42 protein-coding genes, 1 tRNA gene and 2 pseudogenes (1 of these 45 running past the window's edge) are annotated in these 57,594 nt (G+C 58.2%); 35 read left to right on the forward strand and 10 right to left on the reverse strand.

Translation table 11 applies throughout. From position 1 onward, the window contains the following. A protein-coding gene (locus JH25_RS06985) for a putative 2-dehydropantoate 2-reductase (protein ID WP_032879694.1) crosses the window boundary here: on the reverse strand, positions 1-11 show its beginning. It extends 907 nt beyond the left edge of the window; only the first 11 of its 918 coding nucleotides appear in the window; the start codon lies at positions 9-11; the stop codon falls past the left edge of the window. A 123-nt stretch (positions 12-134) separates the two neighbouring features. On the opposite strand from JH25_RS06985, the gene JH25_RS06980 reads away from it, so the two are divergent. Next, positions 135-620, forward strand: coding sequence for a YajQ family cyclic di-GMP-binding protein (locus JH25_RS06980; protein ID WP_003193880.1), 486 nt, complete (start codon positions 135-137; stop codon positions 618-620). Between the two features lie 136 nt (positions 621-756). Further along, positions 757-1,599: a mechanosensitive ion channel family protein gene (locus JH25_RS06975; protein WP_032879695.1), complete on the forward strand. Its 843-nt coding sequence runs from the start codon at positions 757-759 to the stop codon at positions 1,597-1,599. Positions 1,600-1,780: 181 nt separating this feature from the next. Here the strand turns inward: JH25_RS06975 and JH25_RS06970 are convergent, their stop codons facing one another. Beyond that, entirely contained in the window at positions 1,781-3,076 is a 1,296-nt protein-coding gene (locus tag JH25_RS06970) for an OprD family porin (RefSeq protein WP_032879697.1), read from the reverse strand. Positions 3,077-3,818: 742 nt separating this feature from the next. Between JH25_RS06970 and JH25_RS06965 the strand changes: the two genes are divergently transcribed. Next, positions 3,819-4,244, forward strand: coding sequence for an HIT domain-containing protein (locus tag JH25_RS06965; protein WP_032879698.1), 426 nt, complete (start codon positions 3,819-3,821; stop codon positions 4,242-4,244). Between the two features lie 3 nt (positions 4,245-4,247). Further along, a complete protein-coding gene (locus tag JH25_RS06960; RefSeq protein ID WP_005790924.1) occupies positions 4,248-4,454 on the forward strand; it encodes a SlyX family protein in 207 nt (68 codons plus the stop codon). 74 nt (positions 4,455-4,528) lie between these two features. Here JH25_RS06960 and JH25_RS29275 read toward each other — a convergent pair whose 3' ends face one another. Further along, entirely contained in the window at positions 4,529-5,131 is a 603-nt protein-coding gene (locus JH25_RS29275; protein WP_005790922.1) for a cold-shock protein, read from the reverse strand. A gap of 428 nt (positions 5,132-5,559) precedes the next feature. Between JH25_RS29275 and JH25_RS06950 the strand changes: the two genes are divergently transcribed. The 20 genes from JH25_RS06950 (at position 5,560) to JH25_RS06860 (ending at position 31,682) form a co-directional block, all read left to right on the forward strand. Then, positions 5,560-6,033 carry a Dps family protein gene (locus tag JH25_RS06950; protein ID WP_003193874.1) on the forward strand — a complete coding sequence of 158 codons (474 nt, stop codon included), beginning with the start codon at positions 5,560-5,562 and terminating at the stop codon, positions 6,031-6,033. Between the two features lie 181 nt (positions 6,034-6,214). Further along, entirely contained in the window at positions 6,215-6,568 is a 354-nt protein-coding gene (locus tag JH25_RS06945) for a ribbon-helix-helix domain-containing protein (protein WP_032803701.1), read from the forward strand. Positions 6,569-6,738: 170 nt separating this feature from the next. Continuing rightward, positions 6,739-6,960, forward strand: coding sequence for an FmdB family zinc ribbon protein (locus tag JH25_RS06940; protein ID WP_003193872.1), 222 nt, complete (start codon positions 6,739-6,741; stop codon positions 6,958-6,960). A 108-nt stretch (positions 6,961-7,068) separates the two neighbouring features. Further along, a complete protein-coding gene (aspS, locus tag JH25_RS06935; RefSeq protein WP_005790914.1) occupies positions 7,069-8,844 on the forward strand; it encodes an aspartate--tRNA ligase in 1,776 nt (591 codons plus the stop codon). A 136-nt stretch (positions 8,845-8,980) separates the two neighbouring features. Further along, on the forward strand, positions 8,981-9,727 hold the full coding sequence (locus tag JH25_RS06930) for a YebC/PmpR family DNA-binding transcriptional regulator (protein ID WP_032879699.1): 747 nt from the start codon (positions 8,981-8,983) through the stop codon (positions 9,725-9,727). A 171-nt stretch (positions 9,728-9,898) separates the two neighbouring features. Beyond that, positions 9,899-10,423: a crossover junction endodeoxyribonuclease RuvC gene (ruvC, locus tag JH25_RS06925; protein ID WP_005790910.1), complete on the forward strand. Its 525-nt coding sequence runs from the start codon at positions 9,899-9,901 to the stop codon at positions 10,421-10,423. A gap of 68 nt (positions 10,424-10,491) precedes the next feature. Beyond that, positions 10,492-11,103, forward strand: a complete 612-nt coding sequence (gene ruvA, locus JH25_RS06920; RefSeq protein WP_005790908.1) for a Holliday junction branch migration protein RuvA — start codon at positions 10,492-10,494, stop codon at positions 11,101-11,103. After that, positions 11,104-12,162, forward strand: coding sequence for a Holliday junction branch migration DNA helicase RuvB (gene ruvB / locus JH25_RS06915; protein WP_032879700.1), 1,059 nt, complete (start codon positions 11,104-11,106; stop codon positions 12,160-12,162). A gap of 140 nt (positions 12,163-12,302) precedes the next feature. Further along, positions 12,303-12,758: a tol-pal system-associated acyl-CoA thioesterase gene (gene ybgC, locus JH25_RS06910; protein WP_003175800.1), complete on the forward strand. Its 456-nt coding sequence runs from the start codon at positions 12,303-12,305 to the stop codon at positions 12,756-12,758. 1 nt (position 12,759) lies between these two features. Then, a complete protein-coding gene (gene tolQ, locus JH25_RS06905; RefSeq protein ID WP_003193865.1) occupies positions 12,760-13,455 on the forward strand; it encodes a protein TolQ in 696 nt (231 codons plus the stop codon). Positions 13,456-13,478: 23 nt separating this feature from the next. Further along, on the forward strand, positions 13,479-13,931 hold the full coding sequence (gene tolR / locus JH25_RS06900; RefSeq protein WP_161793227.1) for a protein TolR: 453 nt from the start codon (positions 13,479-13,481) through the stop codon (positions 13,929-13,931). Further along, positions 13,931-15,004: a cell envelope integrity protein TolA gene (gene tolA, locus JH25_RS06895; protein WP_005790902.1), complete on the forward strand. Its 1,074-nt coding sequence runs from the start codon at positions 13,931-13,933 to the stop codon at positions 15,002-15,004. The genes tolR and tolA overlap by 1 nt, the downstream gene beginning before the upstream one ends. Before the next feature lie 17 nt (positions 15,005-15,021). Next, positions 15,022-16,302 carry a Tol-Pal system beta propeller repeat protein TolB gene (gene tolB, locus JH25_RS06890; protein ID WP_032803700.1) on the forward strand — a complete coding sequence of 427 codons (1,281 nt, stop codon included), beginning with the start codon at positions 15,022-15,024 and terminating at the stop codon, positions 16,300-16,302. Between the two features lie 55 nt (positions 16,303-16,357). Next, positions 16,358-16,858, forward strand: coding sequence for a peptidoglycan-associated lipoprotein Pal (pal, locus tag JH25_RS06885; RefSeq protein WP_003193861.1), 501 nt, complete (start codon positions 16,358-16,360; stop codon positions 16,856-16,858). Between the two features lie 6 nt (positions 16,859-16,864). Further along, a complete protein-coding gene (ybgF, locus tag JH25_RS06880) occupies positions 16,865-17,695 on the forward strand; it encodes a tol-pal system protein YbgF (protein WP_032879701.1) in 831 nt (276 codons plus the stop codon). Positions 17,696-17,859: 164 nt separating this feature from the next. Further along, positions 17,860-18,507, forward strand: a complete 648-nt coding sequence (gene queE, locus JH25_RS06875) for a 7-carboxy-7-deazaguanine synthase QueE (RefSeq protein ID WP_032879702.1) — start codon at positions 17,860-17,862, stop codon at positions 18,505-18,507. Between the two features lie 123 nt (positions 18,508-18,630). Next, positions 18,631-18,706, forward strand: a tRNA-Lys gene (locus JH25_RS06870). A 397-nt stretch (positions 18,707-19,103) separates the two neighbouring features. Next, positions 19,104-20,825, forward strand: a complete 1,722-nt coding sequence (locus tag JH25_RS06865; RefSeq protein ID WP_032879703.1) for a ShlB/FhaC/HecB family hemolysin secretion/activation protein — start codon at positions 19,104-19,106, stop codon at positions 20,823-20,825. A 30-nt stretch (positions 20,826-20,855) separates the two neighbouring features. After that, positions 20,856-31,199, forward strand: a complete 10,344-nt coding sequence (locus JH25_RS0127310) for a two-partner secretion domain-containing protein (RefSeq protein WP_236648062.1) — start codon at positions 20,856-20,858, stop codon at positions 31,197-31,199. 3 nt (positions 31,200-31,202) lie between these two features. Continuing rightward, positions 31,203-31,682, forward strand: coding sequence for a hypothetical protein (locus JH25_RS06860; RefSeq protein ID WP_032879705.1), 480 nt, complete (start codon positions 31,203-31,205; stop codon positions 31,680-31,682). A gap of 90 nt (positions 31,683-31,772) precedes the next feature. On the opposite strand, the gene JH25_RS06855 is transcribed toward JH25_RS06860, so the two are convergent. Beyond that, positions 31,773-32,042 (reverse strand): hypothetical protein, encoded by a 270-nt coding sequence (locus JH25_RS06855; RefSeq protein ID WP_032879706.1) that lies wholly within the window; start codon positions 32,040-32,042, stop codon positions 31,773-31,775. Positions 32,043-32,381: 339 nt separating this feature from the next. On the opposite strand from JH25_RS06855, the pseudogene JH25_RS0127315 reads away from it, so the two are divergent. After that, a pseudogene (locus JH25_RS0127315) lies at positions 32,382-35,819 on the forward strand (hemagglutinin repeat-containing protein); the annotation flags it as partial. Continuing rightward, positions 35,816-36,295 carry a pentapeptide repeat-containing protein gene (locus tag JH25_RS28275; RefSeq protein ID WP_081883329.1) on the forward strand — a complete coding sequence of 160 codons (480 nt, stop codon included), beginning with the start codon at positions 35,816-35,818 and terminating at the stop codon, positions 36,293-36,295. The pseudogene JH25_RS0127315 and the gene JH25_RS28275, both read left to right, overlap by 4 nt. A gap of 82 nt (positions 36,296-36,377) precedes the next feature. Here JH25_RS28275 and JH25_RS0127320 read toward each other — a convergent pair. Then, a pseudogene (locus JH25_RS0127320) lies at positions 36,378-37,771 on the reverse strand (IS4 family transposase). A gap of 368 nt (positions 37,772-38,139) precedes the next feature. Between JH25_RS0127320 and JH25_RS06850 the strand changes: the two are divergent. The 3 genes from JH25_RS06850 to JH25_RS06840 all read left to right on the forward strand — a co-directional run bounded on the left by JH25_RS06850 (position 38,140) and on the right by JH25_RS06840 (position 40,308). Beyond that, on the forward strand, positions 38,140-38,724 hold the full coding sequence (locus JH25_RS06850; protein WP_032879708.1) for a papain-like cysteine protease family protein: 585 nt from the start codon (positions 38,140-38,142) through the stop codon (positions 38,722-38,724). 13 nt (positions 38,725-38,737) lie between these two features. Further along, positions 38,738-39,337: a hypothetical protein gene (locus JH25_RS06845; protein WP_032879710.1), complete on the forward strand. Its 600-nt coding sequence runs from the start codon at positions 38,738-38,740 to the stop codon at positions 39,335-39,337. Positions 39,338-39,429: 92 nt separating this feature from the next. Further along, complete coding sequence (locus JH25_RS06840) at positions 39,430-40,308, forward strand: PoNe immunity protein domain-containing protein (protein WP_032879711.1); 879 nt, start codon at positions 39,430-39,432, stop codon at positions 40,306-40,308. 110 nt (positions 40,309-40,418) lie between these two features. Here the strand turns inward: JH25_RS06840 and JH25_RS06835 are convergent, their stop codons facing one another. Continuing rightward, positions 40,419-40,973: a hypothetical protein gene (locus JH25_RS06835; RefSeq protein WP_032879712.1), complete on the reverse strand. Its 555-nt coding sequence runs from the start codon at positions 40,971-40,973 to the stop codon at positions 40,419-40,421. Between the two features lie 80 nt (positions 40,974-41,053). Next, a complete protein-coding gene (locus JH25_RS06830; RefSeq protein WP_032879713.1) occupies positions 41,054-42,442 on the reverse strand; it encodes a lipid II-degrading bacteriocin in 1,389 nt (462 codons plus the stop codon). Between the two features lie 332 nt (positions 42,443-42,774). Between JH25_RS06830 and JH25_RS06825 the strand changes: the two genes are divergently transcribed. From JH25_RS06825 to JH25_RS06805, 5 genes are all read left to right on the forward strand, one after another. Next, the gene (locus tag JH25_RS06825) at positions 42,775-43,515 is read left to right on the forward strand and encodes an AraC family transcriptional regulator (protein WP_032879714.1); all 741 of its coding nucleotides are present in this window, start codon (positions 42,775-42,777) and stop codon (positions 43,513-43,515) included. 260 nt (positions 43,516-43,775) lie between these two features. Beyond that, a complete protein-coding gene (locus JH25_RS06820) occupies positions 43,776-45,257 on the forward strand; it encodes a TolC family protein (RefSeq protein WP_032879715.1) in 1,482 nt (493 codons plus the stop codon). Beyond that, the gene (locus tag JH25_RS06815; protein WP_032879716.1) at positions 45,254-46,405 is read left to right on the forward strand and encodes an HlyD family secretion protein; all 1,152 of its coding nucleotides are present in this window, start codon (positions 45,254-45,256) and stop codon (positions 46,403-46,405) included. Before JH25_RS06820 ends, JH25_RS06815 begins: the two co-directional genes overlap by 4 nt. Next, positions 46,398-47,945 (forward strand): MDR family MFS transporter, encoded by a 1,548-nt coding sequence (locus tag JH25_RS06810; RefSeq protein WP_032879717.1) that lies wholly within the window; start codon positions 46,398-46,400, stop codon positions 47,943-47,945. Before JH25_RS06815 ends, JH25_RS06810 begins: the two co-directional genes overlap by 8 nt. A gap of 86 nt (positions 47,946-48,031) precedes the next feature. Continuing rightward, positions 48,032-48,493: an SRPBCC family protein gene (locus tag JH25_RS06805; RefSeq protein WP_032879718.1), complete on the forward strand. Its 462-nt coding sequence runs from the start codon at positions 48,032-48,034 to the stop codon at positions 48,491-48,493. Between the two features lie 143 nt (positions 48,494-48,636). Here the strand turns inward: JH25_RS06805 and JH25_RS06800 are convergent, their stop codons facing one another. Next, positions 48,637-53,592 (reverse strand): hemagglutinin repeat-containing protein, encoded by a 4,956-nt coding sequence (locus JH25_RS06800; protein WP_032879719.1) that lies wholly within the window; start codon positions 53,590-53,592, stop codon positions 48,637-48,639. 106 nt (positions 53,593-53,698) lie between these two features. Beyond that, the gene (locus JH25_RS06795; protein WP_050549394.1) at positions 53,699-55,414 is read right to left on the reverse strand and encodes a ShlB/FhaC/HecB family hemolysin secretion/activation protein; all 1,716 of its coding nucleotides are present in this window, start codon (positions 55,412-55,414) and stop codon (positions 53,699-53,701) included. A 471-nt stretch (positions 55,415-55,885) separates the two neighbouring features. On the opposite strand from JH25_RS06795, the gene nadA reads away from it, so the two are divergent. Further along, complete coding sequence (gene nadA, locus JH25_RS06790) at positions 55,886-56,944, forward strand: quinolinate synthase NadA (RefSeq protein WP_032879720.1); 1,059 nt, start codon at positions 55,886-55,888, stop codon at positions 56,942-56,944. A gap of 63 nt (positions 56,945-57,007) precedes the next feature. Here nadA and JH25_RS06785 read toward each other — a convergent pair whose 3' ends face one another. Continuing rightward, entirely contained in the window at positions 57,008-57,496 is a 489-nt protein-coding gene (locus JH25_RS06785; RefSeq protein ID WP_005790850.1) for an RDD family protein, read from the reverse strand. Positions 57,497-57,594 lie beyond the last annotated feature (98 nt).

A 57,594-nucleotide genomic window follows, 5' to 3' on the forward strand; every position in this document is an offset into this window, starting at 1 on the left:
GGGGTCGACATCAGTGTGTGCTCCATAAGGTCGCCAGCGGTGAACGGCGCGAAAGAACCGCTATAATGCCCCGGAATTTTAGCTCGGGCGCGCTCCATCTCTACTGAGCCCGCCCCTCATATTGGAGAAATCACATGCCTTCGTTCGACGTGGTATCTGAACTGGACAAACACGAAGTCACCAACGCCGTCGAGAACGCCGTCAAGGAACTGGACCGTCGCTATGACCTGAAAGGCAAGGGCAGCTTCGAATTCAAGGAAAAGGAACTGACCGTCAACCTGACCGCTGAAGCCGATTTCCAGCTGGAAGCGATGATCGAGATCCTCAAGCTGGCCCTGGTCAAGCGCAAGATCGACGTGCAGTGCCTTGAAGTCAAGGACGCCTATGCTTCCGGCAAGCTGATGAAGCAGGAAGCCGTGCTCAAGGAAGGCATCGACAAGGAACTGGCGAAGAAGATCGTCGCCCACATCAAGGACGCCAAGCTCAAGGTCCAGGCCGCCATTCAGGGCGAGCAGGTTCGCGTCACCGGCAAGAAGCGCGATGATCTGCAAGAGGCTATTGCGGCCCTGCGTGCCAAGACTTTCGATATGCCGCTGCAGTTCAATAACTTCCGCGACTGATGGCACTTTGGGGAACCTGTGGGTGTTTTTGACGTCCCACGCCCCAGAATCAGTGCCTACAATTGAGCCCTTCGGGGCTCAATTGCGTTTTCAGGCAGTCAATAGAGCCCTATCGCCGCACCACAGGAGAAAGTAGATGGATTTGAACGCTGAAATGGATCACCTGATCAAGACCTCTCAGTCTTGGATCCCCATGATCATGGAATATGGCAGCCGGGTATTACTGGCAGTGATCACCCTGGCCATTGGCTGGTGGCTGATCAATGTCTTTACCCATCGTGTAGGCCGTTTGCTGGCCGTGCGCAACGCCGACCTGGCGCTGCAGCACTTCGTCACCAGCCTGGCGAACATTGCGCTGAAAGTCATGCTGATCGTCAGCGTGGCCTCGATGATCGGCGTGGCAACCACCTCGTTCGTCGCCGCTATCGGTGCGGCAACCCTGGCGATCGGCCTGGCATTGCAGGGCAGCCTGGCGAACTTCGCTGGTGGTGTGCTGATTCTGCTGTTTCGTCCGTTCCGCATCGGTGACTGGATCGAAGCGCAGGGCACCTCGGGTACCGTCGATAGCATCCAGATCTTCCACACCGTGATCCGTACCGGTGACAACAAGACAGTGATCGTGCCGAACGGCATCCTGTCCAACGGCATCATCACCAATACCAACCGCCAGCCGACCCGCAAAGTAGTGTTTGATGTGGGCGTGGACTATGAAGCCGACCTGCAAAAAGCCCGTGAGGTGTTGCTGGAGTTGGCCAAAGATCCACGCGTGCTGGCTGATCCTGCGCCTGTAGCGGTGGTCTCGACCCTGGGTGATAGCTCCATCACCGTTTCCCTGCGTTGCTGGACCAATACCCCGGATTATTGGGACGTGATGTTTATGTTTAATGAACTGGCACGTGACCGTTTGAAAGCGGCAGGGATTGATATTCCGTTTCCACAACGGGTTATTCGCGTGATGCAGGAAAGTGCGCCGAAATAACTTGGCGTACTGCTATCGAAGTTGGCCGAAAGGTCAGCTTTGACAAGCTAGTTACTTAGCTTGCTAGTTGTTTTCGGGATGAAATAAAACTGCAATAAAAAAGCCGCTCCCTGTTTAAACAGAGGAGCGGCTTTTTGTTTAAGGCCGAGGCCTCAAGTCATCGTTGTAATTAAACCGGCAATTACAAGATGTTCAGCGGGTACTGTGCGATCAGACGCAGTTCGTCCAGAGACGGCGATCCGTAGACGTTATCCGAGGAGCGATAAGTCGCTTGACGTAGACGTAGGCTCAGATCTTTGGCCGCACCGCTTTGGATCACATATTTAGCCTCGATATCGCGCTCCCACTCTTTGCCGTTGCTAGTGAGGTTGGTGTTGGCGCCGCTACCTGTTACGTAACGAGTCATGAAGCTCAGGCCAGGAATACCAAAGGTCGCCATGTTGATGTCGTAGCGAGCTTGAAACGACTTCTCGCCTTCAGCGTTGAAGTCGGAACGGGCGATGGAGTTGGCCAGGAAAACCGTGCCGCCGCCGTCTACGCCGTAGCCATACTGGCCGTCGCCGCTGACCTTTTGGGCTGCGAGGGTAAAGGTGTGAGCGCCAATGGTGTACGCACCTTGCAAGCTGAACGCACGGTTGTCGAGTTTGGTAGTACCGTCTTTATCAGCACGTACCAGGCCTGCGCCGTCGCTCTTGGTGTCGTAGATGTTGAAATCGACCGCCACGGACTGGTCATCGCTAAGCGCATGAGTCCAGTTCACGTTGGCGTAGAGCTTCTTCCAGTAGTCTTCGACCTTCGAGTAGTAGAGGCTGGTGGTGAACTCTGGAGTCCAGGCGTAAACGCCACCCACGAAATTGGCGTCTCGCAGGCCGCGGCTTGAGCCTGGCTCGGAGCTGGAGATACTGTCCCTGTAGGTTTGGTCCTGAGCAACAATCGACGTGAAGTGACCGGCTTCCAGTTTCAGGTCTTTGATTTCGTTGCTGGTGATGGAGATGCCTTGCGGCAGTTCCGGCAGCAAGCGGCTGTCATCCGAGGCAAAGACGGGGGCGGTAGTGTATTGATCGCCGACTTTCAGCACTGTGTTAGAAATGCGAAATTTTACTGCGGCGCCACCTTTAGAGTATTCATCCTGCGCGCGGCCATCGGAGCCGTTAGGGAACAGTCCAGTGTTCGCGCGGCCCTTGCCGCTGTCCAGTTTGATGCCCATCAAGCCGATGACATCGACACCGACACCGATGGTGCCTTGGGTGTAGCCCGAGCTGAATAGGCCGTGGAAACCTAGGCCGGTCTCTTCACGACGGCTCTGGCCGGAATCGTTGTTACGGAAGTCACGGCTGAAATAAAGGGTACGAGTCAGAATGCTGGCCGTACTGTCCTCAATAAAGCCCTTGGAATCGTCCTGGGCGGACGCCATTGCGAACTGCGAGGTGCCTGCTGAAACAGCCAGGGCGATCATGCTCCACTTCATCACGCGCATCGTGATTTGCTCCTTTGGTTTTAGGAAGAGTACTGCCGTCCCACCTGTATTTTTATCTGGGCGGCTCTTTCTTTTTGTGTCGGCGCAAAGTTATCTCACGCAGACCCTATTGACGATACTTACTCAACTATCCTTTCAGCTTCTTTACGAGGCTGTCGTAAATCGCTAGATCCATGTCGCAAATTCACAGCCAGAAATGTATCCAGGCTGACAACTTCAATGCTGTTTTTCAGACTTCTTTCAAAGTTTGAACACTTCCTTGATACACACTGAAACGCCGCTACTTTTATCGCGAAACACCTGCTTCCAGACGGGTGCCGTTGCCGACGATACGGGGGTGAATGCAACAAGCGTGCTCAAACGGGCGACCGAATGTCATTTTTTCGTGAAAAACGTGATGGGAATGTAAAAACCGCATAAGCACGGGCCTCTTACGCCGTTTGGTTTGGGCTTGACGTCCAGGGTGTTACCACTGTCGGGTGCCCCGCAAAACCTTCACTTGGGTAAAACGTTACCGGTTCACCCCCATCAGTGGGTAATTGGCGGATCCCTTTGACGCACGAGTGGGTCATTTTGGTGCGTGCCCTAAAGGCCCGGTCTAGCGTAGATCAACTGTTTTTCTGCCTCCAAAAGGTGCATTTTTTCACCCGCCCGCCTCAACAGTGCCAGGATTGGCCGTGAAGCCTTGGGCGTTCAAAGGTATGCTGGGCGCCTGTCCCGACCTGCCGAACGGAGTGCCCACGTGTTCGCCTTAGATCAACGCCTGCAACAAGATACCTTGGCCATTGGGGACTTCCCGCTCTGTCGCCTGCTGCTGTCCAATGACGCCAATTACCCCTGGTTCATTCTGGTGCCACGCATCGACGGTATCAGCGAAGTGTTTCAACTGGATGTCGCAGATCAACAAACCTTGTGGCAAGAAACGACGGCCCTGGCGCAACTGCTTAACGAGGGGCTGGCCGCTGACAAGATGAACATCGGTGCGCTGGGTAACGTCGTCAGCCAATTGCATGTGCATGTGATCGTGCGCAAACGCGATGACGCGGCCTGGCCGGCGCCGGTGTGGGGCAAGCATCCGGCCCGGCCCTATACCCAAGAGCAAGTGGCGGCGATTCGCGCTCGATTGCGTGCGCTGTTGCCTGCCGACTTCATCTTTACCCAGGACTGAATCATGGACCTGCAAGAGCGCGTTACCGACCTGGAAAGCCGCCTGGCCTTCCAGGACGACACCATCGAGACCCTCAACGACATCCTGGTCACACAGCAGCGGGCGGTTGAACGCCTGCAATTGCAAATGACGGCCTTGCTCAAGCGCCAGGAAGAAATGGGCGGCCAGTTCGAGTCATCTGAAGAAGAAGCGCCGCCGCCGCACTATTGAAATGCACAGGCCATAAAAAAACCGCGATCCAGCCAACGCCGGATCGCGGTTTTTTTTGCTGCGAAGGCTTGGGATCAGCGACGCGGCAGGGCAGCGATGACGTCTTCGGCTTGCAGGCCCTTGTCACGGTTCATCACCGAGAACTCCACGCGCTGGCCTTCGACCAGCACGCGATGGCCTTCGCCACGGATAGCCCGGAAGTGGACGAAGATATCGTCGCCCGAATCGCGGGAAATGAAGCCGAAGCCTTTGGAGGTGTTGAACCACTTGACGGTACCGGTATCCCGGTTGGTCATGTCGTAGTTTTGCGACGCGGCCGCCGGAGACGAACGGTAGAAGCTGATGGCCAGGTGAAGAACAATGGCAACCACAGCAATCACCAGGCTGAGCAGGATAGCCGGATGGCCACCCACTTCAGGCATAGGCGCCAAAAGGGTGAGGGTTTGAACAACAACAGTCAGCACCAGCAGCGCACTGACCAGGTTTTGCAGTTGATGACGCGTGCCTTTGTTCCAGTAAGGGATTACCGGTGCGAGCGTCAGGTTAAGAAGGCCGAACAAGGCCAGGTACAGAGCGTCATGTTGTTGCAGGTAGGGCAGGCTTTCAGGCTGCAGGCTCGGGATAAAGGACAGCAGCAAAGCTGCAACGCCCGTTAGCAGGTGGACGATTTTCAACATTTTGATTAACTCACGTTAAGACGGATCACAAGGAAGAGCTGACTGGCACGGTTCGCTTCTGAACAATGGGAGGCGTTGAGCACGTGCGCGGGTATCAGCCTATGTGAAGTGCCGCAGGAATAAACGGCAGCCACACGGCGTCTATTTAACAGCAAAGGCTGTGCCTACTCAAATCAAGCATTTCGGGGTGTTGCGACGGCAACGGCATTTGTGCAGCAAACGCTTGTCCTAGACAGGTGCAGGATTTTTTGGCGGGCGTTGCGAGACCGTTCCTACGGCTAAAAAGGCTTGCCAATTCGCGAGTTGCAAGCGATGCGGGGCGATTTGCCGCAGGTCGCCTGGGTGTGACGGGCTGCATGCGGCTCGCTCTCTTGCTAGAGTGGTCCTGCACCTGATCAATGAATACTCGTCAATTGAAGGGGAAAAACATGGCAATCGATATTGGTATCAGTGAAGAAGACCGTAAGTCCATCGTCGACGGACTTTCACGACTGCTGTCCGATACCTATGTTCTGTATCTGAAGACCCACAACTTCCATTGGAACGTCACAGGCCCCATGTTTCGTACGCTGCACTTGATGTTCGAGGAGCAGTACAACGAATTGGCGCTGGCGGTGGACTCCATTGCCGAGCGCATCCGTGCCCTGGGCTTCCCGGCGCCGGGCGCCTATTCAATCTACGCCCGCCTGTCTTCGATCAAGGAAGAGGAGGGTGTGCCGAGCGCCGAAGAGATGATCAAGCAACTGGTGGCCGGTCAGGAAGCGGTTACGCGTACCGCCCGAGGCATCTTCCCGCTGCTGGACAAGGTCAGCGATGAGCCGACGGCCGACCTGTTGACCCAGCGTATGCAGGTACACGAGAAAACCGCGTGGATGCTGCGTTCGCTGCTCGAAAACCAGTAACTGTCAAACCCGGGCGGCGCTGTTTCAGCGCTGCCTGCTTGTTTCCCTGCGCTTCCTGGCGTTGTCCTACGACTAACGACTCCCCGTCTTCTGGCTGCTGCACGCTGGGTGCTGTTTTATAGGCCCATCGTTCAATGGGAGAAGCCCATTGGCTGCTGTTTGGCAATGGAGTGTCGGGTGTATGTCACGTGGAATGGGTAAAGGAGTGATGGAAACCTGTGGTTTTCACAAGATAAAGGTCGACCCTTTTGCAAAAGGGTTCGATATGGGGCTGGCCAAGCCCTTGTCGCGGTCGGTCAGGCTCAATGGGTTTTCGACCTGCCTGCGGCTTGAGCAGATCTACTGGAACATCCTGACGGAGATCGCCAGGATCAATGCCTGTTCGGTCAGTGCCTTGTTGTCCTATGTCGATCGGGAAGTGCATTTGCGTTACGGAGGCGTGAAGAACTTCAGTGGGCTGGTGAGGGTGGTGTGCGTGGTTCACGTGCTCAAGGGCCGGGTTGCTCCCGCCGCTGAGGGCACCTTCGCGTCGTAGCCCGGCGGCCCTGGGCCCGGCCTTCATCCTTGTGGGCCGGCCCCGGGGCAGAAAGCCGGCTGCGCTGTGTCGATTTACCAGATATAATCCCGCGCTTTGCTGCGCATGCCGGGGCTTTATGCACAGGGCAGGGCGTGGCGCTGTAACGATCTGATCGCCGAGACATCTCCATGCCCATGTACGACTATCAATGCGCTTCCTGTGGTCACCAGTTGGAAGCCATTCAGAAGATCAGCGCAGCGCCGCTGGTCGATTGCCCTGCCTGCCAGGCACCTGAGTTGAAGAAGATGTTGTCCATGCCGGGCTTCCGCCTGAGCGGCAGCGGCTGGTACGAGACTGATTTCAAGACCGGTGCCAAGAAGAACCTGGCCGGCGGCGACAAAGCAGACTGAGTTGAACTCTACGCGCAGGCTCCTGCATTATCCGTCCCCTGCTTTAATGTACGGTGACGAGGCGGGCCTGCCACCGAATTTCGAATTACGAGAAGTGAAACCACGACCATGATGCGCAGCCATTATTGCGGCCAACTGAACGAGACCCTGGAAGGTCAGGAAATCACCCTTTGCGGATGGGTTCACCGTCGCCGCGACCACGGCGGGGTGATCTTCCTCGATATCCGTGATCGCGATGGCCTGGCCCAGGTGGTGTTCGACCCGGACCGCGCCGAGAGCTTCGCCGCCGCCGACCGCGTGCGCAGCGAATACGTCGTCAAGATCACCGGCAAGGTACGCCTGCGTCCGGCCGGTGCCGTGAACAAGAACATGGCGTCCGGCGGCATTGAAGTGCTGGGCTATGAGCTGGAAGTGCTGAACGAGTCGGAAACCCCGCCGTTCCCACTCAACGAATACTCCGACGTGGGCGAAGAAACCCGCCTGCGCTACCGCTTCCTGGACCTGCGTCGTCCGGAAATGGCCGAGAAGCTGCGCCTGCGTTCGCGCATGACCACCAGCATCCGTCGCTTCCTGGACGAGAACGGCTTCCTCGACGTCGAAACGCCGATCCTCACCCGGGCTACCCCGGAAGGCGCGCGCGACTACCTGGTGCCTAGCCGTACCCACGCCGGCAGCTTCTTCGCCTTGCCGCAATCGCCGCAGCTGTTCAAGCAACTGCTGATGGTGGCCGGCTTCGACCGTTACTACCAGATCGCCAAGTGCTTCCGTGACGAAGACCTGCGCGCTGACCGCCAGCCGGAATTCACCCAGATCGACATCGAGACCAGCTTCCTCGATGAAAAAGAGATCATGGGCCTGACCGAGCAGATGATCCGCAACCTGTTCAAGGAAGTGCTGGACCTGGAGTTCGGCGAATTCCCGCACATGACCTTCGAAGAAGCCATGCGCCGCTACGGTTCCGACAAGCCAGACCTGCGTAACCCGCTGGAACTGGTGGACGTGGCCGACCAGCTCAAGGATGTCGACTTCAAGGTGTTCAGCGGCCCGGCCAACGACCCTAAATGCCGCATTGCTGCCCTGCGCGTACCTGGCGGCGCGAGCATGCCGCGCAAGCAGATCGACGACTACACCAAGTTTGTCGGCATCTATGGTGCCAAGGGCCTGGCGTACATCAAGGTCAACGAGCGCGCTAACGGCGTTGACGGCCTGCAATCGCCGATCGTGAAAAACATCCCTGAAGCCAACCTGAACACGATCCTCGATCGCGTCGGTGCCGTTGACGGCGACATCGTGTTCTTCGGCGCCGACAAGGCCAAGATCGTCAGCGAAGCCCTGGGCGCGCTGCGTATCAAGCTCGGTCACGACCTGAACCTGCTGACCTGCGAATGGGCACCGATGTGGGTCGTCGACTTCCCGATGTTCGAAGAGAACGACGACGGCAGCTTCAGCGCGTTGCACCACCCGTTCACCGCGCCGAAGTGCTCCCCGCAGGAGTTGGAAGCCAACCCGGCAGGCGCACTGTCCCGTGCCTACGACATGGTGCTCAACGGTACTGAGCTGGGTGGCGGTTCGATCCGTATCCACCGCAAAGAGATGCAACAAGCGGTGTTCCGCCTGCTGGGCATCAACGAAGCGGAACAGGAAGAGAAGTTCGGCTTCCTGCTCGACGCCCTGAAATACGGCGCGCCACCGCACGGTGGTTTGGCGTTCGGCCTGGACCGTCTGGTGATGCTGATGACCGGCGCCCAGTCGATCCGTGAAGTGATCGCCTTCCCGAAAACCCAGAGCGCTGCGGACGTCATGACCCAGGCCCCGGGTGTGGTGGATGCCAAGGCGTTGCGCGAACTGCACATCCGTCTGCGCGAGACGCCGAAGGCTGAGTAAGGCTGCAGCGTGAAAGCGCGATAAGGTTGTACGCAGTCAAAAAGGCGCATCTTCGGATGCGCCTTTGCGTTTAAAAGAGGGAAATCCCGCCGGGGGCGGGATTGATAAGGTTTCTAGAGAATTTCGGAGTTGTGTTATGGCTGGCCATTCCAAGTGGGCGAACATCAAGCACCGCAAAGAGCGTCAGGATGCCAAGAAGGGCAAGATCTTCACCAAGTGGATTCGCGAACTGACCGTCGCAGCCCGTCAGGGCGGCGGTGACCCGGGCTCTAACCCGCGTCTGCGCCTGGCGCTGGACAAGGCGCTGGGTGCCAACATGAGCCGCGACATCATTGACCGCGCCGTGGCTCGTGGTGCCGGTGCGGCCGACACCGACGATATGGTCGAACTGACCTATGAAGGCTACGGCCCGGGCGGCGTGGCGGTGATGGTCGAGTGCATGACCGATAACCGCAACCGCACCGCCGCAGCCGTGCGCCACGCGTTCAGCAAATGCGGTGGCAACCTCGGCACGGATGGTTCGGTGGCCTACCTGTTCGAACGCAAAGGGCAGATCACCTTCGCTCCTGGCACCGATGAAGACGCGCTGATGGAAGCCGCGATGGAAGCGGACGCCGACGACGTGGTCACCAACGAAGACGGCTCTATCGATGTGTTTACCTCGTTCGCCAGCTTCTACGCCGTGCGTAATGCCCTGCAAGCTGCTGGTTTCAGCGGCACCGACGCGGAAATCGTGATGCTGCCGACCACCAGTGCCGAGCTGGACCTGGAGGGGGCGCAGAAGGTGTTGAAGATGCTGGATATGCTTGAAGACCTGGATGATGTGCAGAATGTGTATTCGAATGCCGACATCCCTGAGTCTGTGGCCGAACAGCTCACTTAAGAACGATGAATATCCCAATGTGGGAGGGGCTTGTGTGGGAGGGGGCTTGCTCCCGATGGCGGTGGGTCAGTCACAAATGTACTTACTGACACTCCCTCATCGGGAGCAAGCCCCCTCCCACATTAGAGTCTCTGTGTATCAAAAAATGTGTTTATCCAACCCGCAGGCGTTATGACTTTAATCCTAGGTATCGACCCCGGTTCGCGCATCACCGGTTTTGGCGTGGTGCAGCAGACCCCGCGCGGCTGCATCTATGTTGCCTCGGGCTGCATCCGCACCGGCGCAGGGGAATTGGCCGAGCGGCTGCAGATCGTCTATCGCGGCGTACGTGAAGTCATCCAGACCTACGGCCCGGTCACCATGGGCATCGAAAAGGTCTTCATGGCCAAGAACGCCGATTCGGCTCTCAAGCTCGGCCAGGCCCGTGGCGCTGCCATCGTGGCGGGTGCCGAGGAGGGCATGGAGATCGCTGAATACACCGCGACCCAGGTCAAACAGGCCGTGGTCGGCACCGGTGCAGCCAACAAGGAACAGGTGCAGATGATGGTCATGCACATGCTCAAGCTCACTTCAAAACCGCAGATCGACGCCTCCGACGCCCTGGCCATCGCCATTTGCCATGCACATACCCGTTCCAGCCTGCTGCCTCACGGCTTGGGAACGGCACGTAGTCGTGGCGGGCGGCTGCGTCTCTGATAGCATCAGCGCATTGGTTATTTGCGGTCAGGCCCTGATCTGACCCCCAAGCTTTAAGGATCTGAACCGTGATTGGACGCTTGCGCGGCACCCTGGCCGAAAAACAGCCGCCGCACCTGATTCTGGATGTGAATGGGTTGGGTTATGAGCTGGAAGTGCCCATGACCACGTTGTACCGCTTGCCGTCGGTCGGCGAGCCGATAACCTTGCACACGCATTTGGTAGTGCGTGAAGACGCGCAACTGCTCTATGGTTTCATCGGCAAGCGCGACCGCGATTTCTTCCGCGAGCTGATTCGTCTCAATGGCGTGGGGCCCAAATTGGCCCTGGCCTTGATGTCGAGCCTGGAAGTGGATGAATTGGTGCGTGCTGTATCCGCCCAGGATACCTCGGCCCTGACCAAGGTGCCGGGAGTGGGCAAGAAAACCGCCGAGCGCCTGTTGGTGGAGCTCAAGGACCGCTTCAAGGCCTGGGAAGTGGTGCCGAGCATGTTCGCCCTGGTACCGAACCAGCCGGATATGCCGGCAGGCCAGATCGCCAGTGCCGAAAGCGATGCCGTCAGTGCGTTGATCTCCCTGGGCTACAAGCCTCAGGAAGCCAGCAAGGCGGTATCGGCCATCAAGGACAAGAACCTGAGCAGCGAAGACATGATCCGCCGAGCCCTGAAGGGAATGATTTAAGTGATTGAAGCTGATCGTCTGATCGCGGCCACCGGCCCGCGTGACCGTGAAGAAGTCCAGGACCGGGCCATCCGCCCCCTGAGCCTGGCCGAATACATCGGCCAGCCTACCGTGCGCGAGCAGATGGAGCTGTTTATCCAGGCCGCGCGCGGGCGCAGTGAGTCCCTGGACCACACCCTGATCTTCGGCCCGCCGGGTTTGGGCAAGACTACCCTGGCCAATATCATCGCCCAGGAAATGGGCGTGTCGATCAAGTCCACCTCCGGCCCGGTGCTGGAGCGTCCCGGTGACCTGGCAGCGCTGCTGACCAATCTTGAACCCCATGACGTACTGTTTATCGACGAGATCCATCGGTTATCACCGATTGTCGAAGAAGTGCTGTACCCGGCGATGGAAGACTTCCAGCTCGACATCATGATCGGCGAAGGCCCGGCAGCCCGTTCGATCAAGCTCGACCTGCCACCTTTCACTCTGGTGGGCGCGACCACGCGTGCGGGTATGCTGACCAACCCGCTGCGAGACCGTTTCGGCATTGTTCAACGTCTGGAGTTCTATAGCACCGCTGATCTGGCGACCATCGTCAGCCGTTCGGCGAGCATCCTTGGCTTGCCCCTGGACCCGGAAGGCGCCTTTGAAATCGCCCGGCGCGCCCGCGGCACGCCACGTATCGCCAACCGTTTGCTGCGCCGCGTGCGCGATTTTGCCGAAGTGCGTGCCAAAGGGCACATCACCAAGGCGGTCGCGGACCTGGCCTTGAACCTGCTGGACGTGGACGAGCACGGCTTCGATCACCAGGATCGACGTCTACTCTTGACCATGATCGAGAAGTTCGACGGTGGCCCGGTCGGCGTGGACAGCCTGGCGGCGGCTATCAGTGAAGAGCGCCATACCATTGAGGATGTGTTGGAGCCGTTCCTGATCCAGCAAGGCTATATCATGCGTACACCACGGGGCCGGGTGGTGACGCGCCATGCCTATTTGCACTTTGGGCTAAACATTCCGTCACGATTGGGCGAGATGCCTGCGGTAGACGAATTCCTTGATGCAGTGGACGATTAAAAAGCTGACGCCGGACGATTTATCTGAGCTTTGTGCTGTCCCAGTGTCTGGCGTCGTCATTTGAGTCACTGCAAAAGCGTTCAGGAATGAAAAAACAGTTGTCCAGCCGGATTGGCAACCTGAGGAGTAAGCACTAGAGTATGCGCGCGCAAAACGGGGATCAGTCGTTCGCACATCGCTGTCGCGTTTATTACGAGGACACCGATGCCGGCGGCATCGTGTATTACGTCAACTACCTGAAATTCATGGAGCGGGCTCGAACCGAGCGGCTACGGGAGCTGGGCTTTGCCCAATCCACGCTGGCAGGGGAGGACCTGTTATTCGTCGTGCATTCCAGCGAGGCGCGTTATCACGCACCGGCGCGACTGGACGATGAATTGCTGGTCAGCGCTGAGGTCATCGAATTGAACCGTGCCAGCCTGCGATTCAAACAGCAGGTCAGGCGGGCAACGGATGCAACGCTGCTCTGTGAGGGGCAGTTCCTGGTGGCATGTGTACGCACCAACAGTTTGAAACCTCGGGCCATTCCCGAAACTCTACGCGCGGCCTTTGCCGCCGTGAGCGGCGCGGGTAAACAATCAAAGCAGGAGATTTAGCGTGGAACCTACCGTCGTCGACCATTCCTCCATGTGGAGCCTGGTCAGCAATGCCAGTGTCGTGGTTCAACTGGTCATGCTGACCCTGGTAGCCGCATCGGTTACCTCTTGGGTCATGATTTTTCAGCGCAGCAACATGCTGCGCGCCGGTCGACGTGCCCTGGAGAGCTTCGAAGAGCGCTTCTGGTCGGGTATCGACCTGTCCAAACTGTACCGCCAGGCCGGCAGCAACCCGGACCCGGATTCGGGCGTCGAGCAGATCTTCCGTGCCGGTTTCAAGGAATTCTCGCGCCTGCGCCAGCAGCCGGGTGTCGACCCTGAAGCGGTGATGGAAGGCGTGGCCCGTGCCATGCGCGTGGCCATCTCCCGCGAAGAAGAGAAACTCGAGCAGGGCCTGCCGTTCCTCGCCACCGTCGGTTCCGTCAGCCCGTACATCGGCCTGTTCGGTACCGTATGGGGGATCATGAACTCCTTCCGCGGCCTGGCCCAGGCCCAGCAAGCCACGCTGGCCACCGTGGCCCCGGGTATTGCCGAAGCCCTGATCGCCACCGCGATCGGCCTGTTTGCCGCTATCCCCGCAGTAATCGCCTACAACCGTTTTGCCGCAACCAGCGAAACCTTGATCGGCCGTTACTACACCTTCGCCGATGAATTCCAGGCGATCCTGCACCGTAAAGTGCACACCAGCGAAGAATAAGCAGGTAATTCCCAATGGCTTTAATCGCTCGAGCTCGCAAAAAGCGCAAGCCGGTCGCCGAGATGAACGTAGTGCCCTACATCGACGTGATGCTGGTGCTGCTGGTGATCTTCATGGTGACCGCGCCGATGCTCAATCAGGGCGTGAAGGTTGATCTGCCCAAGGTTTCCAGTGAAGCCTTGCCGCAGGACAACAACACGCAGGTCCTGACCATTTCGATCAAGGCTGACAAGACCTATTACTGGAACCTTGGCAGCGAAGTCGACACCCAGAAGCAGCAGGACAAGGCCCTGACTTTGCCGGCGATGACCGATGCGGTGACCAAGATCATTCGCTCCGGCAACGAAGGCGGCAAGCACACTCAGGTATTTATCCGCGGCGACAAATCGGTCGACTACGGCTCCGTCATGGGTGCCATGGGCGGGCTGCAGAAAGCCGGCGTCGGTAACGTTGGCTTGATTACCGAGGCGCCCTGATGCAGCAACAGCGAGAGCCGTCCGCCTCGGAAAGCTACTTCTGGCCTGGCGTGTGGGCGATAGCCCTGCACGTCCTGGTGTTCGGCATGCTGTTTGTCAGCTTTGCCATGACCCCGGACCTGCCGCCAGCCAAGCCGATCGTGCAGGCGACCCTGTATCAGCTGAAATCGAAAAGCCAGGCCACCACCCAGACCAATCAGAAGATTGCAGGTGAGGCCCAGAAGTCGGCTGCGCGCCAGACTGAAGTCGAGCAGATGGAACAGAAGAAGGTCGAGCAGGAAGCGGTGAAGGCTGCTGCGGAACAAAAGAAAGAAGAGGCGGCTCAAAAGGCCGAGGAATCGAAAAAGGCCGACGAAGCCAAGAAAGCCGACGAGGCGAAAAAGGCTGATGAAGCCAAGAAAGCCGAGAAAGCTGCCGAAGCCAAAAAGGCTGAAGAGAAACAATTGGCTGATATAGCCAAGAAGAAATCTGAAGAAGAAGCCAAGAAGGCTGCCGAGGAAGAGGCCAAGAAAAAGGCCGCTGAAGAAGCCAAGAAAAAGATAGTCGAAGACGCGAAGAAGAAAGCCGCCGAAGACGCCAAGAAAAAAGCTGAAGCAGACGAGGCGAAGAAGAAAGTCGCCGACGAAGCGAAGAAGAAAGCTGCCGCCGACGCCTCCAAGAAAAAGGCCCAGGAAGCAGCACGCAAATCCGCCGAAGAGAAAAAGGCCCAGGCCCTGGCAGATTTGCTTTCCGACACGCCGCAGCGTCAGCAAGCCCTGGCCGATGAACGTGGTGATGAAGTCGCGGGCAGTTTCGACGATCTGATTCGAGCGCGGGCAGCGGAAGGCTGGACACGTCCACCTTCGGCACGCAAAGGCATGACAGTAGTGCTGCAGATCGGCATGTTGCCGGACGGTACGGTGACTTCGGTCAGCGTGGCCAAGTCCAGTGGTGACGGTACGTTCGACAGTTCAGCGGTTGCCGCAGTCAAGAATATTGGCCGGTTGACCGAGATGCAGGGAATGAAACCAAGTGACTTCGCTCCCTATCGTTCATTCAAGATGACATTCACACCTGAGGATCTAGCCTTGTGAGAAACCTTCTTCGAGGAATGCTTGTCGTTATTTGCTGTATGGCAGGGATAGCGGCGGCGGATGAAAAGAACATCCTGGTAACCAGCGGCAGCGATCGGGCTACTCCGATTGCAGTCGTACCCTTCGGTTGGCAGGGCGGCAGCGTGCTGCCGGACGACATGGCCCAGATCGTCAGCGACGACCTGCGTAACTCCGGTTACTACGCGCCGATCCCCAAAGGCAACATGATCAGCCAGCCCAACCAGGCCAGCGAAGTCGTGTTCCGTGACTGGAAAGCCGTGGGCGCGCAGTACGTGATGGTGGGCAACATCACGCCGGCCGGTGGTCGCCTGCAGATCCAGTACACGTTGTTCAACGTGGCCACCGAGCAGCAGGTATTGACCGGCAGCGTATCGGGTACCGCCGAGCAACTGCGCGACATGGCCCACTACATCTCGGACCAGTCGTTTGAAAAGCTCACCGGTATCAAAGGGGCGTTCTCGACGCGCCTGCTGTATGTCACGGCTGAGCGTTTCTCTGTAGACAACACCCGCTACACCCTGCAACGTTCGGACTACGACGGCGCACGTGCAGTGACCTTGCTGCAGTCCCGCGAGCCAATCCTGTCGCCGCGCTTCGCGCCGGACGGCAAGCGTATTGCCTACGTATCGTTCGAACAGCGTCGCCCGCGTATCTTTGTGCAGCACATTGATACGGGTCGTCGCGAGCAGATCACCAACTTTGAAGGCCTCAACGGTGCGCCAGCCTGGTCGCCGGATGGTTCGCGCCTGGCTTTCGTGCTCTCCAAGGACGGCAACCCGGATATCTACGTGATGAACATGGCCTCGCGCCAACTGAGTCGCGTGACCAGCGGCCCGGGCATCAACACCGAACCGTTCTGGGGTAAGGATGGTTCGACCATCTACTTCACCTCCGACCGTGGCGGCAAGCCTCAGGTCTACAAGGCAAACGTGAACGGTGGTGGTGCTGAGCGTGTGACCTTTATCGGTAACTACAACGCCAACCCCAAGCTTTCGGCCGATGAAAAGACGTTGGTGATGATTCACCGTCAGGATGGTTTCACTAATTTCCGGGTTGCGGCCCAGGATTTGCAGCGCGGAACCGTTAAAATCCTTACAGATACCAACCTTGATGAGTCAGCCACTGTTGCGCCCAACGGCACCATGGTAATCTACGCCACCCGCCAGCAGGGCCGGGGAGTCTTGATGCTCGTGTCCATCAATGGACGCGTAAGGCTCCCACTTCCTACCGCACAAGGCGAAGTCAGAGAACCATCCTGGTCCCCTTACCTGAACTGACGCGGCGCTACAAAAAGAAGTACTTAACACACTGGGGTTCATTAGGAGTTTCACGATGGAAATGCTGAAGTTTGGTAAGTTTGCTGCTCTGGCTCTGGCTCTGTCCGTAGCCGTTGGTTGCTCCTCTAAAGGCGGCGACAATGCCGGTGAAGGCGCAGCTGTTGATCCAAACGCTGGTTACGGCGCTAACACTGGTGCGGTCGACGGCTCCCTGAGCGAAGAAGCTGCTCTGCGCGCTATCACCACTTTCTACTTCGAATACGACAGTTCGGACCTGAAGCCAGAAGCCATGCGCGCTCTGGACGTTCACGCCAAGGACCTGAAAGCTAACGGCGCTCGCGTTGTTCTGGAAGGTAACACTGACGCCCGTGGTACTCGTGAGTACAACATGGCACTGGGCGAGCGTCGTGCGAAAGCCGTTCAGCGCTACCTGGTACTGCAAGGTGTTGCTCCAGGCCAACTGGAACTGGTTTCCTACGGTAAAGAGCGTCCAGTTGCAACTGGCAACGACGAGCAGTCGTGGGCTCAGAACCGTCGCGTCGAACTGCGTAAGTAATTCGTCATGCGAACGTGCCGTCGTGCTCTGACTGTATTGGCTCTCAGCCTCGCACCGCTTGCGGTGTGGGCTGCGGTTCCTGTAACGGATAGCAACTCAGGCTATAACAATAGCGGGAGCAGTTATCCGCCAGCAGGTTATGGCACGAACGGCGCCTATGCTGGGGGAGCGGCTACGTCCGCTCCCTCGGCACAGGGCGAGCTGTTCAACCAGCTGCAACGCATGCAGGATCAATTGGCGCAGCAACAAGGCGCAATTGAAGTGCTGCAGAACCAGGTGAACCAGCTCAAGCAAGAAGGCCTCGAGCGATACCAGGATCTTGATCGTCGTATTGGAGCCGGCGTTGCACCTGCCGCTACTCCTGATAATTCTGCTGCCGGTGGCGCGCCAAGCGCTGCTGCCGGTGGCGCTGCAGCTGGGGCCGCCGCGGCTGCCCCTGCCGCCAGCAGTGAACCGGGTGATCCGGCGAAGGAAAAGCTGTATTACGATGCAGCCTTCGACCTGATCAAGGCCAAGGATTTCGATAAGGCCAGCCAGGCCTTTACCGCATTCCTGCGCAAGTACCCCAACAGCCAGTACGCGGGCAATGCCCAGTACTGGTTGGGCGAGGTCAACCTGGCAAAGGGTGATTTGCAGGGGGCAGGCCAGGCTTTTGCCAAGGTCAGCCAGCTGTACCCCAAGCACGCCAAGGTGCCGGACTCGCTGTACAAGCTCGCTGACGTAGAGCGCCGCCTGGGTCATACCGACAAGGTCAAAGGCATTCTGCAACAGGTGGTTGCCCAGTATCCGGGTACCTCCGCCGCGCAGTTGGCCCAGCGCGATCTGCAACGCTTGTAAGCAATACCGCCCGTTTAGAAGAAACCCGCGCCTGGCGCGGGTTTTTTCGTTAGAATCCACGCCCTTTTATGAAACACGCTTCCTGGGGTTGGCGCGTTGGCGCAATCCCTTGAAGTGCCTGACGGAGGCGGACAGCCTGTTTAGCTGTTACGCCCGTGGCGACTATGCAAGACACATTACGTATTACCGAAGTCTTTTACTCGTTGCAGGGTGAAACGCGCACTGCTGGCCTGCCCACCGTATTCGTACGACTCACCGGCTGCCCATTGCGTTGCCAATACTGCGACAGCGCCTACGCCTTCAGCGGCGGCACCGTGCGCACCCTCGACGACATCCTGGAACAGGTTGCCGGCTACCGGCCGCGCTACGTCTGCGTGACGGGCGGCGAGCCATTGGCGCAACCCAATGCCATTCCCTTGCTCAAGCAGCTGTGTGACGCCGGTTACGAGGTCTCACTGGAAACCAGTGGCGCCCTGGACATTTCCGCTGTCGATCCGCGTGTAAGCCGGGTGGTCGACCTCAAGACCCCCGACTCCAAGGAAGCCCACCGCAACCGCTACGAGAACATCGACTTGTTGACGGCCAACGACCAGGTCAAGTTCGTCATCTGTTCCCGCGACGATTATGATTGGGCGACTTCCAAGCTGATCCAGTATGGCCTGGAACGCCGCGCGGGCGAGGTGCTGTTCTCGCCCAGCCACCATGACCTCAACGCTCGCGACCTGGCCGACTGGGTAGTGGCAGACAACCTGCCGGTGCGCCTGCAATTGCAGCTGCATAAGTACCTGTGGAACGACGAGCCGGGGCGCTGATCCGGCTGCTGCGAGAGACGTTCTGCCCACCGAATTACCGTTCAAATGCGTTTTTTCTGATTTATTTCAAATAAGGTGTTGAATAATCCTTAGAAATCAGTATTATACGCGCCACCACACAGCGGGTCGTTAGCTCAGTTGGTAGAGCAGTTGGCTTTTAACCAATTGGTCGTAGGTTCGAATCCCACACGACCCACCATTTTTGGCGGTTTAGAAAATCCGGAAGGCCCACGCAAGTGAGGATTTCCGGGTTTTTTTTTGCCTGCCATTTGGCCTGTCCGAGTCGACGTTGGGTCAACGTCTGCTCAGATTTCCGTTGTCGTCCAAACATTCCTTAAATCAAAAACTCATACGCGGACCGGTGTTGACCGAATAGTCCGGTCGTTCGTGTGCGTGTTCAATGTGTATCAAATTTGATACCGCTGGTCGGAAAACAACCAGAAACTTCAAGCGAGATCTGTTCCTATTTGATTTTTTTCGTTAGCCATCAGGTCGTTACGTGTTTTTTAGGGCTTTTCCTAAAGTTTGGTCAGATTATTGGCGAGAAAGGCGGTCGATGTTAATTTGCCACCCTTCGTAAATTCGATGGATCGAACATGTCTGCCTCACTGCCACGGACTCGGTATTCACTGAGCATTGCCCTGCTTGCCTGCCTCGCTTCCCACTGCGTGATGGCGGCAACCCTGCCGGGTGATCAGGACCTGATCCGCGAGCGGCAAAACCGCCTGTTGGAAGATCAGCAGCGCCGTCTTGAGCAGCTCAAGGAACTGCCCGGCAAAGCGGCCAGGCCCGAAGCGCCGGCAGCCCCGGTGGACAGTCGTTGCTTCCCGATCCAGACCATTGAACTCCAGGGTGCCGACCACCTGCCTGCCGTTGAACGCGAGCGTCTACTCAAGCCGTACGCGGCTCAGTGCCTGGGCGTTGCACAACTCAACGCCCTGCTCAAAGACATCACCAACTACTACATCGACAAAGGCCTGGTGACCAGCCGCGCCTACTTGCCGCAGCAGGATATGTCCAAAGGGCATCTGCAAGTCCTGGTGGTGGAAGGCAAGCTTGAAGGCCTGAAGGGCGCCGACAGCAGCAAGCTGTCGGACCGCGAACTGGCCATGGCCTTTCCCGGCAAAAGCGGCGAGATATTGAACCTGCGAGAAATCGAGCAGGCTGTCGATCAACTCAACCGTTTACCGTCCAATCAGGCACAGATGGAGCTGACGCCGGGCGAGGCCGTGGGCGGCAGCTCGGTAATGGTCAAAAACAACCCGCAAAAGCCATGGCGTGCCAGCCTGTCGCGTAACAACGATGGCCAGAAAAGCACCGGCGAACAACAGTGGGGTACCGGCTTTGAATGGGACAGCCCGCTGGGCCTGGCCGATCAACTGATTCTGCGCGGCGGCCACGACGCCGTCAGCGATCACCAGAAAACCTCCAAGAACGCGATGCTGTACTACAACGTGCCCTGGGGCTGGTGGAACTTCAGCTACAGCTACAACCAGAGCGACTACCGTTCGGTCGTCCAGGGCGATGGTTTCGACTTCAAGCAAACCGGGGACAGTGAAAACCATCAGTTGCGCGCTGAGCGGGTGATCCACCGTGATGCCGTGAGCAAAACCTCGCTCAACGTCGGCCTGTCCCACCTGCGTACCAACAATTACATCGAAGACAGCCGCTTGGCCGTCAGCAGCAATCGGCTCAGCGAGTTGCAGTGGGGCATCAACCACGGTCGGCGAGTTGGCAGTGCTTTTGTCAACATTGACCTCGGTATGCAGGACGGCATTGGTTTGCTTGATGCCCAGGCCCAACATGAGCGCGATCAGAACGGCAATCGACTGGCCAACTCCCGCTACCGCAAATACACCGCCACCGTCAGCTACCTGCAACCGTTCACGCTGTGGGGCGAGTCGTTCAGTTTCACCAGCCTGGCCACCGGCCAGCGCAGTGAAGACGTGCTGTTCAGCCCCCAGCGCATGAGCCTCGGCGGCTCGGCGTCGATACGTGGCTACAAGGACAAGCAACTGACCGGCGACAGTGGCGGCTACTGGCGCAATGACCTGCGCTGGAGCCGCCCGGTGACCCTCGGTTGGCTGCGCCCGGTGTTCGGTGAATACGGTGCCAGCGTGGGCTACGACCAGGGCGTGATCCGCAACGGTCGCTACAACGGCGAAGTGCACGGCCGCGTCTCAAGCAACTCGCTTGAGCTGTTCGCCCGCGGCAAACACGTCAGTACCAGCGTGACCTTTGCCCACTCGCTGGAACGACCGGCCGCGCTATTTGAGCGTGAAGCACCGATCTACTTCCGCATGGATTTCTTCCTGTAATTCAACGCCCAGTTGCAACGAGAATTTGAAATGGATGTTCGCCAATTTGCCTTCCTGGTTCGCCAGCCTTCTGCTGCCCTGAAAAGCCGTGACGCGTTCCTCGGCCTGCCCAAACGTGGCTTGGCGCTGATCCTGGCCAATGCGCTGTTCTGGCAACCGCTGCTGGCCCAGGCCGAAGGCATCGTGGTCAGCGCCCCCGGCACCACAGTGGGCGCGGCGGGCAATGGCGTGCCGGTAGTGAACATCGCCACCCCCAATGGCAGTGGCTTGTCCCACAACCAGTTCAAGGACTACAACGTCGGCACCAACGGCGTGATCCTCAACAACGCCACCGAACGCACTCAATCGACGCAACTGGGCGGCATCATCCTGGGCAACCCGAACCTGCAGGGCCGCGCTGCCAATATCATCCTCAACGAAGTCAACGGTGGCAGCCCGAGCCAATTGCGCGGCTACACCGAAGTGGCGGGCCAGTCGGCCAAGGTCATCGTCGCCAACCCCTACGGCATCACCTGCAGTGGCTGCGGCTTCATCAACACCCCCAACGTTACCCTGACCACTGGCAAACCCATCCTCGATAACGGCCGCCTGGACCGCTACCAGGTCGATGGCGGTGCGGTGACCATCGACGGCCAGGGCTTGAACGCCAGCAACGTCGACCGCTTCGAAATCATCACCCGCTCGGCCAAGATCAATGCGCAGATCAATGCGCGCAACTTGAGCGTGGTTGCTGGGCGCAATGATGTAAATGCGCAGACCTTGAACGCCACCACCCGCGCCGATGACGGCAGTGCCAAGCCGGAGCTGGCGATTGACTCGACGGCGTTGGGTGGGATGTATGCCGGGGCGATCAAGCTGGTGGGGACTGAAGCCGGTGTGGGCGTTAAGCTCGACGGTGCGTTGATGGCCAGTGGGGGGGATATTCAGCTCGATGCCAATGGACGCTTGAGCATGGCTAATGCCAAAGCCAGCGAAGCGGTGGTGGTCAAGGCCGGTCAATTAGACGCTGCTGGGGCTGTGTATGCCGGCACGCGAATCGATCTGCAAACCACAGCGGGCCTGAACAACCAGAAAAGCCTGGCGGCCCGCGACAGTATCACCGTTACCAGCGGTGGCACGGTGGTCAACAGCGGCATCATCGAAGCCGGTGTCAACGCTGATGAAAGCCGCAATGCCAATGGCGATGTCAGCCTGCACGCGGCGAACCTGAGCAATAGCGGCAGCGTGGTTGCCAGCCGAACCCTCATCGCGACAGCCAACCAAACCTTGAACAATCAAGGTGGCACATTGAGCGGTATAGGCGCCGTGGTTAACGCCGGCCAACTCGACAACCGTGGCGGTCGTGTATTGGGGAAGGACTCGCTCAAGGTCACGGCCACCGGCCTGGATAACCGCACCAACGGTCTGCTGCACAGTGAAAACAGCACCGACGTTACGGTAACCGCTGCACTGGATAACCAGAGCGGTCGCGTAATCGGCCTCAAGAACCTGACGCTCAACGCCGGCCAACTGACTAACGATAACGGCCTGGTCGCCAGCCAGGCGCAGGCCCGTGTAACCGCCGGGCAATTGAGCAACCAGGCGGGTGAAATCTCTGCCGATCAGACTACCGTGATCGCCACGACCCTGGACAACCGTTCAGGCAAATTGCTGGGCAGCAACCTCAACGTGACCGCCAGCGGTGCCATCGATAACCGCCTGGGGATTTTCTCCGCCACCAGCCTGACGGCACAGGCGGCCAGCCTAGATAACCGCGACAAAGGTTCCATCGCCAGCCAGGGCGTGATGAACCTGACCGTCGCCGGGCTGCTGGACAATCGCAATGAAGGCAACCTCGTCAGCCAGGGGGCTCATCAAATAACCGCAGGGCAGTTGAACAACAGCCAGGGCGGCCTGGTGTCCAGCAAAACTACCCTGGCGTTGCACGGCGACAGCCTGATCAACCAGGGTGGCCTGGTCATTGCCGACGGCGCGCTGACCCTCACCGGCGGCGATCTGGATAACAGCCAAGCGGGCGTGATCAGCACCAAGGCCGTAGCGCACGTGCAACTGAATCAGTTGAACAACAGCAACGGTGGCAAGTTGGGCAGCGATGGTGCGCTGACCCTCAACGCCGACCGGCTCGAAAACAGCGCCGGTCGCATCAGCGCCAAGGGCGACTTGCAGGCAACGGTCGGTGTGCTCAATCAACAAGCGGGCGAACTCGTCAGCGACGGTGCGCTGAACCTGACCGGCACGTCCCTGGATAACCGCAACGGCGGCCTTATCGCTGCCACCAAGGGCGTGGACCTGCGCAGCCAGACCATCCTTAACCAGCAAGGCGAGATATCCAGTCAGGCCAAGGTGCTGGTGGTCGCCGATCAACTGAACAACACCACCGGCAAGGTGATCGGCGACAGCGGCCTGACGCTCACGGTCCAACGCCTGCTCAACCAGAGCAAAGGCTTGCTGGCGGGGCGTGAGAGCCTTGTGTTGAACGGCGCCCAACTGGACAACAGCCAGGGTGGTCGTATCAGCAGCCAAAAAGACCTGAATATCACCCTGACCGGCGACCTGCTCAACCAAGGGCAGGGCACGCTGCTCAGCGAGGGCGCGTTAACCGTCAAGGCCGGTACGCTGGACAACAGCCAGGGCGGCATTTTGTCCGCAGCCAATGCGCTGTCGATCACCACTCAGGGCCAGTTGAACAACCAGGCAGGCAAACTACTCGCCGATGGCACAGCCACGCTGGTCAGCGCTGCGCTGAACAACAGCCAGGGCGGTGTGATCAGCGCCAAGCAGCAGGTTGATGTGCGCAGTGCCGGCCTGAATAACAGCCAGCGCGGCAGTATCAGCAGTGACGCTGGTATCACCCTCAACGCAGGGCAACTGGACAACAGCCAACAAGGGTCGATCTTCGCCAAGTCAACGGTCAAGGCAACCCTGAGTGGGCTGGACCAGCATGACCGTGGTGAGCTGGTCAGCAACACCAACATCGAACTGGACTTGAACCATGGGCAACTGATCAACCGCGACCACGGCCTGATCGCGACACCGGGCCAACTGCTGCTGAACAACCTGGGCAACGTCGACAACAGTCAGGGCGGTGAAATCTCCAGCACCCAGTCATTCCTGTTGATGGCCGATGCGCTGAACAACCGCGGCGGCAAAGTCATCAGTGGCGACAGCCTGCAGGTACGTATCGCCAAGGCGCTGGATAACAGCGTGGAAGGTGTACTGTCCGCCAAGAGCGTTCTGCAAGTGGCAGCCGACAGCCTGGACAACCAGGCCCGTGGCGCGCTCGCCAGCCGTGGTGCGCTGGACCTGAAGGTCACCGGTGTGCTGGATAACCATAACCAGGGGCAGATATCCGCCGCTACGGTTTTGACTACCACCTCAGGCTCCTTGAACAACAGCGACAAGGGCAGCCTCTCGGCCGGTGTGCTACAGACGCTCAACACCGGTGTGCTGGACAATCACCAGGGCGGACGAATCGTCAGCGACGGTAGCCAGACCGTCACTGCCGCCAATGTGGATAACCGCGCGGGTGTGATCGGCAGTCAACAGGCGCTGAACCTGACCACTGCCAACCTCGATAACACTGCCGGGTTGATCAACAGCCAGGCGGACCTGACCCTGACCGGGCAAACAGTCGACTCAAGCCAGGATGGGGAAATCTCAGCCAAGGGCGACTTGAATCTCATCGTTCAACAGCTGATCCAGCGTCAGGGCCGCTTGATCGGCGAACGCGCCGTAACCCTCGACCTGCAAGGCGGCAATCTCGATAACAGCGCAGGCTTGATCAGCGCCAAAGGCCCGCTGACCTTCGCGCGCCTGGCTAACCTGACCAACCGCGAACAAGGCGAAATCTCCAGTCAGACGGCGTTCACCGTAGCTGCCAAACGCATCGATAACGGTGATCGTGGGGTCATCCTCAGCGCTGATCAATTGCGTCTTGAAGCGGATACAGTGGTCAACGCCAACAAGGGCTTGATCTCCGGCTGGAACGGTCTGACGGTGGTCGGCAATAGCCTCGACAACAGCTCCGAGGGCACGTTGTCGAGCAAGAGTGGCACGTTGCACACCGACCTCACCGGTGTATTGGATAACCACGCGGCGGGTGCCCTGGTCAGCCTGGGCAAACAAACGCTCACCGCGGGCAGCCTGAACAATGATCAGGGGATCATCTCCGGCCAGGCCGATGTTGACCTCACCGTTGCCGGTCGCCTGGACAACGGCAACAGCGGCTTGATTTCTGCCGGTCAACAGCTGGACTTCAACAACGCCAAGAGTGAAATCCTCAACCGTGGCGGCCAGATCAGCGCGGCCAATATCTCCCTGACCGGTCAAAGCCTGGACAACAGCGGCGGGCAACTGATCAGCCAGGGCACCCTGGAAGGCACCCTCAGTGGTGCGCTGATCAACGCCAACAACGCCCGCCTGGCCAGTGGCGCAGCACTGTTGCTGAGCGCCGCCAGCCTGGACAACCGAGGGGGCCAACTGGTCAGCCAGGACCGCCTTGATCTGACCCTCGCCAATGGCGACCTGGATAACAGCGCCAAAGGCACACTCGCCAGCCAGAAAGACCTGGTGATCAGGCTGTTGGCCGGTGACGTTCACAACCAGCAAGACGGCCTGATGTTCAGCCAGAAGGGCAAGCTCGACCTTACCGCCCGCAGCCTCACCAACTATCAAGGCACGCTGCAAAGCCAGACCGATAACCGCCTGCGCCTCAGTGGCGCCCTGAATAACCAGGGCGGCCGCGTCGACAGCCTCAGTGGCAACCTGGACCTGGAAACCGCCAGCGTCGCCAATACCGCAGGTGGCATCCTCAACAGCAGCAAAGGCTGGATCAAACTGGTCACCGGCCTGTTCGATAACGGCAGCGGCATCACCCAGGCACAGTCGTTGAACATTGAAGCCAAAGGCGGCCTGCTCAACCAGTTGGGGCATCTGTCGGCCCTTGGCGGTGACAGCCAGATTGTCACCACCACCCTGAATAACCAGGGCGGCGGTGTGTATGCCGACACCTTGCTCAAAGTCACGGCCGCGAACTTCGATAACCAGGGCACTGAGGTCGGTAATGGTGGCAAGGTCGGCGCCCGCGCAATTGATTTCGGCCTGACGGGTACCCTGAGCAACAGCTATGGCCTGATTGAAAGCGACGACACCCTGCGCCTTGCCGCGCAAACCATCAACAACGTCAGCGGCAACCTGCGCGCCATGGGCCGGGTCGGCACCACCGATATTCGTACCACGGGCCTGTTCGATAACCGCTTCGGCGCGCTGGAAAGCGCCAACGAAACCCTCAACCTGCAAGCTGGCAGCCTGGACAACAACGGTGGGCGCATCGTGCATACCGGCACTGGCACGTTTGACCTGACCTCCGACCAGGTCACCCGTGCCGGTGGCAGCTTCGTCACCAACGGCCAACTGGATATCAAGGCAGCAAGCTGGACTAACAGCAGTGTGATCCAGGCCGGACGACTGAACTTGGACATTGGCCAATTCACCCAGACCGCCAGCGGCCAATTGCTCGGCGCACAAAGCCTGACCGGCACCGGCGACACCTGGACCAACGACGGCCTGCTCGCCAGTGACGGCACCCTCAAGTTGACCCTCACCGGCGGCTATAGCGGTAACGGCCGGGTCAGTAGCCTGGGCGACATGACCCTCGCCGCCGCCAACATGGACCTGGGTGAGAATGCTCGTATTGGTGGTGGTGCAATCACCCAGGTCACGAGCACCAACGTCCTGACCAATCGTGGTCGCGTGACCTCGGTAGGCAACCTGACGGTCAACGCTGCCACCCTGAACAACTACGGCACCCTGGGCGGCTCCGAGAATGTTCGCCTCAACGCCACGCATCTGCTCAATGAAAAAGGCCTGTTGTTCAGCGGCAAGGACATGACCTTGCGCGTCAACGACTTCAGCAACCGCTTTGGTGATGTCTACAGCCTGGGTGGCCTCGACATCGCACGCGATGATGCCAACGGGCGCAGTGCACTGATTGAAAACGTCTCCGGTACCTTGGAAAGCGACGGCAACATGCGCTTGCTGACGGATACCCTGAGCAACCGACGCGACCAGTTCACCACGGAGAAAAGCCTGGTTTCCGGGAGCATCGGTGTCTACGGCAACGATTACTGCAAAGGTAAAGGCTGCGAACTGAGTTTCAGCGGTGTCGAAACCTATGAGGACGTCATCAAAGGCAGCTCCGCCTCCGCGTTCATCAATACCGGTGGTGATCTCACGGTAGGCAGCCAGACGTTCGATAACCTCTACAGCTCGGTATCGGCCGCTAAAAACATCCTGATCAACACCGACGTGCTGAACAACACCGGCGCTGCCGGCGGTGAGCAGCGTAATTTCGGTTACGCCTACTACACGCGTAACCGGTCGGCTTACTCATTGCTGATGAGCGAAGTCGAACAGTTCAACCGTAGCAACGATCCCAGCTCAAGTGACTATAAGCCGGGTCAGTACACGTTCGACCAGTTCATTGAGAAGACGAGGTTCTCGGATACCTACTTCACATCACCTATCGACTACACCGTGCCCACCTCTGGCAGCGTGATCGCCCAAGCGGTGATCCAGGCAGCCAGATCGGTCACCGTTAACGCAACCAAAGAAATCAACAACAGCGTCATCCGCCCGAACGCTACCAACATCGATACCCCGGCGGCCAACCGCAACACCAACTCCGACGTATTTGCCTCCACGGTAAAACCGGCAATCACCGCGCAACTTCCTCCGGACCTGGCCCAACGCCAAGTCAACCCGGTGACCTTACCCGGCTTCAGTTTGCCGACCAGCCAGAACGGCCTGTTCCGTCTCAGCGGCCAGGCAGCGAAAGGCGGCGCAGCGAGTAAAGCGGACACCGCCACCGGGGACTTTAGCGTCAACGGGCGTGTCATCACCGCCGCTGACCGCGAGAAAACCCTCGACTACACCGCCGTGCAAGAACGCGGTTTCAACCTCGACGGCCAGCCCGTCAGCGGCGCAGTCAACGGCCAGGGCCCGTTGGCTCTGGACAATCGCTCCCCCTCGATCACCCGCGTGCAAGGCCTGCCGGACATTACTCCGGTAGATAACAGCCACAAATACCTGATCGAAACCAACCCGGCGCTCACCGACCTCAAGCAGTTCATGAGCTCCGACTACCTGCTCGGCAAACTCGGCTATAACCCCGATGCCAGCTGGAAGCGCCTGGGCGACGGCCTGTACGAGCAACGCCTGATCCGCGAAGCCGTGGTGGCCCGCACCGGCCAGCGCTACATCAACGGCATCGCCAGCGATGACCAACTGTTCCGCTACCTGATGGACAACGCCATCTCCTACAAGGACTCACTCAACCTGCAACTGGGCGTATCCCTCACCGCCGAGCAAGTCGCGGCGCTGACCCACGACATCGTGTGGATGGAAGAAGCCGAGGTCAACGGCCAGAAAGTCCTGACCCCCGTGCTCTACCTGGCCCAGGCCAATAACCGCCTGGCCCCCAACGGCGCGCTGATCCAGGGCCAGGACGTGAGCCTGATCACCGGCGGCGACCTGCACAACAGCGGCACCCTGCGTGCCACCAACAACCTGAACATGGTCGCGGGCAACATCGACAACAGCGGCCTGATGCAAGCCGGCAACCGCCTGGAAATGCTCGCCACCGACTCGATCCGCAACAGCCGTGGCGGCATCATCAATGGCCGCGACATCAGCGCCACCGCCGTGACCGGCGACATCATCAACGAGCGCACCGTCACCACCTTCAAACAGGACGGCCAGGGCTACCAACTGCGCAACGACGTGGCCAGCGAAGCCTCACGCTTCGAAGCCACCGACACGCTCAAGCTGAACGCCGGGCGCGATGTGCTCAACGTTGGCAGCAACCTCAAGGCCGGTGGCAACGCCAGCGTAACGGCAGGGCGTGATGTGCTGATCGCCAGCCAGACCGAACAGGACGACTACGCCTACCAACGCCGCCGCATCAGCGGCACCGAGCAAACCATCCTGCAACACGCCTCCGCTGTGGACGTGGGCGGCAACCTCGCCATCGACGCCCGCCGCGACATCGCCGTGGTCGCCAGCACCGTCAGCGCCGCCAAAGACCTCAGCGTCAAAGCCGGCGAAAACCTGACCCTGGCCGCCGCCGCCAACGAACAACACGACTACTCCAAAGGCAAAAAAGGCGGCACCAAAACCACTACTCAACTGGACGACGTCACCCAACAAAGCGCCGAACTCAAAGCCGGCGGCGACCTGATCGCCATCGCCGGCACCGACCTGACTTTGGTTGCCAGCAAGATCAGCGCGGGTAACGAAGCCTATGTGCACGCTGATAACGAATTGCAAATGTTGGCGGCGCAAGACAGTCATTACTCGCTGTATGACATGAGCAAGAAGGGCAGTTGGGGCAGCAAGAAGACTCAGCGTGATGAAGTGACCGATGTGAAGAATGTCGGGAGCGAGATCAAGACTGGGGGGGATTTGACGCTGGAGAGTGGAGGTGATCAGAAGTATCAGGCGGCGAAGCTTGAGAGTGGTGGGGATATTGCGATTGTCAGCGGTGGGGCGGTGACGTTTGAGGCGGTGAAGGATCTGCATCAGGAGAGTCATGAGAAGAGCAAAAGCGATTTGGCGTGGAACAGTGCCAAGGGTAAGGGAAATACCGATGAAACTCTGCGTCAGACGGAAATGGTGGCCCAAGGTCAGTTAGCTATTCGGGCTGCTGGCAAGATTAATATAGATATTAGACAAGTTGATCAACAGACGGTTAGCCAAACAATCGATGCGATGGTTAAAGCGGAACCTAAATTAGCGTGGATTAAGCAAGCTGAAGCCAACGGGCAAGTCGATTGGCGAGTCGTGAAGGAAATTCATGACAGTTGGGATTACAAAAACTCCGGGCTGGGGGCCGCGCCTGCGCTGATTATTTCAATCGTTGCTAGCTTTTACCTTGGGCCTCTTGCTGGAGCCATGGCGAGTAATTTTGCTGTAGGTACGATTAATGGCGGGGGAGATATTGGTGCAGGTTTTAAGGCTGCCACCAATAAGAATGCGATTAAGGGGTATGCGACACAGATGGTCACGAGCGGTATTTTGGCCGGTATAGATACTGCTGTCGCCGGCTGGAGTCCCGACGGACCATTAATCCTGAATGCCAATGGTGTCAACAATCCAGGCTATAGCTCAAGTATGCTGGATTGGAATACGGTTAGTGAGAACGTACTTCGAAGCAGTACGCATGCTTTGGTCGCAGGTAGCGTTAACACAGCGATCAACGGCGGTAGTTTAAAAGATAACCTCGGTACTGCTGCCATTTCGGAAGGCCTTGATCTCACCGCTGCTTTTGGAAATAAACAAGTCGGTGATTTGGCCGATTATTTGGATGTCAGCCCTGGCACAGCTTCGAAAATCTTCATGCATGCTGTGCTGGGTGGAGCACTTTCATCCGCTAGGGGCGGTGATTTTAAAACCGGAGCGCTGGCAGGCGCTGCTACGGAAGGATTGACGTCTGTTGCGGCAGAAAATCTTGGCAAATACCTAGATACACAGCTTTCTACGAATGGCCAGTTCAAAGTCGCCACCGCTCAGGTTATTGGGGTGTTGGCGGGGGCTTTGGGTAACGGTGATCCCGAGACAGCCAGTTGGGTAGCGGGGAATGCCCAGCGCTACAACGATTTCCTACATATGGGGGGGAATTGGGGAGCTGCTGCATCCAGTCTCGGCGCTGAAATGATCGAGCAAGGCAAGACACCGGATCAGATCTCTGAGGCGTTCAGATCCTTGGCCAGAAGCGATGGGTATGAGGGGCCAGGCCATGATTATGTTGCTGGTTGGGTCTTGGTGCCTGGCGCCATTGGGCTAGGGGTTGCGTCAGCTGAACTGGCGATGGGCTGCGCACTTGCACCGGTGATGTGTAATCAGGCTGCGTTAGCCGTTGCAGAAGTGGCGGGCGGAGATGCTGCTCTCGGTGGTACGGCGCTTGGTGTGTTTGGCGGTGGGGCGTTGACGGTAGCTGGAGGTGCGGTTCAAGATGGGGGAGCTAAGGTAGTTCAATTATTGCCTGAGCTCTCAATCAGTGCGAAAAAAACTGCTTCATTTAGTGAGGCTAAAACGGTACTGGAGTCGGCCCAATTACCTTACAAAGGTTCCACCGTTATCGGTCATGCACTATCGAAGCACGCGGGTAGAAATCCTGATATTTGGGGTAAGACTACAGGGTCTATGGCTACTTGGAATGAGCAGGCTATGACGCAGTTACGTGAAATAATACGTGCTCCCGGCGAGTTCAAATCGGTGACAACAGATAAGGGAATTCCATTTATAGAGAAACGTCTTGGTGACGGGCGTGGCATACGGTTGAATCTAGATGGGACATTTAAAGGGTTTATCGACTAATTTATGAAAGAATCATATGAGGTTGTTCTAGGTGGCGTGGTTAAAGAAGATATTATTGTTCTCCTGAAGGACCTCGAGAGTCATTCGGAGCGCGTTGACGATGTGACAGCCTCAGAAGTACTCGGCATTGTGAGTTGCTTGGGCCTTGATCAAATTATGATTGCGGAGCTTTGTCATTTTGAAGGTGATGTTTGTGTGTCTGCTAAATTGTATGGTTTTGACATTGTATCTGCCTCCTCCGATTTTTTTGTGTTGCTTAGAGTTATAAAGTATGGGGAGGATGTTGATGTGGAATTGTGCTTTGATGATTCTATTTTTAGTGATGTTGATAAAGTCATGCTTCTGCTGCAGAAATATATAAAAGAGATTTCTGATAGAGTTCGTATGAAGGAGTATTACGGAGGGGTGGAGCCTGCCAAAGACTTAGAAACCCGATACTTTACTGGCGAAATGTTAGGCCCTCTGGTTACGCGTTTTCGCTGACAGGTGATAAGGGCTCTTTAATAATTGATTTTATTTTTTTACTTGACGGTGACTAAGTTAAGTTGGGCGGCACTAAACCGCCCATGTTTTTTATAAGACTTGTGAATTCAGTTTTCGACCAATCACGTCCAACAAATCACACCCATCCCTCAGAGGGATGGCCAGCAGCAATGCAAAATCGTGAAGCACAACCGCATCACTACTAATCTGCTCCCGAAACGCCAGGTTTTCCAAAAATTGAGTCACCGCACGAATACGGTAGGCGGCTGCATCATAGAGAACATCAAGGGGAGCTTGGGTGTCGATCACCAGCGCGGGGATGGTTGAATCGTGGCCTGTCAGGGGGATGTATCGGGTCATTTTCAAACTCTCTACTTAAGTGATTGATGCCACCACTCAAACGTCGCCAAACGAATGGGTGACAGCTGTACGCAGGTTGGCGAACCGGCAGTAGAGAAAACCGGCAGACCCGAAGGTCTCCCGCGCACAGCCGTCATAAGACGACTTTGCAGGCGCGCAAGTGGCTGCAAAAAAGCCATCAGCTTGCGCATTCTCTACCGTCAGGTCGCCAAACCTGAATCGCCATGTGGGCGACCGGCGGACTATAAGCCTGCGGCATGAAAGGGTGCAAGTCGCCAAGCTGTCCTTGTAACAACTCTAAGTGGTCGTAGCGAGAAAACCCTCGACTACACCGCCGTGCAAGAACGCGGTTTCAACCTCGACGGCCAGCCAATCAGCGGTGCAGTCAACGGCCAGGGCCCACTGGCTTTGGACAGCCGCGCGCCCTCGATCACCCGCGTGCAAGGCCTGCCGGAAATCGCCCCGGTGGATAACAGCCACAAATACCTCATCGAAACCAACCCGGCGCTCACCGACCTCAAGCAATTCATGAGCTCCGACTACCTGCTCGGCAAACTCGGCTATAACCCCGACGCCAGCTGGAAGCGCCTGGGCGACGGTCTGTACGAGCAGCGCCTGATCCGCGAAGCCGTGGTGGCCCGCACCGGCCAGCGCTACATCAACGGCCTCGCCAGCGATGACCAACTGTTCCGCTACCTGATGGACAACGCCATCTCCTACAAGGATTCGCTCAACCTGCAACTGGGCGTGTCCCTCACTGCCGAGCAAGTCGCGGCGCTGACCCACGACATCGTGTGGATGGAAGAAGCCGAGGTCAACGGCCAGAAAGTCCTGACCCCCGTGCTCTACCTGGCCCAGGCCAATAACCGCCTGGCCCCCAACGGCGCGCTGATCCAGGGCCAGGACGTGAGCCTGATCACTGGCGGCGACCTGCACAACAGCGGCACCCTGCGTGCCACCAACAACCTGAACATGGTCGCGGGCAACATCGACAACAGCGGCCTGATGCAAGCCGGCAACCGCCTGGAAATGCTCGCCACCGACTCGATCCGCAACAGCCGTGGCGGCATCATCAATGGCCGCGACATCAGCGCCACCGCCGTGACCGGCGACATCATCAACGAGCGCACCGTCACCACCTTCAAACAGGACGGCCAGGGCTACCAACTGCGCAACGACGTGGCCAGCGAAGCCTCACGCTTCGAAGCCACCGACACGCTCAAGCTGAACGCCGGGCGCGATGTGCTCAACGTCGGCAGCAACCTGAAAGCCGGTGGCAACGCCAGCGTGACCGCCGGGCGTGATGTGCTGATCGCCAGCCAGACCGAACAGGACGACTACGCCTACCAACGCCGCCGCATCAGCGGCACCGAGCAAACCATCCTGCAACACGCCTCCGCCGTGGACGTGGGCGGCAACCTCGCCATCGACGCCCGCCGCGACATCGCAGTCGTCGCCAGCACCGTCAGCGCCGCCAAAGACCTCAGCGTCAAAGCCGGCGAAAACCTGACCCTGGCCGCCGCCGCCAACGAACAGCACGACTACTCCAAAGGCAAAAAAGGCGGCACCAAAACCACTACTCAACTGGACGACGTCACCCAACAAAGCGCCGAACTCAAAGCCGGCGGCGACCTGATCGCTGTCGCCGGCACCGACCTGACTTTGGTTGCCAGCAAGATCAGCGCGGGTAACGAAGCCTATGTGCACGCTGATAACGAATTGCAAATGTTGGCGGCGCAAGACAGTCATTACTCGCTGTATGACATGAGCAAGAAGGGCAGTTGGGGCAGCAAGAAGACTCAGCGTGATGAAGTGACCGATGTGAGGAATGTCGGGAGCGAGATCAAGACTGGGGGGGATCTGACGCTGGAGAGCGGTGGGGATCAGAAGTATCAGGCGGCGAAGCTTGAGAGTGGTGGGGATATTGCGATTGTCAGTGGCGGGGCGGTGACGTTTGAGGCGGTGAAGGATCTGCATGACGAGAGCCACACCAAGAGCAAGAGTGACATGGTGTGGACGAGCTCCAAAGGCAAAGGCAACACCGACGAGACGCTACGTCAGACGCAGATGATTGCGCAAGGTAGCGTCGTGATTAAAGCGGTCGATGGTTTGAAGATTGATATCAAGCACATTGATCAGCACACCGTCAGCCAAACCATTGATGTGATGGTTAAGGCCGACCCGCAACTGGCTTGGTTGAAAGAAGCCGAGCAGCGCGGGGACGTGGATTGGCGCAAGGTCCAAGAAGTTCACGATAGCTTCAAGTACAACAACTCAAGCCTGGGTGGTGGCGCGGCGTTGGTCATCGCCATCATTGTCACTTACTTCACCTGGGGCGCTGGAGCGGGTCTTGTGGGAGCGGCGTCTACTACAACAACCGGTCTCGTTGCGAACTCGGTGGTTACTGCGGTCGCAGTCAAAGGCGCGACAAGTACCATCAACAACAAAGGGAACTTAGGCGATATTGCCAAGGATGTGACGTCGGGCGATAGCCTGAAAGGCTATGCAATCGCAGGGCTCAGTGGGGCGATAGCGAAGTTTGCCGGCGTCACCGGTGAATTCACTGCCGCAGACCTTGGGAGGCAATTGGCGGTCAACTCGGCGCTGAGAACTGTCACCAATGGCGGCAGTTTTACTAAGAATATCGGTCAAGCAGCTATTGATCTGACTGCCAGCGTTCTCTCTGGAATGATTTATGAGCGTGTGGGGACCGAACTCGTTGGTTCCAACCTTTCCACTAAGGTGGCAGTGCATGCGATTGTCGGAGGATTAATCGCCGAAGCGACAGGAGGAGATTTCGCTTCTGGTGCTATTGCTGCTGGCGCGAATAAAGCCCTGATACAAACGTTCGGTGAGAAGTTATTCCCTGGCGAGGCCCACGATCGCGTGTTGGCCATGACTTCCCAGCTAATCGGAATGACGGTTGCGGCAGGTGTGGGTGGGAGTGCAAAAGACCAAGAGGTAGCGGGGTGGGTAGCGCAGCAGGGCACAATTTATAACGAGCTGCAGCACAAGGAGGTTGAAGCGCTCATTGGTGAGGCTAAAACCTGTACTGCAACAGACAGTTGCAGGGACGTCATCAATAAATATGCTGATTTGAATGAGGCTAACGAAAAACGCCTGAATGCTATTTGTGAAAGCGATCCTGCTAAGTGCAAGGAAGCTTATGGCGACTGGGTGGCGAGCTATGACAAAACCCATGAGATGATTTCTCAAGTACGAGCCCACGGTGACCTACCTGATGAGGTGGAACGCATGCTGGGGGCAGTTGACTTGCTGAACGTCAACTCCCGATTGAAGGTGGTTGGTGTAGGCATTGTCGATGGTGCTTTGCAGGCAGCGAGTAACGCGGCTGGGGAAGCAGGCGTTGACATAGCCCCTGAGACGGTGGGTATGCTTTCCAAGTGGACAGCTATGCTGTTTGGAGTTAAAAAAGCGGGCGGTGCAAATGCAAAGCCACTGGTAACTAAAGGAAGCGATGTAACTCCAGAAATTATCCAGAAAGCACTGAGGGATGACAAAACTATTAGTGCGCAAGATGGTGTTTCTCTGCCAATGATTCAACGGTACGTTGATAGGCTCCTTAAAGGGGATGTTGCTCCACCAATTAAAATGGATGGCAATGTTATTGTGGATGGGAATCATAGATATATTGCAGCTAAAATACTTGGTAAGGAGCCTGAGATAGATCCTGGTGTGTTGACTAGCTACAAAGCTAGTAAGAAAAGGCCAACCGTTAATCTTGAGATTTCACCTTTAGATTGGGATAACAGATGATTACTGTAAGGTTTGAGACGGGTGACAATTTACAGCTTCCTATTGAAAGCTTTGTCGGAGCGGATCTTAAGGGGATAGATTTTCATCGTGCTATATTTGAGTATCTGGATTTTAGTCGGGCTGATTTTACAGGTGGTGATCTGAGGAATTCCGTTTTTTATTTTTCTGTGTTAGATCATGTGTGCATGGAAAATGTTTCAATGGTTAATGCAATATTGACAGGGTCTAGAATGAGGGGGAGTAATTTGTCTGGGGCGTTACTAATGTATTCTGATTTTTCTAATGTGGATTTAGGCTTGGCAAATTTAAAGGGCGCTAATGTAGATGGTTGCGACTTTCGAGGCGCTGATTTTTCCGGGGCGGATGTCAGTGTTGTTGGGTTGGAAGCGTGTAAGCTTCAGGGGGGGGTATATAATAATTTAACTAAGTGGCCAGAAGGCTTCAGTCCAGGAGTTTATGGGTTGTTAAGAAAGTAAAAGGAAATGTTTTTTTGTTTGAGGTTCTGGAAGTGAGAGCTAAAGAAGACTTGGAAAAAAAGGGGACAGATTTGAATGGCACTTACTTAACCTTCTTCGGATGCCCATTCTCGCGTACCTCGGCCCTTGCCAGCCTTCGTGCCTGCATCAGCATGGGGTAAGGCTTGGGTCTTCGTTTTACAGCGCGGGGCTCGATTCTACCGGGTCGATTTCCAACACGTTTTCGGGCAATCAATTTGAGCAGGCTCAACACGTCCTCGTCGTCTTCTCCCGCTCCGTAATGCCTCAGTGCAAGGCATAGCTGAAGGCTATGTTTGAAGCTCAGCTCTCGCGGTAAACAATCCTCCAATAGCGCCGATTGGGCCATGATCATCCGAATCAGATTATGCGCCAGCAGATACACCCATAACTCTTTGACGGCCATGGCAGGCGTCTTGCAGCTCAGCGTTTCAAGCCTCAGCGTTGTCTTGAGATTGCGCAGATCCAACTCAGCATGCCAACGGTCCTTGTACAGAGATTTCAGCCCAGCCTTGGGCGCTTGCTGTGGGCAGTTCAAGGTGGTCACCAGGATTTTTCCACCGGTTTTCAGTTCACGTACTGTCAGTGTTTGCGGTGCATCGTCGTAGTATGTCTGGCTCATCCAGGAGGGTCGTTGTGGGGGCTTTTTCAGCTCAACCAAATGATCTTCCGGACCCAACGATTGCCCAAGTTGAAAGTCGGTACTGCGCCGCCTGGCGCCGTATTGTTCGAACACACCATCGATCCCGCGACGTTGCAGTTCGCACAGCAAAAAGTACGTCGCGTAGTCGCGTAGTAGGCATCACCCAGCACAATGTCGCCTCGGTTCAGCGTGTCGAGCATCGTTCTGAGAAGTGTTTGTTCATCACCACCTTTGCCTCGAAAGCGTCCCAGCGAGGCGTCTAAAACGGAACCGCTGGCCAGGCAAATAATCCCAACCAAACGGCAGATGGGGAAACCCAGCCCGGGCTTCTGACCACGAGATTGCGGATAAGCCTCTTGGTTGGCGGCGGTGTCCGGCAGGGTCACCGTGGTGCCATCCACGAGGCGCACCGGGCGACCCATCCAGCGCCATGCCGCTGGCGCGTTGTGACTCATCGCAGATCCCGTGGAGCGCAACAATGTTGACACCATCTCTACCGGCAACCGCGCCCGAGCTTTGCAATAAGCGCCGGTGTGTACGCTGCTGGGCTTTAACCCATTGCAAGAGCGTTTGATTGAAAAGTCGTTCACGGCATTCTGGCAAGAGCGGTCTGCATTCATGGCCTGGGCTAGAAACATCGACAGTGTTTCGGTGGGCGGGAACAGCCGTTGACGATGCTTGGGCATCATTGACTCGACACGCTGAAGCAGCTCTGGATCGGCGAGCAGCTTGAAGAATGCATGGGCATTGCTGTTTTTTGCGTGCTGATGAGCGCGCTGCTGTTGATGCCTGACGATTTGACGTCTACGATTCACGCGGGCTGTCCTTGTTCGAGTGGTGTGTGTTCGCAACTATCACCGTAGACCAAGGACGGCCTTTTTTTCATTTTTTTGCAGCTGAATCAGCTAGTTAGCTGTTAAGTAAGTGCCATTCGGGACAGATTTTTTTTTCCATGTCTAGTCCTGAAATAGGTTCACCCTGCCAGACAAACTCCGCGCACTCATCAAAAATATGCGCCAATGCATTTACATATTTGCGTATATGCATACTAACGCCTAGGGTTACCCCGAGTCAGATCGCAACGCCCCCATCAAATATGGGCCATCTTGAACGTCGATAGCTCAGCAACACCGCTACACGTTTACCAGCAGGACGCTGGTTTTCACTCATGGAGGATTGAAAAATGTTATCCACTGAAACAACCCGACTCACCGCCGACACACCGCCCAATTGCCTGGTCGGCCATCTGCTCGATCCGCAACTGGTCGAAGTCAAAGCGGCTGCACAGCCCCAAGCAATGGCTGCCGCCAGTCTCAATTTCAGCATGCAGAGACAAACCCAGAGCAATTGGTGCTGGGCGGCGCTCTCTGCCTCGGTCGGCAACTACTACGGCACCGGGTCCTGGACCCAGTGCGGTGTAGCCAGCAGCGAGCTTGACCGCAACTGCTGCAATCAACCTGGACCGTGCAACGTCTACGGCTATCTGGATTCCGCCTTACGAACCACGCGCAGCTACAACGGCATGAATCAAGGCTCGTTGCAAATGTCGGCCATCCAGAGCCAGATCAACAGGGGCCGCCCCATCGGTTTGCGTTGTGCCTGGTACGGTGGCGGTGCGCACTTTTTGGTGATCTATGGGACCAACGGCAACTACCTGTTGATCGCAGATTCGATCTACGGTTACTCGACCCGTGCGTTGAACGCGTTCCCTGGTTCGTACAACGGCGGCGGCAATTGGACCAACACTTACTTCACCGTAAAAAACTGAGGAGGGCTGCATCATGCAACTGATTTATCCAAAGGCGCCCTCAAACGGCGTACAGACACTGCGTCCGGCGTTGCAAGCCGCGCTGCAAACCCAGGGCCTGGGGCGCAATCACTCATTCGCGGCCGCCGCACCGGGCAACATCAGGCTGAGCGAAGCCTATCGTGGCTACTCGCTCACCCTCGAGGATTTGACTCAGGGTAAAGGTCTGAAAGACGCTGAGGTCGGCGATTGGCATTACTTGGTGTTTGCCGATGGCGTGACGATTGCGGATGCGCAATTGGCCGACGTAGGCGGGCATGTCGAGTTCGCTTCGCTCAACCACGGGCCCCTGGCTGCGGCGACGGTGGATGCGCTGAAACTGGCGGAACAGTCCGCGCAATTGCAAGGTAAAACCGTTGAGCTGCGAGTGCTGTTCATCTCGGCATTGCACGTTGTGGCAATCTGGCTGCACGCAGACAGCGAAGATGTGCTGATCCCGATTGAGCCGACCCCCAAGGAACTGGCGGTCACTCAGTTGTACAGTGAGGCGGCGCTGCTCATGCTGCTCAAACCGGCGGCTGATCAGGCCCGTAAGCGCTTCGACGCGGACACCAGTGGACTGTTGGGCAGTTGATCAACCCTTAGGTAATCACCGGACACTGTCCGGGTTTGCCTTGTAAATAAAGGCGCCGCCTGTAAAAAGGCGGAGTTGAATGGAGTTTTTCCATGATTCGTGCACCTTGGGGAAATAAGCAGTATTGGGATGATCATGAGGCAAAAGATCTGCAATGGATTGAGCGTGTCAGTAAGATTCTGTCGGAGCCTTCGGCTAATCCCGTATATAGAGCGCAATTTACATTCGACTTTGCCAAAGATAATTTGCGTGCGGCTATACGGGGCTACTCGAGTGGTGGAAATATTACGACGATTGCAACATTCTTCCCCGGCGTTCTGGATGCATGGGAAATTTCCAACCGAGAGTCCGACAAAATATGCGCTGAAAATGATCTTAAGACTTGCCGAGACTGGACCTTCGAACTAACCGATTTAAACCATTACATCTATTGTTTCTGGTTGGTGGGGCTAGCGCTTGCTCTGGAGATTCCCGATGAGCAGTGGCTTCGATTGGTTGCGTTAATAGGTGATGGGGGGCAGGACATTCTGCTGGATCGGATCATTGCGTACCGCCAACCAGAGCGGGAAATTGGGGAGAAGCTGCTACACGCCAAGCCATATGCGAGACTGCTCAAGGCAATTGATGCGCAACAGGCGCGGCAAGCAACTCTACTGCTGGCGTTCGTGGAGCATTGGTATCCAGAGCTGAACAGGCGCGGTAAACAGCAACCGTGGTGGTACATTTATGGTGATCCGGTAATGCACCCACTTGAGATGGGAAGCTACTTCGGCCGCTGGTGTTTTGAGGCGGCCGCCGCCGTGAAAGTATTTGGGCTTGACGACAGCGATTGCATTGGGCACGAGCACTATCCGGGTGATTTGCTACATCCCAATGAGAAAGTGATACCAACACCTAATTCAAGTGCCGAGTCTGGGTGGTGGGGGCGGTTGCTGGGGCTGAAAAGCCGTAAAGACAGCAAAAGGCACTAGTATTGGTGTGGCAGTGGGAGAAGGGGATATGGTCTCCAATCCGAAATAGGCTTACACCTGTTTCGGGACTAAATATCCTTTTATCCGTCATCTTGCTATATGGCGTGAAGCTAGCGCTGTTTATTCTTTTTTATTAAAAGTCTCGGTATGTATAATAAAGAGAAGTATGAGATCAAGGTAATAAAGTAAATAATAAATAGCGCGCCCGAAGAGAATATTGCATATGTGAATAGGTGTGTGCCAAACAATCGCCATTTCAAGTTGTGAGCCGCCAGATCATGCGGGTAAAAATAGCTCACGGATACGATCATATAGATAAAGCTCGATAAAACTATCAAGCCGAACAGATATTTGCTGATGGTCATGTTTGCATATTGATCGGCATCGATGATCATCCCCTTGCGGACCTTCAAGAAAAAGATCACCGCAAATATCGGTCCGAGCAAGCCAATGTAGTTTGTTATGACTGTGGAGCTGAAAGGGAAGTTAGACGACCAAAACCCTACCACGCCGAGCAGGTAGGTGTTTATGAAGCTTTCAATATTTGTATAGGGCGCGGATGTGGCCTTTGCAGGAAATAAAAAAGCTATGAAAAATATAGGTGCCATGGTCATTGCAATGAATAAATAGGGCAGAGGTATGCACTGTTTGATTGACTTGTTCATTGCTCGGAAATCCTGTTGTACGATTTTTAATCCTAACACGCTGGGCCCGGACAAGACTCGGCTCGCCCGGACCCTTTGTTTTAGTTAAGAATCAGGTTGTTGATCTCATCGACTTTGGCTGCATCAAAATAGGCAGCGGTGGCTGCCATCATCAAGGCCACCACGACGACTCCAGCGGCAGCCGACGCAAAAACAGGAAAGAAGAACGCCATGCTGGTGGCGAGCAAAATTCCAGCACCTGTGCCGACTGCCATCGCTTCAAGTTCAAGCATCAGAGGCTTCCAGTCGCCGGTTTGAAAACCGGAAACGGTTTTCTCGCGGATGGCTTCTGCTTGTACGACTTTACCGACCACACCGAATGCTTTGCCCAAACGGGTGATGTTATCCGCAAAGGTCGCCTTATCCAGTGCATTCAGCGCATCGACCACTGCTTGGGTGTCCAACGCATTCAGTTTCATAGCGGGGTTAGCGCTGATTTTCTCAAAGGTCGCCATTGCTTCTGCATAACTTCTGACTTTCTTGCCAGCGATCTCAGCTTGCATGTCTTGGGCAACTTTGCTCAAGTTGGCACCATATTTTTGAAGCATTTGTTCATTGGCAGTCGATACGAAGCTGACAGCGTCTGTATAGGCAGCCTTTTCATCGGGTGTGAGCTCTTTGGTAACGGTAACTGCGGTTTCGCCTTTGATCACGACCTCAAAGGGCATAGCGCCATGAGCGTCAAATACGCTTTGAAGCGTATTTGCAGCCGCTTCGCCGATGGCCGCTTTGAAACCGGCAGGCATCGAATCGTAGGTGTGGTTGGCGGCGGATACGGAGCCGTTAAATTGATAACTACCGTCCTGACCCTTATTGAGGGTGCCTTGCAAGGTCAGGGAAAGATTGTCTATCCACGTTGCAAGCTGCCAGGACGTGGCGTCTGGCGTAAAAGGAATGTTGCCAATGGAAATCGGCGACGTTCCAATTGGCGCTGAGGCTAGAACATCATTGAACACAGCGCTTGAGATGCTCGGTGAGTTCAGCCCGAACAGGTTGATTGAGGTTTCGGTTGGAGTACCTTTGCCGTAAAGAAAGTGCCCAACGGCCGCGACCGGAGTCAGGTCACCGCCCGAGAGGCCTGGAGAGGAGGTTACGCCACCTGATTGGAAATATTGCTGGGCGTAATTCAAACCATGGCCAGAAGTCAGGCCCGGATTAAAGTAAAGGTAGCTATCCGCAAACGGCACCGATTGCAAATCATGGACGATCCCTGGCGCTGGCCCCCCTGTCATTCCCCAGGTGACCTGTTCGTTGGCGATTTTGATTAGCATCTCGCGCCACAACCCCTGGCGATAATAAGCAAAGCGTTCCAGCATCTGCCCTTGGAACACAACTGCCGGGTTCGGCGCGGGAAACGGCAGGCCTCCAGGATTTGCCGGGTAACCGGGCTCGGTGGCAGTGACGACGATGGGTGGAAGAACGATAGTCATGAGTCGATATCCTTATCGATATATATTTCGGTCAATTGCTGGGAATTACCCCTCTGGCTCAGCCTCTCCGCGCTGCTCGTCGGTAGCGATGAATCGGCATAAGATGAGGCCTGCTGATACTGTGTATCCATACAGTGAGGTTTTCAAGGCAAAAATATGCATTTGTGCATTTTTTCTGATGTACGGGTTATTTCCGCACTCAAGACGCGCCGAACGCTCCTGGCGGTCTGCCCTAGAAAGGAGAAACGATATGATGCCCACAGCCTCTTCCTGTAACTGCCGACATAGCGCGCTTCTCTCAAAACGAGCAAACGCCGCGATGGCCTGCTGAAATGAACGCGCCTACCGCATTAGCTGCGCTCGCCGCTAACTATGGACACGGCCACATCGTGGCGCCCCATCGACATGACGAGGGCCAGCTCGTTTATGCCATCAACGGTGTGATGCTGGTGTCGGTGGAGGCGACCGCCTGGGTGGTGCCTTCCGGGCATGCACTGTGGGTGCCCTCTGGGCTGGAGCATCAGATCCGCATGACCGGTGAAGTGCGTATGCGCACCTTGTTGATCTCGCCGGGGGCGCATCGTGGCTTGACGACGGAGTGCGAGGTCATCAGGGTTTCGCCGCTGTTGCGTGAGCTGATTATCGCTGCCGGGGATAAGCTCGACAGTGAGGCGGCATTGGTGCGCCACGCACAGATTGTCGAGTTGATTTTCTCGGAGCTCGACAGGGCACAAAGGGTGCTGGCGCATGTGCCGATTCCGGATGAGCCGAGGCTCAAGTTGTTGTGTGCGGGCTTTATCGACAACCCTTCCCAGGAGTCGACACTGGAGAGTTGGGCACTACAGCTCAATATAAGTTCGCGCACCTTGGCGCGGCTGTTCCGGAAGGAGTTGGGCATGAGTTACGGCGAATGGCGCAAGCGCACGCGGTTGCTGCTCAGCATGCAGCGGCTGGCCAGTGGCGTGTCGATCCTGGAAGTGGCGTTGGAGCATGGTTATCAGAGCCCGAGTGCGTTTACTGCGATGTTCAAGCGCACCATGGGTTATACCCCGAGTAACTGTCGATTGGTGTGATTTGATTTGGCGATAGGCTTCCCTGTCAGCCTCGGTCCAAATGTGGGAGGGGGCTTGCCCCCGATGGCGGTAGGTCAGTTACAGATTTGCTAACTGATACTCCCTCATCGGGAGCAAGCCCCCTCCCACATTTGCCCCGAGTACTGCCAAGCCACCCCGCACCTTGTCCCAATCAAAACGATGGTTGTCCAGAACTCGGGAGATGCACACCCCGTTGCGCTTTTACCCTGCGTCTCTACTTGGCCTTCTGGATTTCTTTGATGGGTTCGCCTTCTTTTTCCCCACGGCATGGCCGTCTCTCACTGCTCGGCGTGGCGGTGGCGTTGTTGGTGGGTTGTTCATCCTGGGTTGCCCACTCGCCAGCACAGCCACATCCCGAACGAATCAATGCCCTGAGCCATCTGCCGCAAGGTGTTTCGGCCCAGGCATTACCCGAGCGCTGGTGGCAGTTGTACAACGATCCACAGCTCGATGGGCTGGTGCAGCAGGCATTGCTGCACAACCGTGACCTGGCGGCAGCCCAGGCCCATGTGCAGGCGATGCTGGCCGGGATCATGCAGGCTGATGCCGAGCGTTGGCCGGCCACCCAGGCGTCACTGGGGGCGGCTTATGGCAAGACCGCCGATGATCAGACCCTGGCCAAGGCCACCGATAGCCATGCACCGTCAGAATGGGCGTTCAACCCGGGCTTCGAGCTGGCGTATCAAGTGGATGTGTGGGGCCAGGTCCAGCGCACGATCGAACGAGCCCAGGTGCAAGCCGCGGCGGCGCAGGACGCCGAGGACCTGTTGCGCATCACGGTCGTGGCGCAAACCACCCGCGCCTATGTGAATGCTTGTGCCCTCGGTGCTCGTGCCAAGGTCCAGCGTCATTCGTTGGACGTGGTCGGGCGCAGCCTGGTGTTGATCGATCGCCAGCGCCAGGCCGGTGTGGTGACGGACCTTGAATACACGCGTATGCAAGCCTTGCAGGGCGAAACCCAGGCCTTGCTGCCGATGCTGGAGGCGCGTCGACAGGCTGCGCTGTATGAACTGGCAATGCTGACCGGCGTGGCTGATTTGGAACAAGGCGCTGGCGCTGCGAGCTGTGAGGTGGTTCCACACCTCAATGCCGAACTGCCGGTGGGCGATGGCTGGCAATTATTGGCGCGCCGCCCCGATATCCGTCAGGCCGAGAGAGCGTTGCAGGCGGCCACGCTGCAAGTGGATATCGTCCAGGCCGACCTGTATCCCAAGGTCACCTTCGGTGCTTCAGTGTCTTCCTCAGCCAACAAATTCCATGAGCTGGGCGACAGCAGCGCGGTGATGTTCGGCATTGGCCCGCTGATCACCTGGCAGTTTCCCAATTGGCGCGCCAACCGCGCGCGGGTCAACCAGGCGCGGGCGCTTGAGCAGGTGGAGGTGGCGCAGTTCGAGGCCAGCGTGCTCAAGGCCCTCAAGGAGGTGCGCCAGGCCCTGGCGTTATACGACGGCGAACGCCAGCGCCACGCGGCCTTGAGCCAGGCACTGGACAGCAGCCGCCACGCCTACAGGTTGGCCCAATTCAACTATGACGCCGGGTCTATCGACTTTCTGGATGTGTTGGACAGCGAACGTGAACTGATCCGTTTGCAGGCCACGCGCGTCGATGCCGATGGCCAGTTGCTGCAACGGCAGATCAGCTTGTTTCAGGCGCTTGGCGGTGGTTGGCAGCCTTCAGCGCCCACCCACGCTCACACCACTTTTTCCGGTACCCAACCATGAATATCGCTGTTGATGAAAAAACTGCTGTCCAGGATGAACAGGCGCATACGCGCAACCCACGCCGCAAAAGGCATCTGCTCCTGCTGGGCGGCGCCGCGCTGTTGATCGCTGCAGTGGTGTTCGGCGTGTACTGGATGACGGTCGGCCGGTATCTGGAACAGACCGATGATGCTTATGTGCGGGCCGACTGGATTCCCATCAGCCCGAAGGTCTCAGGCTATGTGGCCGAGGTGGTGGTAGAGGACGATCAGCCCGTCAAGGCCGGTGACGTGCTGGTGCGCATCGAGGACCGTGACTACCAGGCGCGCTTGGCACAAGCTCGTGCAGAACTGGCCGAGACCCAAGCCTCGGTGGCAGCGCAAGAGGCCAACCTGCACGTCACCGATAGCCTGATCGCCCAGCAAAAGGCCGGGGTTGCCCAGGCTGAGGCTCACGCCCGCAGTGTGGCCGCAGAATTGCGCCGCGCAAGCCTCGACCAGCGCCGCTACGAAGAGTTGGTGCGCGACCACGCCGCCAGCGCCCAGCGTCTGGAAACGGCCGCCGCCAGCTACACCCAGGCCAATGCCGCGGTAGAAATTGCCAAGGCCATGCAACGCCAACAGGAAACCCGCTTGACCGTGGCCGTCACCCGACGCCAATTGGCCGAAGCTTCGCTCCAGCAGCAGATTGCCCGGCGCAGTCAGGCCCAGGCGCAGTTGAACCTGGCGACCCATGCCCTGGAAGACACTTTGATTCGCTCGCCCATCGACGGCGTGGTGGGGCAGCGCAAAGTGCGCACCCGCCAGTACGTCGCGCCAGGCTTGCCGCTGCTGGCAGTGGTGCCCTTGCAGCAGGCCTACGTGGTGGCCAACTACAAGGAAACCCAGTTGCGCGACATGCGTGCCGGCCAACCCGTGGACATCAGCATCGACAGCTATTCAGGACGCAAGCTCAAGGGCCATGTGATGAGTTTCTCGCCAGGTTCCGGGGCAGTGTTCGCGCTGTTGCCGTCGGACAACGCCACCGGCAATTTCACCAAGATCGTGCAACGCTTTCCAGTGAAGATCGTCATTGATGAGCATGACGAAGGCGGACCTATTCTGCCGGGCATGTCGGTGATCACCACGGTGGACACTCGCCCAGATAAGCAGGGCGCTGCACATGACTGAAGCGGCTGAAAAGAGCGTCTCCTTTCGCGCCTGGGTGGCGGTAATCGGGGGGCTGTTCGGCTGTTTCATGGCCGGAATGAACGTGCACGTGACCAGCGCCGCGCTGCCTGAGATCGAAGGTTCCCTGGGGGCGACGTTCGAAGAAGGCTCGTGGATTTCCACCGCCTACCTGGTCGCGGAAATCGTGATGATCCCGCTGACCGCTTGGTTGGTGCAGGTGTTCTCTCTGCGGCGTGTGATGCTCGTGGGCTCGTTTGTGTTTCTGGTGGCGTCCATAGCCTGTTCATGGGCGCCTAACCTGGAAGTGATGATCATCATTCGGGTGATCCAGGGCGCTGCCGGCGCAGTGCTGATTCCCTTGTCATTCCAACTGATCATCACTGAACTGCCGCCCAGCAAGATCGCGATGGGCATGGCCTTGTTCGCGCTCTCCAACAGCGTCGCCCAGGCCGCCGGGCCGTCCATTGGTGGCTGGCTGACCGATGCCTATTCCTGGCGCTGGATCTTTTACCTGCAACTGGCCCCTGGCATTCTCTTGCTGTTGGCGGTGGCATGGTCCATCGATGCCAAACCCATGCAGTTGAGCCTGCTCAAGCGCGGCGACTGGGGCGGCATCATCGCCATGATCGTCGGCCTGGGGGGCTTGCAGATTGTGCTGGAAGAGGGCGGGCGCAAGGACTGGTTCGGCTCCGATTTCATCGTGTGGATGTCGCTGGTCGCAGGCGTTGCCCTGGTGTACTTCGTACTGTCGCAGCTGTATGGCAGCCGCTCCTTTATCAACCTGCGTCTGCTCAAGAGCTACAACTTCGGAGTAGCCAGCGCGGCGATGTTCATCTTCGGCGGGGCCACGTTCGGCCTGGTGTTCCTGGTGCCCAATTACCTCTCCCAGTTGCAGGGCTACAACGCCCGGGAGATTGGCATCAGTCTGATCGCCTACGGCATGGTGCAACTGGTACTGGCGCCGTTCATGCCGCGCCTGATGAAGTGGCTCAATCCGAAACTGATGGTCGCCAGTGGCTTTTTCATCATGGCCCTGGGGTGTTACCTCGGTGCGCACCTGGACGTGGACAGCGCTGCCAACGTGATTATTCCTTCTACCGTGGTACGGGGCATCGGGCAGCCGCTGATCATGGTGGCGCTTTCGGTACTGGCGGTGTCCGGGCTGGCCAAAGACGAAGCCGGCTCTGCCTCGGCGTTGTTCTCCATGCTGCGTAACCTTGGCGGTGCCGTGGGTACGGCGGGCCTGACGCAGATCGTCGCCCTGCGCGAACGCTTTCACTCCGAGCGGGTAGGGGAGTCGATCACACTGTTTTCCCCGTCCTTGCAGGAACGCCTGCGCGCCAGCATGGCTGACAGCGAGGGTTTTATCTTCAACCAACTGTTGCCCGCTCAACAGCAGGTTATCGAGGGCTTGATCCACACCGTGCGTCGCGAGGCGTACCTGATGGCCTATAGCGATGCGTTCTATGTGTCCTGTATCGCGTTGATCTTGTGTGGTGTCGCGGCCTTGGCATTACGGCAGTCAACCAAGAACGCTTAACCACGCCAAGGAGGTGTTGAACTTGTACAGCCCACTGCGTTTGGTTGGAGCCCACTATCTGCCCCCCGGAAAAGAGGAGCTCTCTCATGCAACAACCCGATACCCTGGTCCGTAACCCGCTCGGCAACCCTGTAGTCGCCCGCGTCACCGTGAATGGCGATGCGCGCAGCGTGTGGAGTATCGTCGGAGATTTTGCGGGTTTCGCGAAATTCATTCCGGCGTTGTCCCATATCGAAATGACGGGCGAGGGCGTGCGTTCGGTCCGCAAGAAACTGTTCAAGGACGGCAATGTGGTGATTGAGCAACTCAACACCCGTGACGACCAAGCCATGACGATGACCTGGTCACTGATTTACACCTCACTGAATATCGGCAACCTGTGGGCGCTGATGGAAGTGGCGCCGCAAGGCCCTAACCAGAGCCTGGTGACCTGGACCATCATTGGCCAGCCCTGCACTGGCGGCAAGGTGGATCTGCCGGCGTTCGAAGCGTTCCTGCAAGGCTTTGCCGATGATGCGATGAAGAACCTGCAGGCGCTGTTCAACTGACATAGAACGAGCAGGCAGTGGCTGATTCCGTGGCGAGGGAGCTTGCTCCCGTTGGGGCGCGAAGCGGCCCTGAGAATAGGACTGCTGCGCAGTCCAGCGGGAGCAAGCTCCCTCGCCACAGAAGCATTCTGCTGTTTTAAGCGTTAGTTGACGGTCTGATCAATCCCCGCCTGCAAGGCCTGGCTCTCTCGATGGCCACCGGCGCGCAGAAGGCCCAGGTTCAAGGCTTGATCCTTGCGCGTAGCGTCGTCCTGTTTCTGGGTCAGTTCGTCCTTGGCCCCGAGTGCGAGGTTGACCGGTGATTTGGAGACATTCAGCCCGACATCGGCGCGGTAGTCGCTGCCTGCCAGTGTGGTTGCGGTGACCCTGGAACCGCCCAGCTCGACCTTGCCATGCTCGGCACTGATCCGCGCACCCGTGAGGCGCGTATCACCACCGACCTGCAGACTGACGCCCTGGCTGCCGCGAATGCCTGACGCCTGAGCGACGCTGTCCTTGATCACATGGCTGACGTCCAGGTTCAGGGTCGGGGTGTAGTTGGTGTTGCCACTCTTGTCACCGAACAACACGCTTTCAGCCGTATCGGCCACCTTGCTGCCGGTGGTGTTCTTGCCGCTGACAACGTAGCTGTCGCTGGTTTTTGGCCAGACCTTGTCCTTGAAGCCCGACAGGCGCGTGCCCAGCGCATCCTTCTTGTCTGCCAGGTAAGCCTTGGCCTTGTCCACGCGGGTGCCGAACGCGCCGCGGGGCTCGGGGTTCACGTCGTAACTGGCGCTGCGGGTGAGTTTTTCTTCCAGGCGTTCCTTGGCGTTGACCACGCTGTCGAGCACTTTGTCCTTGGCCGCAGCCAGGTGCCCGGTGCCCTTGTCGACCACGTTCTCCAATTTGTCGCGATGCTTGTCGAACGCGCCTTCGGCCTTGGCTTTTACGGTGTCCTTGAGCGGGCCGCTGGCCTTGGCGAGTTTATCGACCACGCCAGGCTGGTTTTTCTCGACATCCAGTTTGGCATCGACATGAACCTGGGTGCTGTTGACCTGGTCCTTGCGGCTTTCGACAACGAGGTCGCCGCCCACCTTGCCGCTCACCTGCTCGGCGTCGATGCGTGCGCCCGCCAGACGGGTATCGCCGGCACTGTTGATGACCACGGTATCGGCCTTGATCAGGCTGTCGTGCTGGGTGGTGCCTTGCACGTGATCCACATCGACCTTGGCCCGCGCATTGATGCCGCGTTGGGTCTTGGGTGTCTCGTGTTCACCGGCGTCGGCCAAGGTGGTCTTGCCCACGCTGGCGCCCGCGCCCAGGGTCACGCCCCAGCTGTCATGAGCCAGGGTGGATTGTGCCGACTCCTGCAGGACGCCGCCGTTTTGTGCGTCGAGGTTGACGCTGGCCGCGCTGACCTGAGTACCCTGCAAGTGAATGGCATCGGCTGCATCGGCACCGCTGGCGAGGCTGACCTTGCCGTTGCTGTGCAGTTGCCCGACGACTACGCCCTGGTCATCTTCGGCCACCTTGCCGATGTTGAAATTGGCGCTGAGGTTGCCGGTCTTGCTGCTGCTTTCGGCGCTGCTGGTTTTGCCGGCGCCAAGGGTCAGGCCGCCGCCCAGGTTACTGCCGTTGCTGACGTGGCGGTGGGTGGCGGCTTGCAGGTCCAGCTTGCCGCCGGCATTGAGGCTGATATCGCCGGTCTTGGCGGTGCCGGAGCCGATCTGCGTACCTTGCAGGGTCATGTCGCCGCCGCTGCCGAGTTGGATCGGCCCGTTGCCCTGGAGCGTCGCGACGCGTGCCTGGCTGTCCTGGGTGTCGAGGCGCTGGTTATCCAATTGCACACCGGCACCGAGGTTGATGTTGGTGCCATTGGCGCCGGGCGCTGTGCCCACGGTCAATGACGCGTTACCGCGCAACGTGCTGCTGGTGTTGCTCTGGGTGTCGTTAGCCTGGTTGAGCGCCAACTCACCGCCGGTCTTGAGGTTGACGCCTGCCTGGCCGCCGTTGAACTGGCTGCCTTCATAACTTGCATCGCCCTTGGTCTGGAGGCTCACGCCCTGGGTGCCCGCGTAGCTGCCGACCACTGCCGTGCTGCTGGCTTGGCGTACATCACGGCTGCCGCCACTGCCGCTGCCGCGTACATTCACGTCCTCGCCGGTGGTGGTGTAGACCCGCACGCCGACCTTGGCGTCCACGCCTTGCTCGCTGCTGCTGTGGGTATTGGCTGCCGCCTTGGCGATATGCTCGCCGGCATTGATGGTCAGCCCGCCCTTGGTGGCGCGGTATTGCGTGCCCTCATCCTGCAACTTGCCGATGCTATCGACCTGCACCGTGGCGCCACTGAATTGGCTGACCACGGCGGTGCTGTCCTGTTGTGTGCGGGTGCTGTGGGTATGCCCGACTTCCACGTCCAGCCCGACATTGGGTTGTTCGAATGCATCCAGCAAACCCGGCTGATGGAACTTGGCCTGGGCCACGCCTTCAACAGCTTTTTCGATCGGGCGGGTAATGCCTTTGTATTCCACATTGGCGCCGACATCGGCGGTCCAGCCGTTTTGCTTGTGGGTACTGGTCTCGGTGGAATGGGCGGCCAGGTTGTCGATCTGGCCCGCGTTGACCCGCAGCTCGGTGCCGGCCTTGGCCTGGGCACCCTCGCTGGTGAAGGTGTTGCCAGCATTGATGGTCAGCTTGCCGGTCGCGGCCACGGTGCTGGTTTGCGCGGTGGTTTTTTCAGCGGTGTCGTGGCTGCTCTGGTGGCTGAACTGAGCACCATTGCCTGCCCGATCAATGCCGCCGGTGTAGTAGAAACTGCCGCCGGTGGTGGTCTTGTCGACGGCTTCGGTGTGCTGGTCATGGGCGGCCAACAGCTCGACGTTTTTGCCGCTCAGGCTTGCATCGCCTTCGGTTGCCTGGAGGTTGGAGCCGCTGATGCTGACGTCACCACCGGCGTTAACCGCCACACTGGCGCCGTTGATGCTTGAAGCCTGCTGCCCGGTGGTGTCGGTCTGGCGGGTTTGCTGCTGGTCTTCATAGCTCAGGCCCGCACGGTACTGGCGGCTGACACCTTCAGTTTCCTTGGCGTAGCCATCGAAGCCGCGGGTATGGGTACTGGTGGTGTCGTGGGCGGTGTTCTGCGCCGCAACGACCTTGATATCGCCCTTGGCATTCGCTTGCAGCTCACCCGCGGCAGACACCTGGGAGCCACTCACCTTGATGTCCTTGGCGCTTTGCAGCTTGAGGTTGCTGTCCGAGCGCAGGTTACTGGCAACCACGGTGCTGTCCTTGAGGTTCTTGCGGCTTTCATCCTTGGAGATGCCGAAGAACTTACTGTCGTTGCTGTAGCGGTTGTCGTGGGAGGTGTCTTGTACGCCGTCGATCACCAGCGAGCCTTTGTCGCTGATGACACTGGCCTGCTTGCCGCCTCGGGCCTGGCTGCCGCTGATGCGCACGTCGTCTGCCTGGACGATCAGCTTGCCGTCGGCATTCACCTTGCTGGCGGTGTTCAAGGTCTTGCCCTGGTTGCCGTCGCCGTTCTTGCCGAAGAAGCTGCCGCCGGTGAGGTCGCCTGCGTAGGTGTTGTCACTGCTGCTTTGGGTGCGGCTGGTGCTGGTGATGTCCACTTGGCGGCCTGCCAATTGGATGTCCCCTGGGGTTTTCAGCTCGGCGCCCTGCAATTGCAGTTTCTGTTTACTGGTCAGCTCCAGCGTGTGGCCGGCCTTGAGGCTGCTGGTGATGCTGCGCTGTTCGCTGCTGGATTTGTCCCAGTTGGCTTTCCACAGGTGCTTGCGATGGTTGCCCTGGTCGCGGGTCTCATGGGTTTCGGTAGCGGCGGTCACCTGCAGGTCGGCGCCGCTGTTGACGCGCAAGGCGTGGCCCGCTTCGACGTGGCTGGCTTTGATGTCGGCCTTGGCGCCGGAAGACAATGCCGCGTCCTGTTGGGCGACGAGCGTGTTGCCGTGCTGGCGGGAATCCTTGTCGGTGGTGGTGCGGTCGTAGGTTTCGTAGGTGAACAGCAAGTTGCTGTTGTCCCACTGTTCACGCTTTTCCTGAAGCTTGCGGCTTTCCAGGCTGCTGAGGGTCAGGTTGCGCCCGGCATCCAGCTTGACGTTGCGCCCGCCTACGTCAGTGGCGGCCAGGTTCAAGTCCTTGGCGCTGTGCAAGTCGACGTCGCCCTGGCGGCTCTGCACCCCGGCGCGGGTGGCGTCGAGGCTGTTGGCGTGGACTTGGCCGCTGACATCGAGGTCACCGGCCGAGCTGATCTTTACACCGTCAGTGCCTTGCACCTGCACACCACCCACACGTACCCCGGCCCCTTCGGCGGTGCTGATGATATTGATGCGCCCGGCCTGCATCGCGCCGAACAGGCGTGCGTCGATGCGTTGCTCCTGGGCCTTGCCGGCCGGGTCGACCTGGCGTACTTCGCCGCTGGCGAAATCCACCTGGTTGCGACCGACCGTGAGGTTCAATTGATCACGGGCACTGAGGCGACCCTCGCTGTCGATGCGTGGCGCGATCAGCTTGATGGAGCCCTCGCGGTTGTGCAGGCCCTGGCCCTGGATCGTCAGTTGGCCGTTGGCATCGCGGGTGTTCAAGGCTTGCAGCTTGCCGTCGTTGAGTTCCGGACGGCCCACCACCAGGTTGGCGTTCGGGGTGTTGATGAAGCTGCCGCCATTGACCGAAATGCCGTTGGGGTTGGCCAGCACATAATCGGCGGCCTGGCCGAAAATTTCCTGGGCGCCGTTGAGGGCCGAGGCATTGCGGCTGATCACTTCGTTGAGGATCACGCTCGCCGCCTGGCCCTGGAACTGCGGGTTGGCCGCCAGTTGCCCGGCCAGTTGGGATTGGCCGGCCTGCAAGGCGTTGTTCAACACCAGGCCCTGGCGGTCGACGTTGTAGTCCAGAAACTGGTTGTGGGACAGGCCGCCGGCATTCGGCGCGACGATGTTGACGATGGGCACACCGCCCTGGTCTTGCAGTTGCGGCGTGCCGCCGGGGCCTGTGACGACGGTCACGCCGCCAGCCAGTACCAACTGTGGCAGCAGAAACAGGCTGGCAATGGCCCAGCGCAGTTTGCCCTGGGGAGAAAGGTGAAAGCTGTGTGAAGTAGTCGGCATAAATAATTTCGCTCTGTGTTGGCTGATCCGCGACGTGCGTTGTTCGTTGCAACGCTGCTGTGGTGGTCAGGTACGGCGGTTGTCTCAGGCTAAAAACAGCGGTGGTTCATATTTGCAGGCTCAGGCGTGTCAGCCAGACCTCCGGCTCCTGGCGAAAGCCTGTGGGGGTGTTGAGGTTGCGTTGGTAATCGATGTCCAGTTGCACGTTCTTCCAGCTCAGGTTGAGCCCAGCACTGGCACCGCTCAGGCGTTGGCTCTGGGCGCCGTGTTCGTGCTTGACCCACGCATTGTCCAGGCCCAGGCGCGGGGTGAGCTTCACCGGCAAGCCCGTGTTGAGCGGCAGGCGCAAGGTGTTGCGCCATACCGCACCCATGGCGCCGGAGCTGCTGTTTTCGCGGTAGCCACGCACGGCCGAGTCATCGGTGATCAGCAGTTGTTCGATGGCAGGCAATGCATCCTCGCTGTACTGCACCGACAGCTGGCTTTGCCACTGCCATGGCTGCGCCGACCATTGGCCGTTGCGCCATTGGGTGAGGTTGGCGCGGTACTTGTGGAACTGTGCCTTGGGGTGTTTTTTTTGCACCTGGTCGGCATCCCGATCGGCGCCGAACCACGTCAGGCCCTGGGCGTAATTGACGTCCAGGTTCCATACCGCACTATTGAGCCAGAACAGGTTGAGGCCCGCTTCGGCCACCGTCAGCGTCGGGCTCTGAATGTCCAGACGGACCTTTTGCAGGTAACTGTCGACGTCCTTGTAGGCCAGTTGCAGGTTGGCGCTCAGTTGGTGGCTCTGGTCGCGCCACAGCACGCGGTCGCTGCGCAGGCTGAGCTGATCGGTGCGGCCACTGTTGTAAAGCGTCGTGCGGCTGAGCTTGAACGGTGAGCGGTATTCGGCATGGCTGGCGAACAGGCTGTAGGTCCAGTAACCGTAAGGGATGGAATAGAACAGGCTGTGGCTGCGGCTGTAGCGTGGCCCATGGTTGAGCGTGTCACTGAAGCTCAGGTTGAGCGAGTCGTTGATTTGCAACGGGCTGTCCAGGCTCACGCTGATGGCGTTGCGATCACGGCCGGTGCCGGCGCTGCCGAGGTTATCCACCCCAAGCCCGAGCGCCCAGCGCGAGGCACTGCTGCGCGAGCGCAGGATGATGCGTGAGGCGCCGGGTGTGCTGCCGGGGGCGATGTCGGCGGTCAGGTCCACCGAGCGCAGGCGGTTGAGCTGGTCCAGGCCCTGCTCCAGGTCGCGCAGGTTCAGTGGTTTGCCGAGCATCCCGGGGAATGCCCCGCCCAGCGCCACCGGCAGGCTCTGATCGGCCAACTCGATGGCCTCCAGGTAGCCTTCTTCGACATGAATATCCAACGGCTGCCCGGCGGCCGGCGCACTGATCAGGTACGGCCGGCTGGCGATGTAACCGGCCTCGACGTACAGCTGGGTGATCTGCGCCAGCAGACGGTTGATCTGCGTGACGCCCATGCACGGGGTCACGTAGGGTTCGATGTGTTTGTCCAGCTCGCTGCGGGTGAACAGCGTAACTCCGGCCAGACGCGTACCGCTCAGGGGCCAGCAACCTTCATCCTTGGCAGTCTCTTTTGGCATGGCCGGCGTGGCCGGTTGCGTGCCGAAACTGCCGCGCTGCATTTGGCGCTGGCGTTGCTCCAATTGTAATTGCTGCAAATCGCGCTGCTGTTGCTGCTGCAAGCGCAGGGCTTCCTGGCCGGGCTGTGGGCCATCGGCGGCAGCCACCGGCAGCGCCCACAGGCAGAGCAGGGCGATGCCCAGTTTCCGGGTACAACACAGGTGTGCGGTTGAGAGCTGATGTGGCACTCGACTTCCTTAAACGTAGAAATACACGCGATGCATCCGCCCGAGCCAAACAGTGAACTCAGCGGGACTTGCCACACTTGAGTGAGTGGTAGACGGTTTGTTACATCGCTGTAGGATTTATCACACAATACGTAAGAAAGGTCGCGTAATTAAGTGCTTTTATGCGCATTTTTGGTGCGGACTGAGGTGTGCAGGCCCGTCATTCCTGCGCTTAAAGGCGTGTAAGTGGCAGAGGGATGGTTTGGATTGTTGTCAAGACTTCGCCTAATCGGCTGGGCCCGATCAAGGGACGGCAGCTTGCCTCGTTGCCAGATTAGGCTTTTGAATCCATTGGATATTCTGTAGCCTTGCGCAGCTTCAGCTTTACCCGTGCTTGATGAACAAAAACACTTCGTCCGGCGGCGCCCGAAGGGCTCCCGAGCCGGTGGTACACTCGACTTTCGCGCTACTGCGCCTGCAGGTCTTGCGAACATGACGCACATTTCCGAACGCCTACTGGTTCAAGCCCACCTCGACGCCAAACAGCCCAAGGTTCTCAGCGTTGCTGAAGAGGCAAGCTTGCGTACTGCCATCGCCGCCGAGCTCAAGGCTCAGGACGCGGTGCTGGTCGCCCACTTTTATTGCGACCCGGTGATTCAGGCCCTGGCCGAAGAAACCGGCGGCTGTGTTTCCGACTCCCTGGAAATGGCCCGCTTCGGCGCTGCCCACCCAGCCAAGACCGTGCTGGTGGCCGGTGTGCGATTCATGGGGGAGACCGCCAAGATCCTCACCCCGGAAAAACGCATCCTGATGCCTACCCTGGAAGCGACGTGCTCCCTGGACCTGGGGTGCCCGGTGGATGAGTTTTCCGCATTTTGTGATCAGCATCCCGAGCGCACCGTGGTGGTGTACGCCAACACCTCGGCCGCGGTCAAAGCCCGTGCCGATTGGGTGGTGACCTCCAGCTGCGCACTGGAAATCGTCGAGAGCCTGATGGACAACGGCGAGACCATTATCTGGGGCCCTGACAAACACCTGGGCACCTACATCCAGCGCCAGACCGGCGCCGACATGCTGCTGTGGGACGGTGCCTGCATCGTGCACGAAGAGTTCAAGTCCAAGCAGTTGGAAGACATGAAGGCGCTGTACCCGGATGCGGCGATCCTGGTGCATCCGGAGTCACCGACTTCGGTGATCGAATTGGCGGACGCGGTGGGTTCCACCAGCCAACTGATCGCTGCGGCGCAACGCTTGCCGAACAAGACCTTTATCGTGGCGACTGATCGCGGCATCTTCTACAAGATGCAGCAGCTGTGTCCGGACAAGGTCTTCATCGAAGCACCCACCGCCGGCAACGGCGCCGCGTGCCGCAGCTGCGCGCACTGCCCGTGGATGGCGATGAATACGCTGGAGCGTACATTGCAGTGTTTGCGTGAGGGCAGTAACGAGATTTTCGTCGAGCCGTCGGTGATTCCGCAGGCGGTGCGGCCGCTCAAGCGGATGTTGGACTTCACCCAGGCTGCGCGGTTGAAGCTGGCCGGCAACGCCTGAACACAAATCAAAATGTGGGAGCTGGCAAGCCAGCTCCCACAATTGATCGGCGATGTGCTTGAGTTACTTCTTTTGCTTCGGGATCCGCACCAGTTGCGTATCCGAATAGATGTCATGCCAGCTGCGTTTGTGTTTATCGAACAACGACCAGATAAACCCCAGCCCCACGCACAACCACGACGCAATCGACACCACAAAACGCAGCAACGCCTGCCACAGGCTGATCCGCGAGCCGTCGGCGTTTTGCACGCGTACGCCCCACACCTGCATGCCCAGGGTTTGCCCCGAATGGGTCCAGAACTTGGCGAAGAAACCAAACAGCACAAACAACAGGATCGTCGACAACAACGGGTCACCGTCCAGCGCGCCGGACTCGGTGAGTGTGCGCATCTTCGCTTCGCCGATGAAGGCGATCCACACCAGCTTGTAGATGAACGCCGTGACGATCAGCAGGGCGGTGCACAACAGGAAGTCATAGAACATCGCTGCCAGGCGGCGGCCCAGGCCAACGGCGGGGAATTCGCCCTGGGGGCTCAACAGGGGTTTGGACATGGCAGGGCTCTCTGGAGAAAGCACGCAGTTTACGCAATGGCGTGTCTAGTCCTGAAATAGATTTACACCTGTTTCAGTCTCAAAACGCCCGATGCATC

Source organism: Pseudomonas sp. BRG-100, from assembly GCF_000737955.1.
Classification (GTDB): Bacteria; Pseudomonadota; Gammaproteobacteria; order Pseudomonadales; family Pseudomonadaceae; genus Aquipseudomonas; species Aquipseudomonas synxantha_A.

What these genes read in the sequence shown, in the direction of transcription:
- JH25_RS06945 (WP_032803701.1), top strand. Translation starts at nt 6,215, where the DNA reads ATGTCACGTGGAATGGGTAAAGGAGTGATGGAAACCTGTGGTTTTCAC.
- tolA (WP_005790902.1), top strand. Translation starts at nt 13,931, where the DNA reads ATGCAGCAACAGCGAGAGCCGTCCGCCTCGGAAAGCTACTTCTGGCCT.
- JH25_RS06860 (WP_032879705.1), top strand. Translation starts at nt 31,203, where the DNA reads ATGAAAGAATCATATGAGGTTGTTCTAGGTGGCGTGGTTAAAGAAGAT.
- JH25_RS06835 (WP_032879712.1), bottom strand. Translation starts at nt 40,973, where the DNA reads ATGAACAAGTCAATCAAACAGTGCATACCTCTGCCCTATTTATTCATT.
- JH25_RS06825 (WP_032879714.1), top strand. Translation starts at nt 42,775, where the DNA reads ATGAACGCGCCTACCGCATTAGCTGCGCTCGCCGCTAACTATGGACAC.
- JH25_RS06810 (WP_032879717.1), top strand. Translation starts at nt 46,398, where the DNA reads ATGACTGAAGCGGCTGAAAAGAGCGTCTCCTTTCGCGCCTGGGTGGCG.
- JH25_RS06950 (WP_003193874.1), top strand. Translation starts at nt 5,560, where the DNA reads ATGGCAATCGATATTGGTATCAGTGAAGAAGACCGTAAGTCCATCGTC.
- ybgF (WP_032879701.1), top strand. Translation starts at nt 16,865, where the DNA reads ATGCGAACGTGCCGTCGTGCTCTGACTGTATTGGCTCTCAGCCTCGCA.
- aspS (WP_005790914.1), top strand. Translation starts at nt 7,069, where the DNA reads ATGATGCGCAGCCATTATTGCGGCCAACTGAACGAGACCCTGGAAGGT.
- tolB (WP_032803700.1), top strand. Translation starts at nt 15,022, where the DNA reads ATGCTTGTCGTTATTTGCTGTATGGCAGGGATAGCGGCGGCGGATGAA.
- nadA (WP_032879720.1), top strand. Translation starts at nt 55,886, where the DNA reads ATGACGCACATTTCCGAACGCCTACTGGTTCAAGCCCACCTCGACGCC.
- JH25_RS06805 (WP_032879718.1), top strand. Translation starts at nt 48,032, where the DNA reads ATGCAACAACCCGATACCCTGGTCCGTAACCCGCTCGGCAACCCTGTA.
- JH25_RS06975 (WP_032879695.1), top strand. Translation starts at nt 757, where the DNA reads ATGGATTTGAACGCTGAAATGGATCACCTGATCAAGACCTCTCAGTCT.
- JH25_RS06840 (WP_032879711.1), top strand. Translation starts at nt 39,430, where the DNA reads ATGATTCGTGCACCTTGGGGAAATAAGCAGTATTGGGATGATCATGAG.
- JH25_RS28275 (WP_081883329.1), top strand. Translation starts at nt 35,816, where the DNA reads ATGATTACTGTAAGGTTTGAGACGGGTGACAATTTACAGCTTCCTATT.
- JH25_RS06940 (WP_003193872.1), top strand. Translation starts at nt 6,739, where the DNA reads ATGCCCATGTACGACTATCAATGCGCTTCCTGTGGTCACCAGTTGGAA.
- JH25_RS06785 (WP_005790850.1), bottom strand. Translation starts at nt 57,496, where the DNA reads ATGTCCAAACCCCTGTTGAGCCCCCAGGGCGAATTCCCCGCCGTTGGC.
- JH25_RS06800 (WP_032879719.1), bottom strand. Translation starts at nt 53,592, where the DNA reads ATGCCGACTACTTCACACAGCTTTCACCTTTCTCCCCAGGGCAAACTG.
- JH25_RS06865 (WP_032879703.1), top strand. Translation starts at nt 19,104, where the DNA reads ATGTCTGCCTCACTGCCACGGACTCGGTATTCACTGAGCATTGCCCTG.
- JH25_RS0127310 (WP_236648062.1), top strand. Translation starts at nt 20,856, where the DNA reads ATGGATGTTCGCCAATTTGCCTTCCTGGTTCGCCAGCCTTCTGCTGCC.
- JH25_RS06815 (WP_032879716.1), top strand. Translation starts at nt 45,254, where the DNA reads ATGAATATCGCTGTTGATGAAAAAACTGCTGTCCAGGATGAACAGGCG.
- queE (WP_032879702.1), top strand. Translation starts at nt 17,860, where the DNA reads ATGCAAGACACATTACGTATTACCGAAGTCTTTTACTCGTTGCAGGGT.
- JH25_RS06850 (WP_032879708.1), top strand. Translation starts at nt 38,140, where the DNA reads ATGTTATCCACTGAAACAACCCGACTCACCGCCGACACACCGCCCAAT.
- JH25_RS06820 (WP_032879715.1), top strand. Translation starts at nt 43,776, where the DNA reads ATGGGTTCGCCTTCTTTTTCCCCACGGCATGGCCGTCTCTCACTGCTC.
- JH25_RS06980 (WP_003193880.1), top strand. Translation starts at nt 135, where the DNA reads ATGCCTTCGTTCGACGTGGTATCTGAACTGGACAAACACGAAGTCACC.
- pal (WP_003193861.1), top strand. Translation starts at nt 16,358, where the DNA reads ATGGAAATGCTGAAGTTTGGTAAGTTTGCTGCTCTGGCTCTGGCTCTG.
- JH25_RS06960 (WP_005790924.1), top strand. Translation starts at nt 4,248, where the DNA reads ATGGACCTGCAAGAGCGCGTTACCGACCTGGAAAGCCGCCTGGCCTTC.
- JH25_RS29275 (WP_005790922.1), bottom strand. Translation starts at nt 5,131, where the DNA reads ATGTTGAAAATCGTCCACCTGCTAACGGGCGTTGCAGCTTTGCTGCTG.
- ruvC (WP_005790910.1), top strand. Translation starts at nt 9,899, where the DNA reads ATGACTTTAATCCTAGGTATCGACCCCGGTTCGCGCATCACCGGTTTT.
- ybgC (WP_003175800.1), top strand. Translation starts at nt 12,303, where the DNA reads ATGCGCGCGCAAAACGGGGATCAGTCGTTCGCACATCGCTGTCGCGTT.
- JH25_RS06930 (WP_032879699.1), top strand. Translation starts at nt 8,981, where the DNA reads ATGGCTGGCCATTCCAAGTGGGCGAACATCAAGCACCGCAAAGAGCGT.
- JH25_RS06830 (WP_032879713.1), bottom strand. Translation starts at nt 42,442, where the DNA reads ATGACTATCGTTCTTCCACCCATCGTCGTCACTGCCACCGAGCCCGGT.
- JH25_RS06845 (WP_032879710.1), top strand. Translation starts at nt 38,738, where the DNA reads ATGCAACTGATTTATCCAAAGGCGCCCTCAAACGGCGTACAGACACTG.
- JH25_RS06855 (WP_032879706.1), bottom strand. Translation starts at nt 32,042, where the DNA reads ATGACCCGATACATCCCCCTGACAGGCCACGATTCAACCATCCCCGCG.
- JH25_RS06970 (WP_032879697.1), bottom strand. Translation starts at nt 3,076, where the DNA reads ATGCGCGTGATGAAGTGGAGCATGATCGCCCTGGCTGTTTCAGCAGGC.